Raw genomic sequence first — 56,585 nt, forward strand, 5'->3', positions numbered from 1 at the left:
CTAGAGCTATTTCCGAGCAGGTTGCGACGTGGGACTGTTTGCGGCGTTGCCGTGTGAAGGAGCCGCTGATGCCTTCACCGTTGTCCCTGGATCTGCGCGAGCGCGTCGTGGCGGCCGTGGCCGAGGGAGCGTCCTGCCATCAGGTTGCCGCGCGCTTCGGGGTCAGCGTATCGAGCGCCTGCCGCTGGTCGGAGCGCTTCCGCCAGGACGGCCACGTCGCCGCCAGGCCGTCGGGTGGCGACCATACCTCGCACCGCATCGAGGCGCATGCCGGGCTGATCCTGGCGACCTACGAGGAGCGGCCGGACCTGTTCCTGCACGAACTGCGCGACGCCCTGGCCGGGCACGGCGTGCCCACCAGCACGAGCGGGCTGTGGCGCTTCTTCCGGCGGCATCGGATCACCCGTAAAAAGGGGCGGTCCACGCCGCCGAGCAGGCGCGACCGGACGTGAGAGCGGCCCGCCAGGACTGGTTCGAGGCGCAGCCCAATCTCGATCCCGACACGCTGGTGTTCATCGACGAGACGGCCACCAACACGAAGATGGCCCGCCGCTATGGCCGGGCGCCGCGCGGTCATCGCTGCCGGATGGCCAAGCCGCACGGACACGACAAGACCACCACCGTCACCGCTGCGCTGCGCACCAGCGGTCCCACCGCCGTCACGCTGTTCGACGGCGCCACCAACGGCACCCGCTTCCTGGCCTACGTCACCGACACCCTGATCCCGGTGCTGAAGCCGGGCGACATCGTCATCCTCGACAACCTGCGCGCTCACAAGGTCGCCGGCGTGCGCGAGGCGATCGAGGCGGCTGGCGCGCGGATCCTCTACCTCCCGCCCTACTCGCCGGACTTCAACCCGATCGAACAAGCCTTTGCCAAGCTCAAGGCGCTGCTGCGCGCCGCCGCCGCGCGTAGCATCACCGACCTACGGGCCGAGATCCGCAAGGCCTTCGCCCGCTTCACAGCGCAGGAATGTCGCAACTACCTCGCCGCAGCCGGTTACGAGGACGACTCGGCCGTCGCTACATGAACGGAAACGGCTCTAGCCGCGTTGGCGAGGGTTGAAAGCGTCCAATATCCGAAGCGTTTCCCTGTAATTTCCGCATCGACAGGGAAAATAAGACCGGAGACGGGTTCGATCGTGACTGCCCGCACCACCAGGGTTTCCTGGTGAAACTTAGGTTCTGATCGCACGACGCGCCGAGCGCCGTCGGTGCCGCCGCTTGGCGACGATCAGCCCGGTCTCCAGACCGACAGACATACCTTTTCTCGACGCTCGCCAAGCCGACGCGCCGACCCATATCTCCGATCCCGAGCGACGGTGTTCCGGGCGTGCGGGCGCCGGCTGACCGCAGCCCGGTTCGCACACGCGCACGAGACGCCCGTTCGCATCCGCTCGACCCGCGGCCCCGCCTCACGCCCGCCGGTGGACGAGCAGCACACCCCGGAGCGGCCGATGCCCGAGATCGAGGCGATGCCCTACTGGCTCGACGGCAACTTCGCCCCCGTCCAGGAGGAGATCACCAGCTTCGCCCTGGAGGTGGAGGGCGCGGTCCCGCCCGAGCTCTGCGGCCTCTACGCCCGCAACGGCGCCAACCCGCGCGACGGCCATTCCGGGCACTGGTTCCTCGGCGACGGCATGATCCACGGCGTCGCCCTGCGCGAGGGCCGCGCGGACTGGTACCGCAACCGCTGGGTGCGCACCCCGCGCTTCGAGGGCCGCGCCTCCCGCAATCCGCTCGACCTGCGCGGCAGCGTCGCCAAGACCAGCCTCGTGGCCCATGCCGGGCGCATCTTCGCGCTCGTCGAGAACGCCCTGCCGATGCGGATCGGGCCTGAGCTCGAGACGCTGGGCTACGAGGATTTCGGCGGGTGGCTGACGACGCCGTTCACCTCCTCCTTACCGTTCGCCACCGCCCCAGCGGCAATCCGCACGAAGGTCCTATTGGCGGGCCATGATTGGAAAATTTGAAAATACAGGATCAAGAGTTGCGAGAAATCGAATGATCGAGGCGCCACCCGTCCGTTGATGCTGTCGGGTTTGTTCGCGCTGGACCGAGGGAGGGACGGTGTTCGACGGGTAGCAGCAACGGAGTCCCTGTGCTCCGCGCTCTACGCGACGTGCTCCCGGATGGTCTCGAGCAGGATATCCGTGAGCCGTGCGACGGCCGGCGACAGGTCGGCTTCCGCCTGATGGAGGGTGAGCGGCGCGCACGGAAGGGCCGGCAGCCCTGTCTCGGCCGGGTCGAGCACGCTCAGCGTCTTCGGCAGACTTACGGCTGTCCGCGCGGTGATGCCGAGCCCACCCTCGGCCGCAGCCCAGAGACCCGAGAGGCTGGGGCTCGTGAACACCAGACGCCAGGGCAGGCCGCGTCCGTCCAGAGCGGCGACAGCCGCGGACCGGAACGTGCATGGCGGCACGAAGGCGGCAAACGGCAGGGGCTCGCGGCCGAGGCTGGCGAGGCCCGGCCAATCGGGCTGACCGATCCAGTGGATCGGCACCGTGGCGACCCGCTGGGCATGGGGGGCGTCGCCGCTGTCTCCCCAGACCAGCGCGACGTCGAGTTCGCCCTTCAGTGTCTTCTCGACGAGCTGCGCGCCGAGGCCGACCTGGACCTCGATGCGCACCCGCGGATAGGCCCGGGAGAAGCGTTTCAGCACCGCTGGGAGCCAGCTCTCGGCGAAGTCCTGTACAAGGCCGAGCCGCGCCCAGCCTTCGAGTTCCGTACCGCGAAGACGGTCGACCGCCTCGTCGTTGAGATCCAGCAGCCGCTTCGCGTAGCCGAGCATGCTCTCGCCGGCGGGCGTCAGGGCGAGGCCGCGCCCGGCCTTCTGCACGAGCGGCTGCCCGACCTGCTCCTCCAGCTTCCGGAGCTGCGTGCTCACGGCCGATTGCGACCGCCCCAGGCGCTCGGCCGCCCGGGCGAAGCTGCCGAGTTCGAACCCGGTCACGAAGGTCCGGAGCACGTCCATGTCGAGGTTGGTGCGGATCGTCATCGTTCGATCTTGTCGATACTATTGTTCGGTAGTTTCAAATTTTCAGAACGATGGTGCCGCGATAGACCGGTCGCGTCAAGACGTTCGGGACCCGATCGCACCTGTCAAGGACACCACTTCCATGCCTCTCGTTCGTATTTCGCTGATCAAGGGCAAGTCACCGGAGCATATCCGCGCGATATCGGAGGGCGTCCATCGCGGCCTGATGGAGGCCTATGGTGCGCCGATCGACGATCGCTTCCAGCTCATCCACCAGCACGCGCCGGACGAACTGATCTACGATTCCGACTATCTCGGGCTTCACCGCACCGACGATCTCGTGATCATCAACATCGTGGCCGGGAACTGGCGCGACACGCCGCAGAAAAAGGGGCTGTATCGGGCGATCACCGACAACCTCGTGGCGAATCCCGGTCTGCGCCCGGAGGACGTGCTGATCGTCCTCTCGCCCAACGCGCGCGACGAGTGGTCCTTCGGCAACGGCCTTGCGTCCTACGTGAAGGACGACGCAGCCTGACAGACCTAGCACGGGCAGGAGATCGACATGAGCATTCTCGTCACCGGCGCGACTTCGGGCTTCGGTCTCGCGATCGCGCGGCGCTTCGCGCAGGCCGGCCGGCAGGTCGTCGCGGCCGGACGGCGCCGCGAGCGGCTCCAGGCGCTGGTCGATGAACTCGGCGGCGAGGCGGTCCACGCCCTCGAACTCGACGTCCGGGACAGGCACGCGGTGGCGGACGCGGTCGCCGGCCTCCCGGCAGCCTTCGCCGACATCGAGGTGCTGGTCAACAATGCCGGCCTCGCCGTCGGGCTCGAACCCGCGCAGGCGGCGGACCTCGACGGCTGGGAGGCGATGGTCGACACCAACGTCAAGGGCTTGATGTACGTGACCCGCGCGGTGCTACCGGGGATGGTCGCGCGCGACACCGGCCACGTCGTCAACATCGGATCGACGGCGGCGAGCTACCCTTACCCCGGCGGCAACGTCTACGGGGCCACGAAGGCGTTCGTCCGGCAACTCTCGCTCAACCTGCGCGCCGATCTCGTCGGCACGCGCGTGCGCGTCACGGAGATCGATCCGGGCCTCGTCGGCGGCACCGAGTTCTCCAACGTGCGGTTCCGCGGCGACGATGCCCGTGCCGCGGGCGTCTACGACGGCGCCGACGCGCTCACGCCCGAGGACGTTGCGGACACGGTGTTCTGGGCCGCCACCCGCCCCGCCCGCGTGAACATCAACGTTATCGAGCTCATGCCGGTCAGCCAAGCCTTCGGTCCGCTCGTGGTGCATCGCGGCGACCGGGGCGGCCGCTGAGCCCCGGAAGAGGGGCGTTGCGGCGAACGATCCGTGGCAGGACCATCGGGGACTGCCCGCGCGACCGACAACCGCCCACGAGGATGCCATGACCGTCACCCTGCCGCGCGAGACCTCCGGCGATGACGCGATCCCCGCGGCCGTACGGCGAGCCGAACCGATCGTCTGGCGCAATCCGCACCGGAGGGATGCCGCTTCGGTGCTGGCCGGGTCGGCGTTCTCCGAGGCGGACATGCACGGTGCGGAGGCGCGCTGGCGGCGCTTCGATCCGCTCTTGGCCGAGCTGTTCGAGGGCACGGAAGACGGCCGGATCGACTCGCCGTTGCTGCCCGTCGCGTCCGATCTCGCCCGAACCGTGCTCGGCGACGCGCCCGGTTCGGTCTGGGTCAAGGCCGACCACGACCTGCCGGTCACCGGCTGCATCAAGGCACGCGGCGGCGTCTACGAGGTCCTGACCTATGCCGAGACGCTGGCGGCGGCGGCAGGGCTCCTGCGGCCCGGCCTGTCCTACGCGGCCTTTGCATCCGGCGCCTTCCGCGATCTTTTTGCCCGGCACACGATCGCGGTCGGCAGCACCGGTAACCTCGGCTTCAGCGTCGGCGTGATGGGCCGCGCCCTCGGCTTCCAGGTCGAGGTGCACATGTCCCACGACGCCAAGGCCTGGAAGAAGCAGCGCCTCCGCGATCTCGGTGCGCTTGTGGTCGAGCATCCGGGCGATTACGGGCGCGCGGTGGCGGCGGCGCGGGACGCCTTCCGGGATCGCGCCGCCGCGCATTTCGTCGATGACGAGGATTCGGTCGACCTGTTCCTCGGCTACGCGGCGGCGGCGCTCGACCTTCAGCGCCAGCTCGCGGCGGCCGGGATCGCGGTCGATGCGGCGCATCCGCTCTACGTCTACCTCCCCTGCGGCGTCGGCGGCGCGCCGGGCGGCGTGGCCTTCGGCCTGACGCTGCTGTTCGGCGACGCGGTGCGGCCGGTCTTCGTGGAGCCGGTGGCCTCGCCCTGCATGCTCGTGCAGCTCGCGGCCGGGCTCGACCGGTCCGTCAGCGTCTACGAGGCCGGGCTCGACAACCGGACCGCGGCCGATGGGCTGGCAGTGGCGAGCGCCTCCCTGCTGGTCGCCCGGACCGTCGGAGCGCTCATCGATGCGGTGGTGACCGTTCCCGACGCGGAACTGTTCCACTGGCTGCGGGCGCTCTGGACCGGCGCGGGGCTGCGCCTCGAACCCTCCGCGGCCTCCGGCTTCGCCGCCCTCGGCCGGTTCCTGGCCGAAGCGCCGCCGACGACTCCGAAGGCCACTCACGTGGTCTGGACCACCGGCGGGGCGCATTTGCCAGACGCGGAGTTCGAGGCTGCCCTGGCCCGCGCCTGAGCCGGCACAGGGTGCCGCGCCCACCCCTCTGCGGGCACCGTCATCCCGGCGCGCGGAGCGCAACGCTCCGAGGTCGCGCCACGATCACTCGACCACGTCGCTGCGCTCAGGATCATAGTAGGGGCGACATCCGCCGGAGGAGCCGAGCGGAGACTGACTCGGGCCAATGCCGGTCTCGGCGCGGTCAGCGGTCGAGGTCCAGAATGGCGGCGGCGAACAGGTCCGGCGCCTCCTGGGGCGCGTTGTGGCCGACACCATTCAGCACCGTCGTGCGGCGCAGCTGCGTGAAGTGCGGGGCTGCCGTCCCCGGAGGTTCCGGCGGATCGACGCCTTCATCGGCGCCTTCGAGCACGATCGTCGGGACCGTGATCCGCGGACTGGCGGAAAGCTGCCGCTCGATCGGCTCCAGTGCGGGATCGCCTGGCACCTCGCCGATGCGGAAGCGGTAGGAGTGCAGCGCCACTGTCACGAAATCGGGGTTCTCGAACGCCGCGGCGGTCCGCATGAAGGTCGCATCGTCGAAGTTCCAAGTCGGCGAGAAGTCATGCCACAGATAGCGGCAGAAGCCGGCGGGATCGTTCGAGAAGGCTGCTCGGCCGCGCTGCGCGTTCAGATACCAGTAGAACCAATGACGGCGCTCGAACGCAGCGTCACGCGGCTTCAGGAAGTCCGCGCGATTCTGGATGTTGTAGCCGGGGCCGCCGCTGCTCACGAGGCCACTGACCCGCTCGGGGTACAGGGCCGCCACCACGCACGCCGCGCGGGCGCCCCAGTCGAAGCCGGCGAGCGTCGCCCTCCGCAGGCCGAGCGCGTCGAGGAGGGCGAGGAGGTCGGTGCCCAGTGCAGCCTGCTGGCCGACCCGCGGGGTGGCGGCCTCTATGAACCGGGTCGGTCCGTAGCCGCGCAGGTAGGGTACGATCACGCGCCGGCCCGCCTTCGTCAGAACGGGCGCGACCGCCGCGTAGGCATGGACGTCGTATGGGAAGCCGTGGAGCAGGATCACCGGAGGCCCGTCCGGCGGGCCGGACTCGCGATAGGCCACATCGAGGACGCCTGCCCTGACGCGCCTGACGGCCGGATCGCCTGCCGGATCGGGCGCGGCGTCGGCGCGCTCTGGGATCAGGCCGCTGGCGGCCGCCCCGGCCAGGGCAGCCACGACTTCGCGGCGACGGAACGACACCATGTGGGGAATCCTTCGGGCTCGACGGTCCGCAACCGGATCAGACGTAGGCGCCGATCATCGCGCGCGTGCTCCGTTCCTCGACCCGGACCGCGGCATCCGCGGCGTGGTCGGCCAGGAACTTCTCCGCCTCCAGGGCCGCCATGCAGCCCATCCCGGCGGCCACGACCGCCTGTCGGTAGACGCTCTCCGCGCAGTCGCCGGCCCCGAAGAATCCCGGGACCGAGGTTCTCGTGGACCACGGGGAGATCCGGATGTAGCCGCCTGCCTCCATCTCGACCTGCCCTCGGAAGAGCGCCGTCGCGGGATCGTGCCCGATGGCGACGAAGACGCCGTCGGCCGCCAGATCGCGGGTGTCGCCGCTCCCGACATCGCGCAGCCGCACGCCCGTGACCGCCTTCACGGGCTCGTCCTGGCCGAGGATCTCCTCGACCACGTGGTTCCAGACGACCGCGATCCTGGGATGGGCTGCCAGGCGATACTGCAGGATCGGCTCCGCCCGGAAGCGGTCGCGCCGATGGACCACGGTCACCTTCGCGGCGAGGTTGGCGAGATAGAGCGCCTCCTCGACGGCGGTGTTGCCGCCGCCTACGACCACGACCTCCTTGCCGCGGTAGAAGAAGCCGTCGCAGGTCGCACAGGCCGAGACCCCCGCGCCGTTGAACGCCAACTCGAAGGGCAGACCGAGCCAGCGGGCCTGCGCGCCGGTGGCGGCGACGAGCGTGTCGGCGCGGTAGGTGTCGCCGCTGTCGCCGACGGCCTCGAACGGCCGCCCGGAGAGATCGACGGAGACGATGGTGTCGGAGAGGATCCGGGTTCCGACGTGCTCGGCCTGCTCCCGCATCTGCTCGACGAGGTCCGGGCCCTGGATCGCGCGTGCGAAGCCCGGATAGTTCTCGACCTCCGTGGTGATGGTGAGCTGTCCGCCCGGCTGAAGCCCGGTCACCAGGAGAGGCTGCAGGTTCGCCCGCGCCCCGTAGATCGCGGCCGTGTAGCCGGCCGGACCGGCGCCGACGATCAGGAGTTTCGTCCGATGGACCGTCATGTGCGCTCCGCGGGATGGGACCGACGGCGCGATCGCCCGGTGGTCTTGGCGTCCTGGAAGAGGAACTCGGTCGCGAGCCTCTCGACGATGCGGACATGCGTGGAGAGCTGGGTCTCGGCCTCCGAGAGCCGCCCCGTCACGGCGAGGTCGATGATGCGGCGGTGCTGCTCCACGGCCGCCCGCATACGCGCGAGTTCGCGCGGCAGCCTGTGGCGCAGGGCGCCGACCTGATCGGCGATCCCGCGATAGGCCCGGGTGAGCAGCGCGTTGTCCGCCGCCGCGATCAGAGCCTCGTGGAACGCGCCGTCCATCGCCTCGGCCCGTGCGAGATCCTCGTCCTCCACGGCCAGGGCGCCCCCGGACAGGGGAACCGAGACGGCGGCGACCAGAACGTCCGGATCGCGGGCGGCAGCGATGCGCAGCGCGCCGAGTTCGAGCACGGCCCGCATCTCGCAGATGCGCCGCACGTCGGCGGCATCCAGGCTCATCACGAAGGTCCCGCTCTGCGGGCGCACCACGACGAGATCGTCCTGCGCGAGGCGAGCGAGCGCCTCCCGCACGGGCGTCCGGCTGATCTGAAGCTCGTCGGCCAGCGCCCGATCCGACAGCCGCTCCCCGAAGGCGAAGCGGCCGCTGACGATGGCCTCGCGGATGAGTGCCTTGGCACGGAGGCTCAGATTGTCTGTCTCGCGCATGATTGGAATATCAATCGTGCGGTATTGCACGTCAATACGCAAACTGGCATATCAGTTGAAGCAGAGGCGCGCGACACCACCGAGCGGGGGTTCCCATGCTGCACGCGATCCGACGCACATCCTCGAATCTGACGCTGCAGGTCATCGTCGCACTCTGTGCCGGGGCGGCCCTGGGCGTGCTCTGGCCCGGCTTCGCCGTCTCCCTGCAGGCGCTGAGCGACACGTTCATCAAGCTGATCAAGATGGTGATCCCGCCGATCGCCTTCCTGACGATCGTCATCGGCATCGCGGAGGTCAGCGACCTCAAGAAGGTCGGCCGCATCGGCGGGAGCGCGCTCCCCTATTTCGAGGTCGCGTCCACGCTGGCGCTGATCATCGGCCTGATCGTCGTGAATCTCGTGCGGCCCGGTGACGGCTTCGACAGGAGCCGCGTCGGCGCGGTGGCGGTCGATGTCACGAAATACGCGAGCGCGTCGGCCGACCGGTACATGGTGGATCTGCTGTCGAACATCGTGCCGGACAACGCCGTCGCGGCGTTCGCCAAGGGCGACCTCCTTCAGATCGTGTTCTTCGCCATCGCGTTCGGCTGCGCGGCCGTCCTGATCGGCGAGCGGGCGAAACCGTTCGTCGTGGTGGCGCAGGCCGCCAACGACATCCTGTTCCAGCTCGTGGCCCTGATCATGCGCCTCGCGCCGCTGGGCGCGTTCGGCGCCATGGCGTTCACGGTGGGCCGCTACGGCGTCGGGTCCATCCTCGTCCTCGGGCACATGCTCCTGAGCGTCTACCTGACCTGCGCGCTGTTCGTCGCGGTGGTGCTCGGGGCGATCGCCCGCGCCTACGGGTTCAGCCTCTTCCGGTTCATCCGCTACATCGGCGCGGAGGTCCTGATCGTCCTCGGCACCTGCTCCTCCGAGAGCGTGCTGCCGCGCCTCATGACCAAGCTCCAGCGCCTCGGATGCTCGAAGTCGAGCGTCGGTCTCGTGCTGCCGGTGGGCTACTCGTTCAACGCCGACGGGACGGCGATCTACCTGTCGATGGCGTCGCTGTTCATCGCGCAGGCCTACGGCATCGACATGAGCTTCGGCCAGCAACTCGGCCTGCTCCTGCTCCTGCTCGTGACGTCCAAGGGCTCGGGCTCGGTGGCCGGCTCCGGCTTCGTCGTGCTCGCCGCGACGCTCTCGGCCACGCATGTCCTGCCGGTCGAGGGGTTGCTGCTGATCAGCGGCCTGACCGGCGTCAGCGTCCTGACGACCGAGTTCGAGCAGGCGTTCAGGTCGCAGAGAGCGACGATCGGCCTCGACGCGGCCTCGGTCTACGTCTCGCATCCGATGCAGAACAAGACCACGGCCGAGCTTCACCTTTCCGCCGACCTGGCCTTCCCGGCGATCCTGCAAGCGATCACCGCGGAGGCGGACCTGACGCCGCGCTCAGAAGCGGCCTGATTGGTGCCGCCACGGGGTGCCGGCGGCCCACTCCGCCGGCCGCGCGCCCGGGATTTGACGAAGCCTCGGCGCACGGTCCGACCACGCGACACCGTCCGCCGGAAGCGGCCAGGGAGATGACGATCATGACATCCCACCGGTTCGATGCCGTCCTGTTCGATCTCCTGACGGCGCTCCTCGATAGCTGGTCCTTGTGGAACGCGGTCGCCGGCAGCGAGGAGGCCGGCCGCCGGTGGCGGGCCGAATACCTGCGGATCACCTATCGGACGGGTGCGTACCGGCGCTACGAGACCCTCGTGGCCGAGGCCGCCGAGGCGGTGGGGCTGCCGCGCCGCGTCGCGGACGATCTGGAAGCCCGGTACGGCGAACTCCGACCATGGCCCGGGGTGACCGAGGCCCTGCAGGCGCTCGCGGGCCGATCCGTGCGGCTCGGCGTCGTGACCAACTGCTCCGAGCGCCTGGGCCGCATCGCTGCCGATTGCGTGGGGGTCGCGTTCGACGCCGTCGTCACGGCGGAACAAGCCGGATTCTACAAGCCCGATCCGCGGCCCTATCGGCTCGGTCTTCAGGCGCTCGGGGTCGCGCCGGAGCGCTGCCTGTTCGTCGCAGGCTCGGCCTACGACCTTTTTGGAACGGCGCAGGTGGGCCTGGCGACGTACTGGCACGACCGGGTCGGCATGGCGGCCCCCGAGGGTGTGGCGCCGCCGCTGGCCCATGAGACCACCCTGGAACAGTTGCGCACCTGGTTCGATCCGGTTGCGTGAGATCGGACGCGGTGGGCGCGCCGCGACCTGCTCAGTGCCCGGCCTCCGCGACCAGCGCGACCGTCTCGGCGAAGGTCTGCTCCAAGCGCTCGCCCAGACCCGGTTCGGGATCCTCCAGCCAGGAGACCACGGCGTGCACGAAGGCCGCCATCCCGGTCCGGGCCGCCAGCGCCGCCCGCAGATCCGCGACACCGCGCAGCCGCAGCGCGTCGGCCAGCGCGTCGGTCAAGGCGGCCGTCTTGGCCAGTTCGCGCTCGTAAAGGGCGGGCGTGCGGGCGATCAGCGCGTGCCGCGGCTCGGAAAAGGGCCGGTTGCTCTCGAGCAGGGACCGGATCGACCGGAACGACCAGAACAGCGTGGCGAGCGGGCCGAGCGCGCCGGGGGCCTCAGCGATGGCGGCCGTGAGGGCGGTTCGCAGCACGGCCTCGCCGTCGAACAGCACCTCCCGCTTGTCCGGGAAGTGCCGGAAGAAGGTCCGCTCCGTCACGCCGACGCGCGCGGCGATCGCGGCGGCCGTTGTCCGCTCGTACCCGCGCTCCTCGAACAGCGCCATGGCGGCCTGCCGGAGGCGGACGCGCACATCATCTTCCGAGCGATCCAAGACCCGAACCTCTTGTTGTCAGTGACTGACATCAGCGCTATGTCAGTCACTGACGCAGCAGGCCGGATGGGCAGCCGCTGGCCATGGCGAGGGATCTAGCATGCGCGTCTTTCTGACTGGAGCGAATGGCTGGGTCGGGTCCGCTGTCGCTCGAGAGCTGCTCGACGCGGGCCATGCGGTCACCGGGCTCGTGCGCACGACGGACAAGGCCGACGCTTTCTCGGCTATGGGCGGCACACCGCTGATCGGCGCGATCGGGGATCCGGACGCACTCCGGACCGGTGCCGCAGAGGCCGACGGCATCATCCATCTGGCGTTCGGCCTCGACCTCGCGCAGATCGCCGCGATGGCCGAGGACGATCGGCGGGCGATCGAGAGCTTCGGTGCGCTGTTCGCCGGCACCGATCGGCCCATCGTATCGGTCAGCGGATTCCTGCTGCTGCCCCGCGGGGAGATATTTCGCGAGGACGCACGGCCCCCGGTCGACCCCGCGTTCCCCCGCGCGACGGAGCAGACGACCTTCTTGCTGGCCGAACGCGGGCTGCGCGCCTCCGTGGTGCGCCTGCCGCGCTCCGTGCACGGGCGGGGCGAGCGGCACGGCTTCATCCCCATGCTCGCGGCCGTGGCGCGCGAGAGGGGCGTCTCCGCCTATGTCGGCGACGGGCAGAACCTGTGGCCGTCCGTGCATCGCCTCGATGCGGCGCGCGTGTTCCGCCGTGCCCTCGAACGCGGCGCCCGGGGCGAGGCCTACCACGCCGTCGCGGATGAGGGCGTGCCGTTCCGACTGATCGCCGAGGCGATCGGCCGGCAGGTCGGCGTGCCGGCCCTGTCCCTCACGCCCGAGCAGGGGGAGGCGCATTTCGGCGGCTTGGCGATGTGGGTGGCCGGCAACGGGCCCGCCTCCAGCGCACGGACGCGGTCGACCCTCGACTGGCAACCGCGGGAGAGAAGCCTCATCGCGGATATCGACCGCCCGGATTACCATGCCTGACCGGTCGCCCCGCTCGGCTTCGACGCATCGCGCGCGCCCGTGCCTCGCAATATCGTGCGCCTTTGCGGCCAACGCGCTGGCTCGGTGGACACGATGGGGAGCTTGGACACTTGAGGCCCGTGATGTCCCGCCGCCAGATCGTTCTCGCGTGCGGCGCCCTCGCTGTTTCAGAAGGGATCGCCCGCGCGGCCGATGAGGACGCGCTCGGCGCTCTCGAGCGGCGGCAGGGTGGAAGGCTGGGTGTCTTCGCCGTGGATGCGGGCTCCGGCCGGACCTTGGCTCATCGCGCCGACGAGCGCTTCATGCTCTTCAGCACGTTCAAGGGCGTATTGGCTGCCGCAGTATTGGCGGACGTCGAAGCCGGGACGGAGGCGTTTGACGCCCGCGTGTCCTACACGACAGCGGATCTCCTGCCGGCCTCGCCGGTCACGCGCGCGCATCTCGACGAGGGGAGCTTGACGGTGGAGGCGCTGTGCCTCGCCATCATGCATCGGAGCGACAACGCGGCCGCCAACCTCCTCCTTGTGCGGTGCGGCGGTCCGGAGCGCCTGACCACTTTCGTGCGGGGGCTCGGCGACGCGGTCACGCGCTTCGACCGGTACGAGACAGCGGCCGGCACGCCTTCGGGCGTCCTCGATACGACGACGCCGCGCGCCATCGTGTCGACCGTCCGCGCGCTGCTCCTGGGCGACGTTCTGAGCGCACCGTCACGCGCCACGCTCGAGGCCTGGATGGCCGGCAACGAGGTCGGCCGGTCGCGGCTGCGGGCGGCTTTCCCGGCCGACTGGGCGGCCGGTGATCGGACCGGAACGGGCAACGGCTACTGCAACGACTACGCGCTCGCGAGGCGGCCCGGAAAGCCGCCGCTTCTCGTGAGCGCCTATTACGAGGCGCCGGGCATGACGCTGCCCGAGCAGGAAGCCGTGCTGCGGCAGGTCGGCGCCCTCGTCGTCGCGTGGCAGGCATAGGACCCGCGCCGAAACCCGGTCTCAACCGAGCGCCACCTCCGTTGCGCTCTGGGAGACGTGCTGCCGTGCTCGCGGCCGATGACCGAGGTCCCGCTGGCAACCCCGCCACACTTGATCGGGCTTAAGTTCGAATTCGTGAAATCGTCTGTTCAAAAATTTCGAATTTTCGCAAGTGAGGCGGCGGCTTACACCGGCGCGTCGAGCGGGCGCCATCGACGGGGGCCGCGATCGACAAGGGGTTGGGCCGAATGTCGGATCACACCCACGCCACCGTGCTGGATCGTCGTACGCTGGTCGTGGGCTTGGCCGCGGTGCCGATCCTGCGCGTGCCGGCGCGTTCCTCATCCACGACGGATCGCCCCATGAACACGAGCGCCGCCTCGGCCGATCCGGTCATCGTCTTCGACGTCAACGAGACCCTCCTCGATTTCGGCGTGCTCGCCCCGGTCTTCGTCCGCGTCTTCGGCGATGCGAGCGCGCTGCGCACGTGGTTCAACCACGTCATCCTCTATGCCGAGGCGCTGACCCTATCGGGCGACTACGTCGATTCCGGCACGGTCGGCGTGGCCGTCCTGCGGATGCTGGCCCAGGCGAGCGGCCGCACGGTGGCTCCGGCAGATCTCGACGAGCTGCGGCGCCTCTCGGCAGAGATGCCGACCTACGCCGACACCCCGAAGGCCCTGGCCAATCTGAAGAGCGCCGGCTATCGCCTCGTCACGTTGAGCAACAATCCCGCGGCCGCCGTCGAGGCCCAACTCACCCATGCCGGGATCAGAGCCTTCTTCGACGCGCTCCACAGCATCGACGACCGCGTCCGCCGCTACAAGCCGGCGCTGGAGAGCTACACGGACCTCGCCGCGACGCTGGGCGTCGCGCCGTCCGACCTGTGGCTCGTCTCCTGTCACGCCTTCGATACGCTGGGGGCTGCCGCGGCCGGCTACCGGAAGGCGCTCGTGCTGCGGCCCGGGAACGCGCCGGTCGCGCTCGGTCGCGCGCCGGACATCGTCGCGGACGATCTCAGCACCGTCGCCGACCGCATCGTCCAGGCTGGTGCGGGCCGCGGCCCGTCGCCGGTCCGTGACCGGAGCGCCCCATGAGGGACCGACCGGCTTCCCAAGCCGAACCGACACGACGGACCGTTCTGGGTGGTGTCGCGGCCGCGTCATCGCTCTCCTGGCCCATCGGCCAAGCGAAGGCGTCGCCGCGCCTTCGCACCTTCGCCGGAGCCATCGCCATGACGTCGGAAGATCGAGAGGACATCAAGCTGCCTGGCGGTATCAGGAAACGCAGCCTCGCGGGCATCAATGGGCTGACCGTGAACGTGCTCGAGGCGGGTTACGAAACGCCCGCGCGTCCCGCAGTGCTGCTGCTCCACGGTTTCCCGGACCTCGCCTTCAGTTGGCGCCGGACGATGCTGCCGCTCGCCGCCGCCGGCTATCACGTGATCGCCCCCGACCAGCGCGGCTACGGCGCGACCACGGGGTGGGATGACCGCTACGACGGCGACGTCGCGTCCTTCCGGACGCATAGTTACGCCCGCGACGCACTCGGCGTCGTGGAAGCCTTGGGACACCGCTCGGTCGCCGCGGTCGTGGGGCACGACTTCGGATCGATGATCGCCGCCTACTGCGCGCTCGTGCGGCCCGACGTGTTCCGTTCCCTCGTGATGATGAGCTTCCCGTTCGACGGACCGCCCGCGATCCCGTTCGATACGGCCGGGAAGCCTTCTGAGCCGCCCCCGCCGTCGCTGGCCGCCCAGCTCGCGGCCCTCCCGCGCCCGAGGCAGGACAGTATGACCTGGTTCGGGACGCCCGGGGCGAACGCCGACATGCTCCACGCGCCCCAGGGCCTTCACGACTTCCTGCGCGCCTACTTCCACGTGAAGAGCGCGGATTGGCCTGCCAACCAGCCACACCCGCTCGTCACGGGATCCGCGGCCGAGCTCGCCACGCTGCCGACCTACTACATCATGGATGCGGGCGTCGGCATGGCCGCGACCGTCGCGCCCGACATGCCGACGCCGGCCGAGATCGCCGCCAACCGTTGGCTGCCCGAGGCGGACCTGGCCGCATACACGGCCGCCTTCGGTCGCACGGGATTCCAAGGCGGACTCAACTGGTTCCGCTGCCACACCGGCCCGATCGGCCGCTCGGAGATCGAGCTGTTCGCCGGCCGCTCAATCGACGTGCCGTCTCGCTTCATCTCCGGCGCCGCCGATTGGGGCACCTACCGCAAGCCCGGCGCGATCGAGCGCATGCGCACCACGACCTGCACCCGCATGGACGGCGTTCACCTGATCGAGGGCGCCGGGCATTGGGTGCAGCAGGAGCAGCCGGAGCGGTTCAACGCCATTCTGCTCGAGTTCCTGCGGCGCCATCCCGTCCCGGGATGACAAGCTGCATCATGGGGGCGGGTTTGCGGCGTGGAGAGGTACCCACCGACAACGGCGTGCGCGACAGAGAAGCTGTTCCTGGCTAGCCCTGTGAGGCTTCCGGGGAAGCCGAAGCACGCCGAGCCGTCGAAGTCCGCTTTTAGGAAGCGGCTCCCGGTGACTGGGACGGCCGTGATGGGCGCAATGCCGAAAGTCCGCTTCCTGGCTAAAAACCGGGTCGCTTGCAGTGCTAACCTATCTTATGCGCCGAACCTTCCATGTTGCCTTGGAGCAGGTCTCGACCAGCGTAGATGCCGCCCACGACCTCCAGATCCAGCCGCTCCGCGTCGCGGCGGCGAACCTGCTCCATGATCGCGCTCGCCACTTCGGGCTCGGCCCCGACCGTCAGGAGCGCCTGCTCGCCCAGTGCCAGGGCCGACTCGGCTGTCTCGCGGATCTGGTAGGCCACCCCTGCCTCGATGAGCGCGACAGCATGTTCCCTGTCGCGGGCGCGGGCAAGAACCGGCACGAAGGGGAACTCAGCCTTCGCGAGTTCGGCTATGTGCTTGGCCATCGCGGGGTCGTCGATGCAGATCAGGATCGCCCGCGCAGTCTCGGCACCCGCCGCGCGCAGGATGTCGAGCCGGGTGCCGTCGCCGTAATAGACCTTGAAGCCGAAGCCCTCGGCAAGGCGTATGTTCTGGGCGTTCGTGTCGATGATCGAGACGGAGCAACCCTGCGAGATCAGCGGCTGGCTGGCGATCTGCCCGAAGCGGCCGAACCCGACGATCAGGGCGCTCCCGACGAGGTCCTCCGGCGCCTCGACGCCGTCGGTCGAGGTCACCGCCTTCGGCCCGAAGCGGTCGAAGGCGATCACCATCAGGGGCGTGATCGCCATCGAAAGGATGACGGTTGCGGTCAGGACGGCGTTGGTCGTGCCGTCAAGGATGCCTGCGCTTGCGGCCGCCGCGTAGAGGACGAAGGCGAATTCGCCGCCCTGGGCCATCAGGGCCGCGCGCTCCAGCGACTCGGCATGCGAGGCGCGCAACAACCGGGCGACGCCGTAGATGAGCAGGGCTTTGACAGCCATGTAGGCGGCGACGCCCATGAGGATCAGGCCCGTATTCGCCGCGATGACGGTCAGGTCGAGGGACATGCCGACGCCGAGGAAGAACAGGCCGAGCAGGATGCCGCGAAACGGCTCGACATCGGCCTCCAGTTGGTGGCGGAAGCTCGACTCCGAGAGGAGCACGCCGGCCAGGAAGGCACCCATCGCCATGGAGAGACCGCCGAGCTGCATGGCGAGCGCCGAGCCGAGCACCACCAGGAGAGCCGCCGCGGTCATCACCTCCCGCGCCTTGGCGGCGGCGAGGAGACGGAACAGCGGGTTGAGCAGCCAGCGCCCCGCGGCCACCAGCGCTGCGACCGAGCCCAGGGCGATGGCGACCGAGACGGCGCGCTCTGTCCCGCTCGCCTCGACGCCGCCCGGCGCCAGCAGCGCCACGATGGCGAGGAGGGGGACGATGGCGAGGTCTTCCAGCAGCAGGATCGCCACGATCCGCTGGCCCTTCGGGGTGGAGAGCGCGCGGCGCTCCTCCAGCAGTTGCATGACGATGGCGGTCGAGGTCAGCACGAAGCCGGTGCCGGCCACGAAGGCCACGGTGACTGAAAACCCCAGGCCGATCCCGACCAGGGTGAGGGCGGCGATGCAGGCGCCGACCTGAACGAGGCCGAGCCCGAAAATCGCCCGGCGCATGCCCCAGAGCCGGGAGGGCTCCATCTCCAGCCCGATGATGAAGAGGAACATCACGACGCCGAGTTCGGCGACGTGCAGGATGGCGTGGGCATCGGTGAACAGGCCGAGGCCGAAGGGACCGATGGCCAGGCCCGCCAAGAGGTAGCCGAGGACGGAGCCGAGGCCGAGCCGCTTGAACAGCGGCACGGCGACGACCCCCGCCGCCAGCAGGGCGACGACTTGCACGAGATCGCTTCCTGCGCCGGACGCTTCGACAGCCATGGCGTTGTCCAACCTCGTGCGTGCGGTAGCGCCCGCCTTGGGCTGCGGACCGGTGTATGAACCGGGATCACGCCGCCGTGAACGGGGACGGCGCTGGCGTCAACTCACGGATAGCGGACCGGAGGCGGATCTTCGGGTAGCGGGATGAACTCAGCATCGTCCGGCACAGTATCGAACCGGCCCTGGCGCCAATCTTCCTTGGCCTGTGCGATCCGCTCGGGCCGCGAGGAGACGAAATTCCACCAGAGGTGGCGTGGCCCGTCCATCGGCTCGCCGCCGAGCACCATGAACCGGGCGGCTTCCGTCGCGCGGACGCTGATGCGGTCACCGGGGCGGAACACCAGCAGTTGCCCGGGCCCGAAGCCGTCGCCGGCGATCTCGATGGCGCCCGAGACCGTGTAGACCGCCCGCTCGTCGTAGGTCGGATCGAGGGGGAGCACGGCGCCCGCCTCCAGCGCCACGTCGGCGTAGACCATCGGGCTTGAAGTCCGCACCGGGGAGCGCGCCCCGAAGGCTTCGCCCGCGATCAGCCGGACGGTCTTGCCCTCGCCGGTCAGGACCGGCAGCGATGGGGCGTCGTAGTGCTCGAAGGCGGGCACCGTCTCCTCGTCTTCGGAACTCAGGGCGACCCAGCTCTGGATCCCGAACAGTTTCGAGCCGGTCTGCCGGAGGGTCGGCGCGGTGCGCTCGGAGTGGGTGATGCCGCGTCCGGCGGTCATCCAGTTGAGCTCGCCCGGTCGGATCGGCAGTTCGGTGCCAAGGCTGTCGCGGTGCATGATCTCGCCGTCGAACAGGTAGGTGACGGTCGACAGACCGATATGCGGGTGGGGCCGCACGTCCATCCCGGTGCCGAGCAGGAATTCGGAGGGGCCCATCTGGTCGAAGAAGATGAACGGCCCGACCATGCGACACTCGGTCGAGGGCAGAGCGCGGCGCACCGCGAAGGAGCCGAGGTCCCGCGAGCGCGGGACGATCAGGGTCTGGATCGCGTCGCAGCTGAAATGGTCGCCCGGGACCGGATCATCCGCACTGTGCCAGCTCATCACTCTTTCTCCTCTTTCGGTAAACCCCGACCGGGTGAGACGGGATGCGCCCTGACGACGCGTCGCCGGACGCACATTGCGCGATCCTGTCAGCGTCGAATACGGAAACCGGCGAAACGCAACGTTTCCATTTCTGAGCGCAGGCCCTTGGCCTCAGGCAATCGTCCAGCCGTTGTCGGCTGGGTCATTCGCCGGCTGCTCGTGCGGCGTCACGGACCAAGCGGCCACGCGTGGGAGGATCTCAAGCCGGCAGCGATCCTCACCTGCCTGCAAGATCGAGACTGCAGGTGCGCGCCTCCACGAGGTCAGCTTGCCGGCCACCTTTGAGCAATGCTCTACGGCCGCAATGGGCGCGAAGCGGAAGGTCGGCTTTGCTTGCCGGATGCTGTTCCCAGTTCCGAGAGCCCCACCCCACCCAGCGTTAGACCCTCCATCGCCGTCTCTGGCCACTTGGAAGCGCCCGGACGATAGCGTGACTGCCGACCCGACGGCCCACGTCTCGCGCCGCCGGCAACCGTGTTTCCGCGTGGCCCGTCATGAGCATCGACTGAGACTGGTTCGCACACGTCGCGAGACCGCCGTTCGCGCATACTGCGAGGCCCGTGCAGGCTTCGGCGACGAGAGTCGAGCCCCGGCGCGCTCGCTCAGGCTACGGCCGAGCGACCTGCCTCGGCCTGACGTTGCGCTGATGTGAGACTCGATCGGCGACGCGCGGCATCGGACGCCGTCGATGGATCGGAGCATTCCCGGAAGCAGACCACGGTCGCGCCTTCATCGCGCAACGGTCTTGCTCGCAGCACGCAAATCGGAGCCGACGTCTGAAGCGTAGGCATTGATGATCCCAGCCAGCAGACCGGGGAAGCGTGCCTCCACCTCGATCCATCGGGAGTGGTTGCGCACCTCGACGCCATGCCGCTCGCTTCGGATCAAACCGGCCTCACGCAGAACCTTGATGTGGTTGGACAACGAGGATTTTGGGATCACCCGGTCTCCGACTGCCGCGACGGCCGAGCAGGCCTCGACGCAGCCCGCCTGCATGATCTTGGCGAAGATGGCGGCCCGGCTCGGATCGGCGAGCGCGTGCAGGATCGCCTCCGGCCGCACGTCCTCGATGGCGGGGTGAAACAGGGGCCTCATGTTTCGTCCATATGGGGTCTTGAACGACGCTCCGTTAGTTCCGAAGTTCCGAACTATGGGCTAACGGCTGCCATCCCGGAGCCGGCCCCGGTCGGAGATAGCACACATGTCGAAGCTTGAGGGCAAGGTCGCCGTCGTGACAGGAGCATCCAAAGGCATCGGTGCGGGTATCGCCAAGGCGCTGGCCAAGGATGGCGCCGCCGTGGTGGTGAACTACGCGTCCAGCAAGGCCGCAGCCGACGCCGTCGTGGCGGCGATCACCTCGGACGGCGGCCGGGCCATCGCGGTCCGGGGCGACGTCTCCAAAGCGTCCGAGGCGCAGGGTGTGATCGAGGCGGCCGTGCGGGAGTTCGGGCGGCTCGACGTGCTGGTCAACAACTCCGGCATCTACGAGTTTGCAGCGATCGAGGAGGTCACCGAGGAACACTATCGCCGCCAGTTCGACGTCAACGTGCTCGGCATCCTGCTGTCGACGCGGGCGGCCGCGAAGCATCTCGGCGAAGGGGCGAGCATCGTGAACATTTCCTCGGCGATCACGCACGTGCATACGCCGGCGGCGGCGGTCTACGCGGGCACGAAGGGCGCGGTGAACGCAATCTCGGGCGTCCTCGCCAACGAGTTGGCCCCGCGCAAGATCCGGGTCAACGTGGTCAGCCCCGGCTACGTGGTGACCGAAGGCACGCACACGGCCGGCATCTCCGGCTCGGAGATGGAGGCCGGGATGGTCGCGCAGACACCGCTCGGCCGCGCTGGTCAGCCGGATGACATCGCGAGCGTCGTGACGTTCCTCGCGTCAGATGATGCGCGCTGGCTCACGGGCGAGAACATCACCGCCAGCGGCGGTATCCGCTGATACACGATCGGCTCGACCTGCGCGCACGGGCCAGACCCCCTGCGCGCAGGGTTTCAACGCATCGCGATCGTCGGCAGATTGCGTCGACCCTTCGATAGGGTCTGCTTTGCTGTCTCCCATACCGAAAACTGATCGGTAAGTCGGGAACAGTCTCCGTTGACGACCGTGCGCCCAGGCCTCGGCGAAAGGCCCGCGGCGGCGGACGCGTCCATCTCGTTCGCGTGAAGATGGCCGCGCCTCCGCCCGTGATCAGCGAGCCGTGCTGCGTGTTCGTCTCCGCAAGCCGCACCGCTCGCCGGGACGGCCCCGTCGACCGGCGGATGCGCGGGACATCGCCCGCGCAGCCGGGGCACGTGCGTTGCGAGGGACGGGCTCCCTGTCGCCGGAGCCGAGTATGCGCCTTCCCAACCTCACGATCGCCTTCGCCTGTGCCGCCCTCGCTGCCGGCACCGCCCGCGCCGAGACCGTGGTGCGCTACGGTATCTCGCTCGCCGACATCCCCCTCACCACCGGCCAGCCCGACCGCGGCGCCGGCGCCTACCAGTTCACCGGCTACACGATCTACGACCCGCTGGTGGCCTGGGAGATGAACGTCGCCGACCGGCCGGGCAGGCTCGTGCCGGGGCTGGCCACGGGCTGGACGGTGGACGAGGCCGACCGGACCAAGTGGCGGTTCATCCTGCGCCCCGGCGTGACCTTCCACGACGGCTCGGCGTTCGACGCCGACGCGGTGATCTGGAACCTGGACAAGGTGCTCAAGGAGGACGCACCGCACTTCGACAAGCGGCAGTCGGCGCAGGTGCGCCCCCGCCTGCCGTCGGTGAAGAGCTACGCCAAGGTCGACCCGATGACGGTCGAGATCACCACCAAGGAGATCGATTCCTTCTTTCCGTACCAGATGCTGTGGTTCCTGGTGTCGAGCCCGGCGCAGTACGAGCGGCTCGGCCGCGACTGGGAGCGCTTCGCCCGCGAGCCCTCGGGCACCGGGCCATTCAGGCTCACCGGCCTCGTCCCGCGGGAGCGCGCCGAGCTGTCACGGAACGCCGCCTACTGGGACAAGGCCCGCCTGCCGAAGGTCGACAAGCTGGTTCTGGTGCCCATCCCGGAGGCGTTGCAGCGCTCGAACGCCCTGCTCGCCGGGCAGGTGGACCTCATCGAGACGCCCGCGCCCGACACCCTTCCCCGGCTCAGGCAGGGCGGCGCGCGGATCGTGCAGAACGTGACCCCGCACGTGTGGAACTACCATCTCTCGACGGTCGAGGGCTCGCCCTGGACCGACATCCGCCTGCGCAAGGCGCTCAACCTCGCCGTCGACCGGCAGGGCATCGTCGACGACCTGCTCAACGGCCTCGCCCGGCCGGCCAAGGGCCAGGTGGATCCGACGAGCCCGTGGTTCGGCAAGCCAACCTTCGACCTGACCTACGACCTCGCCGCGGCGAAGAAGCTCGTAGCGGCGGCCGGCTACTCGCCCGAGAAGCCCCTGCGGACCACGTTCGCGATCGCGCAGGGCGGCACCGGGCAGATGCTGTCGCTGCCCATGAACGAGGCGATCCAGCAGAATCTGAAGGAGATCGGGATCGAGATCGATTTCCGGGTGGTCGAACTCGAGACGCTGTACACCTACTGGCGCCAGGGCGCGAAGAACCCGGGGCTGACCGGCGTCACCGCGAACAACGTCGCCTACGTCACCTCCGACCCGCTCTACGCCATCGTGCGCTTCTTCGCCTCGAACCAAGTCAACCCGGTCGGGGTGAACTGGGGCTACTACAAGAACGCGAAGGTCGACGCCTGGATCGACGAGGCCAAGCGCAGCTTCGACCCGCGGCGGCAGGACGAACTCCTCGCCCTGGCCCACGCCCAGGTGGTGGACGACGCGGTCCTGGTCTGGGTCGTGCACGACACCAACCCGCACGCGCTGTCGCCGAGGGTCAAGTCGTTCGTCCAAGCGCAGCACTGGTTCCAGGACCTGACCACGATTGGCCTCGATTGAGTCCCTGGGCCGCCGCCGAGACTGGCCGGCGGCTTGCATGAGGCTCGGGCGACCCGGGCGCGACCGCCCGGTCACTGGAGCGCGACCGACCCCATGCTGTCTCGGCTGAAAACGATCGGCACCCGCGCGGCGCTGGCCGGCGCGCTCGCGCTCGGCGCGGGGCATGCGGCCCGCGCGCAGGGCGTGCTGCGCATCGGCATGACCGCCTCGGACATCCCGCTGACCACCGGCCAGACCGACAACGGCGGCGAGGGCATGCGGTTCATGGGCTACACGGTCTACGACGGGCTCATCAACTGGGACCTGACCAGCGCCGAACTCGCCTCCGACCTCGTGCCGGGGCTCGCCAGCGAATGGGCCGTCGACGCGGCCGACAAGACCAAGTGGACCTTCAAGCTCCGCCCCGGGGTGAAATTCCACGACGGCTCCGACTTCACCGCCGACGCGGTGGTGTGGAACCTCGACAAGCTGCTCAGGAGCGACGCGCCGCAATACGACCCGCGCCAGTCGGCCCAGGGCAAGACACGCATCCCGGCCGTGGCGGCCTACAGGGCGCTCGACCCCCTCACAGTCGAGATCACGACGAAGGTGCCGGACGCGACACTGCCCTACCAGATCGCCTGGATCATGATGTCTTCCCCCGCCCAGTGGGAGAAGCTCGGCAAGTTTTGGGACGCCTTCGCCAAGCAGCCGTCGGGCACCGGCCCGTGGAAGCTGACCCTGTTCGCCCCGCGCGAGCGCGCCGAGATGGTGCCGTTCAAGGAGTACTGGGACAAGGCGCGGGTGCCCAAGCTCGACAAGCTGGTGCTGGTGCCGCTGCCCGAGGCCAACGCCCGCGTGGCCGCGCTGCGTTCCGGCCAGGTCGACTGGATCGAGGCGCCCGCGCCCGACGCGGTGGCCTCGCTCAAGGGCGCGGGCTTCACCATCGTCACCAACGCTTACCCGCACAACTGGACGTGGCACCTCTCCCGCGTCGAGGGCTCGCCCTGGAACGACGTCCGGGTGCGCAAGGCGGCCAACCTCGCCGTCGACCGCGAGGGGCTGAAGGAACTCCTCGGCGGCATGGCGATCCCGGCCAAGGGCTTCATGCCCCCGGGCCACCAGTGGTTCGGCAGCCCCACCTTCGACGTGAAGTACGACCCCGAGGCGGCCAAGAAGCTGCTCGCGGAGGCCGGCTACAGCACCAAGAAGCCGCTGAAGCTCAAGGTCGCGATCTCGGCCTCGGGGTCGGGCCAGATGCAGCCGCTGCCGATGAACGAGTTCGTGCAGCAGAACCTCGCCGATGTCGGCATCCAGGTCGACTACGAGGTCGTCGAGTGGAACACGCTGATCAACATCTGGCGGGCCGGCGCCAAGGCCGACATCTCCCGCGGCGTCTCGGCGATCAACTACTCGTACTTCATCCAGGACCCGTTCACCGGCTACATCCGCCACCTGCAGTGCAACTACGCGCCGCCGAACGGGACGAACTGGGGCTACTACTGCGACCCGGCGATGGATAAGCTGTTCGACGAGATCCGCACGACCTTCGACAAGCAGGCGCAGCTCAAAGTCTTGCAGAAGACGCACGAGAAGTTCGTCGACGACGCGCTCTTCATCATGATCACGCACGACGCCAACCCGCGCGCGATGAGCCCGAAGGTGAAGGGCTTCGTCCAGGCGCAGAACTGGTTCCAGGATTTTTCGAGGATCACCATCGCGACGGCGGGGCGGTGACGAGCGGGCGTCCTCCTCCCCCGCTGCGCGAGAACGGAGGGGCGCCGCCTCAGGGGGAATGCGGGGCGGTCGCCCCATCCTGAACCGTCGCTCCCCTCTCCCGACCCCTGCTCGCGCAGGGGCGACCCGCCTCCGCAGAGGGGGAGGGGTGCGGCCGTGACAGCGTAACCGGACGAGAACGATGCTCCTCTACACCCTGAAGCGCCTCCTCTACGTCACCCCCGTCGCTTTCGGGGTGAGCGTGGTGTGCTTCCTGCTGGTCCACCTCGCGCCGGGGGATCCGCTGTCGGCGGTGCTGCCGGCCGACGCCACGCAACAGACCATCGACGAGATGCGCGCCGCCTACGGCTTCGACAAGCCGCTGCCGGTCCAGTACCTGATCTGGCTCTGGCACGTGCTGCACGGCGACCTCGGCACCTCGATCGCCACCGGACGTCCCGTCGCCGCCGAGGTCGGCCGGGCGGTGGTCAACTCGCTGATCCTCGCGGCGGTGGCGACCGCCATCGGCTTCACCTTCGGCACCCTGTTCGGCTTCGTGGCCGGCTACCACCGCAACTCGGCGGCCGACCGGGCGGCCTCGGCGCTCTCCGTGTTCGGGGTGAGCGTGCCGCACTATTGGCTCGGCATGGTGATGGTGATCGTGTTCTCGGCCACCCTGGGCTGGCTGCCGCCCACCGGCGCCGGGCCGGACGGCTCGGGCAACTGGCGGCCCGACCTCGACCATCTGCGCTACCTGATCCTGCCCGCGGTGACGATGTCGGTCATCCCCACCGGCATCATCGCCCGCACGGTCCGAGCCCTGGTGGCCGACATCCTGTCCCAGGACTTCGTCGAGGCCCTGCGCGCCAAGGGCATGGACGAGCGCGGCGTGTTCCGCCACGTCGTGCGCAACGCTGCGCCGACCGCGCTCGCGATCATGGGCCTCCAACTGGGGTACCTGCTCGGCGGCTCGATCCTGATCGAGACGGTGTTCGCCTGGCCCGGCACCGGCTTCCTCCTGAACGCCGCGATTTTCCAGCGCGACCTCCCCCTGCTCCAGGGCTCGATCCTCGTGCTGGCGATGTTCTTCGTGGCCCTGAATCTGCTCGTCGACGTGATGCAGACCGCCCTCGACCCGCGCATCGAGCGCGCCTGACCGGAGGACGCGCCCATGACCCAGCCCGTTGCCGCCTCCGTGGCCCTCGACGGCGGCGTGCTCGCCGCCGACGACCGCGCACACGGACAGGAGGCCGCCTTCGTCCCATCCCGCGGCTTCTGGGGGCATGTCGGCCACCGCCTCGTGCGCGACCCGGTGGCGATGGCGGCCGGCGCGCTGATCCTCGCCGTCGTCGTGGTCGCGATCCTGGCGCCGTGGATCACGCCGATGGACCCGTACAAGGGTTCGATGCTGCGCCGCCTCAAGCCGGTGGGCGACGCCACCTACTGGCTCGGCTCGGACGAGCTCGGCCGCGACATGATTTCCCGACTGATGCTGGGCTCGAGATTGTCGCTGTTCATCGGCGTCACGCCGGTGCTGATCGCCTTCGTGATCGGCTCCGGCATCGGGATCCTGGCCGGCTACGTCGGCGGCTGGACCAACACGGTCCTGATGCGCACCATCGATGTCTTCTTCGCCTTTCCCTCGGTCCTGCTCGCCATCGCCCTGTCGGGCGCGCTGGGGGCCGGCATCTTCAACGCGATCGTCTCGTTGACCTGCGTGTTCGTGCCCCAGATCGCCCGCGTGGCCGAGAGCGTGACCACCGGCATCCGCAAGCGCGACTACATCGACGCGGCCAAGCTGTCCGGCGCTTCGGCGCTGACGATCATGCGGGTGCAGGTGCTGGGCAATGTGATCGGGCCGATCTTCGTCTACGCCACCGGCCTGATCTCGGTCTCGATGATCCTGGCCTCGGGCCTGTCGTTCCTCGGCCTCGGCGTGCGCCCGCCCGAGCCCGAGTGGGGCCTGATGCTGAACACCCTGCGCACCGCGATCTACGTCAACCCGGTGGTCGCGGCGCTGCCGGGCGTGTGCATCTTCGTGGTCTCGATTTCCTTCAACCTATTCTCGGATGGCCTGCGCTCCGCGATGGAGATCAGGCAGTGACGGAGATCCGCCCGTGAGCGTCATCCCAGGCACGCCCGACCCGTTCGCCGAGGACCGCGGCGGTCCCGCCCAGCCGCTGCTCTCGGTCTCGGCGCTCTACAAGCACTTCCCCGTGCGCAAGGCGGGGGGCCGGAAGCAGGTGGTGCGCGCCGTCGACGGCGTCGACTTCGAGGTGCTGAAGGGCGAAACGCTCGGCATCGTCGGCGAGTCGGGCTGCGGCAAGTCGACGACCGCCAAGCTGCTCATGGGGCTGATCGCGCGCGATACCGGGCAGATGCTCTACGACGGCCAGCCGGTCGGCGAGCGGTCGATGCCCTGGCGCAGCTACCGGCGCCAGGTGCAGATGGTGTTCCAGGATTCCTACGCCTCGCTCAACCCGCGCATGACGGTGGAGCAGTCGATCGCCTTCGGCCCGAAGGTCAACGGCGTGCCGGGCCGGCAGGCGGTGGAGCGGGCGCGTGCCCTGCTCGCCCGGGTCGGGCTGGAGCCGAAGCGCTTCGCCGGGCGCTACCCGCACGAGATCTCCGGCGGCCAGCGCCAGCGGGTCAACATCGCCCGCTCGCTGGCGCTGGAACCGCGCCTCGTGCTGCTCGACGAGGCGGTCTCGGCGCTGGACAAGTCGGTGGAGGCGCAGGTGCTGAACCTCCTGCTCGACCTCAAGCAGGAGTTCGGCCTGACCTACATCTTCATCAGCCACGACCTGAACGTCGTGCGCTTCATCTCCGACCGGGTGATGGTGATGTACCTCGGTCGGGTGGCCGAGATCGGCCCGTCCGACGCGGTGCTCGCCGCCCCGTCCCACCCCTACACCCGGGCGCTCCTGGCCTCGATGCCCTCGCTGGACCCCGACAACCGCACGCAGAAGGCCCTGCTGGCGGGCGACCCACCGAACCCGATCGACCCGCCCCCCGGCTGCCGGTTCCACCCCCGCTGCGCGCTGGCGGAACCCGTCTGCTCGGACGCCGAGCCGCCGCTCGGCGCGGTGGCGCCGCTGCACCGGGTCGCCTGCCTCGCCCGGCAGCCCGGCTCCGGCCACTCGGCCGCGCCCGCGCGGGCGCTCGCGGCATGAGCGCGTCCGCAGCGATCGCTTCGACGGGTGGGGTGCGGACGAACGAGGCGCGGACCGCCCCGGCGGTCGACGTCGCGGACCTGCGCGTCGCCTTCGGCAAGGTGCAGGTGGTCGACGGCGTCGACCTCGCCCTGGAGCGGGGCCAAGCCCTGGCGCTGATCGGCGAGTCGGGATCGGGCAAGAGCGTGACGCTGCGCGCGCTGCTGCGCCTGTTCCCGGAGGGGCGCAGCCGGATCGAGGGCAGGATTCACGTCGCCGGACGGGATGTGCAGGCGCTGACACGGCGCCAGCTTGCCGATTTCCGCGGCCGCGACGTCTCGATGATCTTCCAGGAGCCGCTCCTGGCGTTCGACCCCGTCTACACGGTGGGCCGACAGATCACCGAGGCGATCCTGCGTCACGAGCGCGTGTCGAAGGAGGACGCCCGCAGGCGGGCGCTCGCCCTGTTCGAGCGCGTGCGGATCCCGAGCCCCGAGCGCCGCCTGGACAACTACCCCCACGAGATGTCCGGCGGCATGCGCCAGCGGGCGATGATCGCTCTGGCGCTCGCCTGCCGGCCGCAGGTGCTGCTGGCCGACGAGCCGACGACGGCCCTCGACGCCACGGTCCAGATCCAGGTGCTGCTGCTGCTGCGCGAACTCCAGCGCGACCTCGGACTCACGATCGTCCTCGTGACCCACGACCTCGGCGCGGCCGTCGAGGTCGCCGACCGCATCGCCGTGATGTACGCGGGGAAGATCGTCGAGACCGGCACGGCGCGCCAGGTCGTGCTCGACCCGCACCACCCCTACACGATCGGCCTGCTGCGCAGCCGCGCCGAGGGCGCGCTGGCCAAGGGCGCCCGCCTCCAGACCATCCCGGGCAGCCCGCCGGACCTTGCCGCCCGCCCGCCAGGCTGCCCGTTCGCGCCGCGCTGTTTCCTGGCCGAGCATCGCTGTCACGGCGAGATGCCGCCGGCGCGTGAGATCGCACCGGGCCACCGCGTCGCGTGCTGGCATGCGGACGAGGCGTCCGTGGCCTATCGCGTCGGCCCGACGCCGGTGCGTGCCGCGGAGCCGGCTTCGCCGGGCCCGCCTGGGAGACCGTCGGAGCAAGGCGTTTGAAGCCCGAGCAGAGGAAGCGAGACCGAGGTCGAAACGCTCCTTAAGCTCATTCGCGCGCAGTGCAGGATCTTCGGCTTCAAGAGTTGCAGCCCGAGCGCGACCGAGGTGTCCGATGATCGTTTCAGGCCGATCCCCGAGGTCGAGGACGAGCGCGAGATTCGGCAGCGGTAGCTCGGCTTCGAGCTTTCCGCCCTCATGCTCATGGCCGTCGCGGTCGCACCCCGCGGCGAACATCCCGGTCTGGCGCTCTCCGACGAGCCCGGACAGCAAATCACGGAAGCCCATGGCGCCCACGTCGAATGGTTTGACGGATTAGTCCTCCAACCGTTGGGCGGCACCTCCCGTCCGCAGGAAAGCCTGTTCCACTGATCGGCTCCATTCGCGCTTCAAACTGTCGTTGGCCGATGCGGGCTCCTGGCACATCATCGACGGAAGAACGTCCATATCTCCATCGATGTCCTCTGACGCAAACACTCAGTGCACCTTCGCCGGCAGTCGGTCGCGGGAGTCTTCAGACTTTCCAGAGCCAGACGTTGCGAGGGGCTGCTTCGGGTCATCTATTTGCGCTACCGATGCCTTGATTGCGTATGCACGCCGCATCTGCTTCGATGCTCTTTGAGGCGGAGATTTTTAGCTCATGCGGAGCCGGCGGACTGCTTGGCCAGCGCGATGACCTGGTCAGGGGTCGGCGGATTGGTGGGGTGGTGGCTCAGGCACAGCGGCGTGCGCAGCTTGGCCGGCTTCCCCGAGCCCTCGGTCGCGAAGTAGAATTCACCCGCGCCGAGCTTGCCGATGTCCCCGGCCGCGCCACCGCTCGCCGCCATGATCTCCTGCGCCGCCGCGATCGTGGCCGGTGCGCTCTGCCGGCCGAAGAATTGCGTCGTGCAGTTCGACACGATCTGGTTGTGCAAGCCCTTGGGCACCTGCGTCGCGACCACCATGCCGAGCCCGTACTTGCGCCCCTGCGCCACGAGCTTGATGCCGCTGCTCAGGCTGGGGCAGGCCCGCTGCGAGGGTAGAAAGGTCTGCGCCTCGTCCACCACGTAGAGCATGCCGCGTGGACTGGGATGCTTCTTGATCCAGCCGAACAGCGTCATCTGCAACCGGTTCACGAAGTCCTCGCGGGCCGCCTCCGTCGCGAGCCCGGACAGGTTGACCACCGAGATGCGGGTGCGCGACGCGTCAGTGCCGTGGAACAGAACCTGCGGATCGAGCGCACTGCCCTTGCCCTTCAGGAGTGGATTCGTGGCGACGGAGGCGTGCAACTCGTCGGCCATCCCAGCGGCGACCTTGCCCGCGCCGCCGATCGCGCTCACCCCGTCGGGCAGGTCCGAGAGCAGCGCGGTGAAGTCTGCGAGATCACCGCCGCCGCGCTCGGCGAAGACGCGCAACGCGTCGGCCAGGACGCCCCGCTGGATCGTCTTCCGCGCGCCGGCGAGTGGCCCCAAGGTCTCGGCGGCCATCTCGACGGCCTGGGCCCGTTCGTCCCGGTCGTCGCCCAACCCCGAGAAGTCCGGCAGGACGGACAGGAACAGCGGGTTGCCTGCGTAGACCCCGGGGGTCCAGACCACCACCTCGACGCGCTCGGCATAGCGGGCGGCCTTGTCGGCGTCCGCGTCGGTGAAGGCCGCCGGCCGCTCGGGCCAGGGGGCGCCGAGCCGCGACAGGTCGTTGTTGGGGTCGATCACGATGGCCGGGATGCCGGCGAGAGCGGCCTCCTCGACGAGGCGGCGCAGCAGCACGGTCTTGCCCGAGCCGGACCCGGCGATGATCGCCGTGTGGCGCGGTAGCAGCCGGATCGGGATCGTCGCGGATCGCGCGTCGGCGCCGATCCGGTGTCCGACGGGGATCGCGTCGGGTGCGGGGGCATCAGGAGACGGCGGGGCAACGATCGCTGGAGGACGAGCGGCGCGCGCGGACGGGAGCGGCGGCATCGGGTCGGGACCCGCGCCGGCCGACACCGGAGAGCGGGATGACGCAGCGGCGATCGCGGCCGGCGTGACGGCGGGCGCACGGGCCGGGTCGGCGAGTCCGGCCTGCCGGAACAGGGTGGTGGCACGCACGGGCTTGCCCGCCCGCAGCCACGCCTCGAAGCGGTCGGCACGGCCCTCGTCCAAGGCGCGGGATTGCAGATCGCGCAGGGCGACGAGGGTGCGCAGATCCTCGTCCGACGGGTCGATCAGCCGGCCCCCGGCCGCTGCGAAGACCTCGAGGAGCTGCCGCGTCTTGGTGCCCCCCGGCACGGGGCCGCGCCGCACGATCACCAGTTCCCTGTCGGGGATGCGCGTCGAGATGCCGGAGGCGGTCAGCGCCGCGCGCAGGCGCGCCTGGAAGGCGATGGCGTTCCGGTGCTGGAGGGCGCGGTAGCAGACGTGCCGCTCGCGGTCGTTCTCGTCGCGATAGATGAACGTCAACCGCCCGTGCAACGGCGGGATCTTCTGCTCCGGCTCGCCCTTGCTCGCCACGTCGAGGGCGTCCTCCGGGTCGTCCTCCACCGCGTAGAAATTGAAGGCTGCCCGCAGCAATTCACCGAGCCCGCCCTCGTCCTCGTCGAGCAGGCCGCCGATATCGGCGGCGCGGCGGGCGGCGGCGAGGTCGAACTCGTCCTGCGTCAGCGCGGGCGATGGGCCCGGGTCGGCGCTGCTCAGGTCGTGACAGGCCTCGGCGGCCCCCCGGGCCAGGCAGGCGCGGCGGAACGCGTCGCAGCGCATCAGGAGTGTGCGCGGCATCATGCCGGCGCCGGCGGCGGCTGCGATCGCCGCCTCGCCGAACGGCCACGTCGGGTGGGGCGGTTCGAAGCCCGCTTCGCGATAGGCGGGCGCCAGCCGGGCCCGGATCAACGCGGCCGCGCCCGCCCGGTCGTTCATGCCCACCAGCGCGTGCGGCGGCTCGAATCGCTGGCGGAACGGCGCGAGGCCGCGCTCCTCCAGCCGCGCCCAGGAATCCTGGAGGCAGGTGATCACGGTCATCCCGCGACCGCAGACGTCGTGCATTTCGAGCAGGCCCGCGGCCAGCACCTCGGCGAGCCCGGCGCTGGTATCGAGGTCGTCCACAGCGCCGAGGCGGCTCGCGTCGATCACGCCGTCGATCTGGTCGAGCGCGACCAGCGTCGGGCCGCCGAGGCCCATGATCCACGCCATGCCGCGCACGAGGTCGACCGGCGCGGGCGGCGGCGTCCGGAACCCCAGGGCAGCGCGCTCGACCGGGTCGGCGTCGTAGCCCTGCAACCACGCATGCGCGAGGCCGACCGTGCCGAGGTCCTGCGAGCGCAGCAGGCACAGCGCGCGGAACACGTCCTGGTGTTTCAGCGCGCGCGCGGCATCGACCTTCATCAGCGCCATGACCAGCAGGTCGACGATGCGGCGCGCGTCAACGTTCGGCGTGTTGAAGGCCGCCTCGACCTGCGCCTCGACCTTGAAGCGGCGCGCGACGCCCGCGAGCACGGCGTCGGACTGGCGCCGCCCGTCCGGCATGGCGTGCAGCAGGGCTGTGAGGAAGCTCAGGGCGGCGCTGCGCCAGAAATCCGTGAGCCCGAGCACGTCGAGCAGCACGAACCAGCCGCCCGTGCTCCAGACCTCGCGCCGGACCTGGCCGACGAGGTGCGTCTTGCCGATGCCGGCCTGGCCCACGAGCACGCGCCCGTACGGCCGCCGATCCGGGTCGCGAGCCCGCGCGTGCAGGTCGGCGACGATGCCGGGGACGAGCGACTCGTTCGGGCCACCGGTCGGCTCCGCGTCGATCCACACGCTGTCGAGGGTGCGCACCCAGTCGAAGTCGATCCGGCGCAGGGCGTCGAGGGCATCAGTCATGGGCGTCGCTCATGCCTGGATCCAGATGAGGTGAAAGGGTTCGCCGGCTGGGCTGAACGCGGCCCTGCGCTCGGCCTGCGTCAGCGCCTTGGGATCGCTGAGCTGGCTGAGCCGGGCCGTCCCGTCACCCTTCAGGATGCGGGCGAGGCCGTCGTCCACCGTGGCGCGGTCGAGGTCGGCGAGTTCGGTCCGCAGCGCGCTGAGGCGGACGGCCCTGGCGCGCTCGCCCCCGGTGAGCGCGAGGTAGGCGTCCTCGATGCGAGCGCGCAGTTGCCGCGGGCCGGGCTTGCGCACGGTCCGCGGTCGCGGCGCCGGGGCCTTCGCCGGCGCGCGGCGCGGTGCCTCGGGCGCGGGGGCGGCCCCGGCAGGTTCGGGCGGAGCACCGATGAAGTCGGCGAGCGTACCGCCCGTCGCGCCGAGATGGCGGCCGAGCCGGGTGAGCAGGTCCCCGAGCACGCGGAAGCTCGGCGGGACGGGCGCGTCGAGGTGCGCACCGGCCCAATGCCAGCCCTTGTCCGTCACGCTCAGGATGAGCGCGCGCCCTCGCTTCTCGACCGCGACGAGGCCCGCGGAGACCAGCGCCTCCCGGTCGGGCTTGCGCACCGCGGGGACGATCTCGCCCTGCGGGGCGCCGCCGTGCCGCGCCAGGAGGCACCACAGGAGCAGCGTCTGGGCCGGCGTCGGGTCGCTCATCGGATCGTCACTCCCATCGGTCGCCGCAGCCGCACGACGTCGCGGATCTTCTCGACCGCGCGTTGCAGGTCGGTCTCGGCCTGCTCGTTGGTGATGCGTAGCACCAGATAGCCCGCCACCAGGAGTTCGTAGTCGCGGTGGCGGTCGGCACTGAACGTCGGATCGCGGCGGTGCTCGGGGCCGTCGAGCTCGACCACGACGCGGCCCTCGCGCCAGAGCAGGTCGACGCGCGGGGCCGTGCGGGACGGACCGAGCGGGACGCGCGCGTTGCAGGAGAACAGCGGCCCGAGTTCCGGGTCGCTCGCGAGCGCCGCCTCGACGCGCCGCTCGACCGCGCTCGCGTGGTGCGCGCGCGAACGCGGGTCGATGAAGCGGACCTCGACCGGGGCGGGATCGCGGAGGACTTCGTGGGCACCGTACAGCACCCGGTCGTAGGGCGGCACGTGAGGCGGCACTGCCGAGAACAGGGCGACGACGGCCGCCCCGTGCCGCGCACACCATTCAAGCGCCTCGACGGCAGGCGCGGCGCGGACCGGGGACGCCGGATCGACGTCCGCAACGAGCACGAGGCCCGCCGGGTCGATCGCCAGCAGCAACTGGGCGAACTCCAGGCTCTTGGCCGCCCGCCTGAACCGGGGACGCCGTCCCGCGGCGGCGTGCTTGGCCGCCGCTTTGAGCCACGGACCGTGCGATCTCGACCCGACGCCGCCCTCGCGACCGTGCCAACACGGCCACCGCGCGAGGGCGACGGCGGCGAGGTCGTCGAGCAGCCTGTCGAGGACCGCCTCGGTGGTGCGCAGCCCGTCGTTGGCGAGCACCAGACGGCTGCAAACGGCTTCGTCGGATGCCGCGAGGATGCGGCCGAGACCTTCGGAACCGATACCGGCGACGACCAGCCGTTCTCCGGCTTCGAGACGAAGGATCCGCCCGCGAAGCTCGGCGGGCGACAGCGTCGGTAATGACGATGTGCCCTGACGGTGCGGCACAGGCTCGTCGGCGATGGCCATCAGGGCTGCGGCCCGTGTTCGGTCGGTCGGCCGACCGGGATCGGATCGCCACTCAACACACCTCGCCGGCGATCGGCTATCGTCTCGTCGCCTTGAGGTTGTCGATGCCGTTTCAACGTTGCGTCCCTGCAACCAAGCGCTCGCCGCGACGCGCGACGCACGATCGCGGCCGCAGCGGCAGCCGACATGCTCCGGTTCATTGGTGGGCGGTTTGGTGGGTGATGCCCCTCTCGAACGGGGTGGGGCCGGTGAAGCCGAGTGACGGCGCAGGCACTCGCGTTCGGCGGCCATATCCTCCTGTCGCTCACGCCGGCCGTCGATCCGATTGCGCGGCTTCGAGAGCCCGACACCGAGATCGGCGGCCACCGCGCGGCGGGACCGCCCGCTCGCCTGCGCCCGTCGCACCGCCTCGGCGCGAAACGCGGGGGTGACGGTCCGCGTCCGGTCTGCCATCGGAACCCTCCTCCGTCAGGAAAAGCGTTCACCCCGTTTGCGGGGTTAAGTCCATTGGCGACCCTGACCGGCGTCGCCCGGCATCGCGCCCGCGCGACGCAAGCACCGATTCATGAAACAGGCGAAGAACTGGGGTGGGCTGCCGCTGATGGCGTCGGCCGGCGATCCGTATTGATCTAGGCTCGGTTCGCCCCCCGGGTATTCCGACACCCACGAGGATCGCGATGCGCCTGTCCGCACGTCCCCGCTCGGCGATGCTGTCATCCGCTCTCGCGCTGGGCTTGGCCCTCGCGGCAGGTCTCGCCGCGGCCGGTCTCGCCGCTGCCCAGGACGGCGTCGAGCGAGGCGGACCGCGCACCGCCGCGCCCATCGCTACGGCCGTTGGCGAGGACGCCGATTTCTTGAAGCCGATCATCGACCGCATCGTCGGCGGCGCGGTCGCGCGCGAGGCGATCCCCGGGGCGATCGTGGGTGTGAGCTGGCAGGGGCGGCGCAGCTACTTCGGCTACAGCGGCACCGGCGCCGCGCCGTTCACGGCCGAAACCATCGTCGAGATCGGCTCGATCACCAAGGTGTTCACCACGGCGCTGTTCGCGGAGGCCGTCGCGGAAGGCCGCATGCAGCCCGACGCCCCGCTGCAATCGTACCTCCCCGATCGCCGGCTGCGGCCGTGCACGGCGCAGATCACCCCGCTCCAGCTCGCCGACTTCACGTCCGGCATGCCGGCCCTGCCCGACGACGCCCCCCGTGCCTTGGCCGAGCGGGGCATCGGCACCTACGCGATGGACGCGTTCCTGGCCTGGGTGACGCGATGGGCGCCGGAGGGCGCAGGGAACGGGGGTTGCGACCTGCCCGCACCCTACCGGTACTCGAACGCCAGCGTCGGGCTGTTGGGATACATCGTCGCCGAACGGCTCGGCATGCCGTGGGAGGCGCTGGTGCGCGAGCGCATCACCGGCCCGTTGCGGATGGGCAGCACCGCGGTCTCGGTTCCGCCCGCGCAACGGGATCGCCTCGCGCAGGGCTACGGCCAGAACAACCGACCGGTCATGCCCTGGCCGGTCTTCGCCTGGTACGCGGCGGGTGCCCTGCGATCGGACGCGGCCGACATGCTCACCTTCGGCGAGGCCGCGCTCGGCCACGAGTCGGCCGGCGGCGCCGCGGTGCCGCCTCCGCTGAGCCGCGCGCTCAAGACGGCGATGAGGCCGATCTATCAACCGGAGGGCCAAGCGTTCCGGCAGGGCATGGCCTGGATCGAGGCGGTGGGCGACCCGGCGGCGGGACAGCGACCTCTGTTCCTGAAGACGGGCGGCACGAATGGCTTCAACAGCGTGCTGGTGATCAACCCCGGCAAGGACTTGGTCGTCTTCCTGGCGGCAAACCACCCGGACAGCGGTGCCCAACGCCTGGGCGTGGCCGTGTCGCGACAGATCCGGCGGTGATTGCTGCGCCGGATGCGGGCTTGCCCGGTCCGGGTCGCTCGGCCCCGCCCCGATCTGTTCACGGGGCGGGGGAGCCTTCCGATCTCACCAGCGGTGAGCCGTGGAGCCGATACGCAACGCGGCTCGGAGCGGACCATGCCGAGGCGGCGGTTGCGGGACCGTGAAGCGGCCGCAGCGGGTCTAGTCCCGAAGCGGCATGGACGCGGCCCGATCCGTCCGGTAGGGTGCCTGCGAGGTTGATGACCGGTTCGTAATAACGCTTCAGGACCCGGGGGCGGTACCCGGCGCCTCCACCAGGAACACCCTGCCCCGGATACCGCACGGGGGCAGAGCGAGCGCCCGGCGTTGCGGGTCGCGCGTTGCCAGGGTGATCCTGATGGGGGCGAAACAGGTTCGACTGGGCGGTAAAGGGATCGCGAGTTCTGTCCCGTTTCGGCGGGATAAGATGCGGCTTTCGGTAAGGACTCGACCGGTTCGGCGCGGGCAACCCCTGTTCCGAGCACCTGGCCAAAACTCCAAATGCCAACGACAACGTCGGCATGGAAGACCTGCGCCTCGCGGCGTAACCTTCCGGGGGCAGGGCAGCCCTAGCAACAGAACCCGGGACTTCGGTCCCGGGGCCCATATTTCCTCCCTCAGAAACGACGATAGGCGCCCGGCCGAGGCCGCCGGGCGAGGCCTGCCGGCATAAAAAACCCGCCGCGGCGAACCGGGCGGGCTGAAGGTTAAGTGCGGCGCTTGGGTCGACGGGGCGCCGCCATCCGGCACCTACCGCGCATCGGCGCAGGGAGAAGCCCCCGCCAGCGTCGCTCCGGCCGGGCTGTAACGAAATGTCGTCAGGCCACGGCCCAGTCCGCCGTCATCAACCGCTTCGCCCGCGCCACACGCTCCCGCTCGGCGTTCGCGGCTTCGGTCAGCGCCGAGTACGTGCACCAAGCCCCGAGACTCCGCATCCGCTCGGCCAGGATCAGGGCCTCGGCGGCCGTGGTCTCGGCGCGGATGGCTCGGCGGACGATCGGGGCACGGTGGGGCATGAGGGTATCGCGCTGCTGTGGCCTCAGGTTGCAGCGCGGTGGTTAAAGCGCGGTTGCTGGCGAGATCGAGGCCGGGACAGAAAGGCCCGGCTCAGCGCTGGGCTGGCCGGGCTGAGACGGTCTCGGGTCGAACGGGTCAGGGCGACGCGCCGCGAGGCTGCCGCGCATCCCCCGGGATGCGGTATCCGCCTCCGGGTGATCCGGATCCGGCGCATGCGGTCGCCCCGGAGGTTGCCGGGCGCGTTAGGGAGAGCGGGCACCGCGCCGCTCACCCCGCGGGCGAGGCGCTGTCGCCGCACGCAGGATATGGGCGCACCTCCGGACGGTTGTGCGTGTTCACGGGACGAAGAGATCACCATGAAAGCGCTCTCGCTGGCCATCGCCGCGACACTGCTCGCCCTGCCTGCCGTCGCACAGCCCTACGCGGGCGTCTCGCGCGGTGGGGCGCCCGGGTCCATTCCGGGGCCCTACGGCTTCATCGTGGGCGGCACCAACAACACGGGCGGCGTCAAGAACCTGATCATGCCCCGGGGTGCGACCGGTGCCGACACCGTGTTCACGAACTCGGCGGTCGGCGGCAACGCGGGGCGCCCGGAGCTGGCCGTCCCGAATGGCAGCGCCGGTGGAAGTCCCGGCAGCCGTTGAGGCCGCGGATCCGGGCACAACGGGGCCGATCGGGCTCGGATCGGTCGAGATAGGCGATTCGACCCGGCGGCCGCGCCGCTCGCCGGGTGGTCGGCAGCGCCGGTCGATTGATCTACAACCGCCCTCGGCGCGCACGCATCGCACCCGGTTCCGCGGGGTGGGGCGCGAAGCCGCGCCGGGACAGGGAGGAACGCGCGTGATCAACCACGTCATGGTCGGCTCGAACGATATCGAACGCGCCAAGCGGTTCTACGACGCCGTGCTCGGGACACTCGGGGCCGGAGAGCCGGCTCGGCACGAGGCTGGCAACGGCCACATCCGGCTCACCTACCGCCACGGCGGCGGCACCTTCATGGTCACCGAGCCGATCGACGGCGAGGCGGCGACGCCGGCCAACGGCGGCACCGTCGGCTTCAAATGCGCGTCCCCGGCGCAGGTGCAGGCCTTCCACGACACCGCCGTCGCCCACGGCGGCACGTCGATCGAGGATCCGCCCGGGCCCCGCGGCACCGGAGAGAACGTGCTGCATCTGGCGTATGTGCGCGACCCCGACGGCAACAAGCTCTGCGCCGTTCATCGTCCCTGAGGACAACTCCGGTCGGCGGCCATCCGGTGGCAGCCGCGCTCGACGCCACGCAGGGGGCGGCGCGCCCGGTGCTGACCGTGCGCGCTATGCACGGAGGCGCCCGCTCCTGCGACCCGGGCGGGCTGACGTTCGGCGGTTTATCGCCGGATGTCTGTCGATCTCGATCAATCGGCCCACACAGCAACCAGCGAGAATAGACTTGCGATCGCCAAATTGGCCGTGATGAGACTGGCAAGCGTGAGAATGAATGGCATGGCCGCCCAGTGTGTTCGGGAAAAATCGGGAACTAAACGAAATACGTTGTTATACGACGTCCGGCTGAAGGGTTTGGGATCGACTCTCGCCGTCTTTGCGAGCGAAGCGAAGCAATCCAGCAACGCGACGTTCTGAGACCGCGCGCTGCCCTGGGTCGCTTCGCCTACGGCTCGCGATGACGGCGCGGGGCCGGATCACCGAACGGTTCACCCGGAAACGGTATTAGAACTGAAATCGGTTAGTGCGGGTCACGACTCATCAGCTATCGATGAGGCCCGATGATTCGAGCAATCAAAGATTTGCTTCAACCCGGTAAAAGTCGAATCATCTCGGACAGATAATCGAAGCTCAAGGGCTTCCAACCGAGCCAGCGGCGGATCACAGCGTAAGTGCCGCACAGCAGCAATGCGGATCCGATGACTGTCAGGATGAAGGTGCTGATATCGCCGGTGATCAAACCCGTCGCAACGGACACCACCGCCGTAACGACGAAGATGACACGGCTCGGGTTGCGCGGGCCGCGCGCCATGGTATCCGACATCGTCGTCCTACTCCTGCTCCGATCATCGGATACGGCAGATAGATTTGAGGCCCGTAAATTCTTCTGCGTCGGTCTTTCAGCTATGAATATTCAGAAACATATTCACGCCGCCGCTCTTTGTTGATGTGAGTGTCGCCGTCCCGTCTCTATAAAGACTGCGCCATGCAGATCAAATTTTATTCATTGCAAGGGTTTTTGCGATTTTCCATATTTTGTCCCCGCAATGCCAAATCACCGAGTCTAATGGGGCGCCGGCCTTTCCGGGGGCTCCTTTCCGCTGCCCCGTGCTCACCTGGGAGGGGCGTGTGTCACCGGCGACTGTGCACGAGCCGCGCGACCAGGCGCGCTGTCAGGGATCACCGCCTCGCGGGCGAGCGATGATTCCGGCGACGATGATCCGTCTTGGGGGAGCAGTCGCGGCGCCGGTTCGACCCACGCGGCAGGGCGCCCTCGGCATGTGTGCCGGAACCCGGCCCCGGCGCCTGATGACGTCCTGATGCCGCGGCGCCCGCCTCCGTCTTGTTCCCTAACGGCGTAAGCGGGACCTCCACCACCACCGGGCCTTCGCTCGCGTTGAGTATCCGGATGATCGTCTGTCGGCACAGCGCCGCGGAATGCAGGTATGGCCGCGTCTTCGCCCCGAACGTCCTCGACGTGCTGCCGGCGTCTTGAGCGCCGGTTCCCGCCCCGGCTTTCGCCGCCGGTTGCCCGCCCCGAACCCAAGGTCACCCTCCGCCTCCAAGACGACCGAAGCGGGAATGGCGACCGAAGCGGGAACGGCGACCGAAGCGGGGGTGGCGACGGGCGCCGCCGCGCTCCGACGCATCGTCGGCCGCTGCACCGCCTGCGGCCTCTCGTTCGGCGGCTTCGCCGGCGCGGACACGCGTGTGGTCCGCGTCGACCGGGCTCTGTGGCGTGCGGCCTGCCATCGGGCGGCGCACATCGACAGGCCCGGCGCTTGCCGGGAACTGCGCGCCGCCCTGCGTCCAGGGACCTGTCCGGACAGCGCGGGCAGACCGGAATCGGATCGATCCTAACGGCTTCCTTATAGGATCGCCCGTCCGTCCGTCTCGAACCCTAATGCGGTTCCCGTCCACATTCCGGGTCGGCCGAGGCTGATCGCGGCGATCCCGCGGCCGGCCGGCCGAACCGGATCTGACCAACATGCTCGACATCGTCTTCATCGCCGGCGGCCTCGCGTTCTTCGCCGCGGCGGCCGGCTACGCCGTGCTCTGCGAACGCCTCTGAGGCACGCCGCCATGACCCTCGACCTCGCCCTCGGCGCCCTCGTGACCGCCGGCCTCCTCGTCTACCTCACCTACGCCCTCGTCCGCCCCGAGCGGTTCTGAGCGGCCCGACGGACCTCCCCTATGACAACCAACGGCTGGATACAGATCGCGCTGTTCTGCGCGGTCGTCCTGGCGCTCGTGAAGCCGCTCGGGGCCTACATGACCCGCGTCTTCACCGGGGAGCGCACATTCCTCTCGCCCGTGCTCGCACCCGTCGAGCGCGGACTCTACCGCGTCGCCGGCATCGACGCCCGCCACGAGCAGACCTGGCTGGGCTACGGCCTCGCCATGCTCGCTTTCCACGTGCTGGGGTTCCTGCTGCTGTACGCCGTGCTGCGCCTGCAGGACGTGCTGCCGTTCAACCCGATGGGACAGTCGGCGGTCGCGCCCGACCTCGCCTTCAACACCGCGGCGAGCTTCGTCACCAACACGAACTGGCAGAACTACGGCGGCGAGAGCACGCTCTCGTACCTCAGCCAGATGCTGGGGCTGACGCACCAGAACTTCCTGTCGGCGGCCACCGGCATCGCGCTCGCCGTCGCCCTGATCCGTGGGTTCAGTCGGGCCTCTGCCAAGACGGTGGGCTCGTTCTGGGTCGATCTGACCCGCTGCACCCTCTACGTGCTGCTGCCGCTCTGCATCGTCTATACCCTGTTCCTCGTCTCGCAGGGCATGCCGCAGACCCTCGGGGCCTACGTCGACGCGACGACCCTTGAGGGCGCCAAGCAGACCATCGCGGTCGGCCCGGTGGCCAGCCAGGTGGCGATCAAGATGCTCGGCACCAACGGCGGCGGCTTCTTCAACGCCAACGCCGCGCACCCGTTCGAGAACCCCACCGCCTTGTCGAACTTCGTGCAGATCGTCTCGATCTTCGCGCTCGGCGCCGCGCTGACCAACGTCTTCGGCCGGATGGTCGGGGACGAGCGCCAGGGCTGGGCCATCCTGGGCGCCATGACGGTGCTGTTCGTGGCCGGCGTCGCCGTCACCTACTGGGCCGAGGCCGACGGCAGCGCGGTGCTCAACAGCTTCGGGCTGACCGGCGGCAACATGGAGGGCAAGGAGGTCCGCTTCGGCATCGTCGCCTCGGCGCTGTTCGCGGTGGTCACGACCGCCGCCTCCTGCGGCGCGGTGAACGCCATGCACGACTCGTTCACGGCGCTCGGCGGCCTCATCCCGCTGCTCAACATGCAGCTCGGCGAGATCATCGTCGGCGGCGTCGGCGCCGGCCTCTACGGCATGCTCGTGTTCGTCGTCATCACGATCTTCGTGGCCGGCCTGATGGTCGGTCGTACCCCCGAGTATCTCGGCAAGAAGATCGAGTCGCGCGAGGTGAAGATGGCCATGCTCGCCATCCTGTGCCTGCCGCTGATGATGCTGGGCGGCACCGCCGTCGCGACCGTGGCGGCCGCCGGCCTCGCCGGCCCCGCCAACGCCGGCCCGCACGGCTTCTCGGAGATCCTGTACGCCTTCACCTCGGCGGCGGCGAACAACGGGTCCGCCTTCGGCGGCCTGAGCGGGAACACGCTGTTCTACAACAGCCTGCTCGCCGTCGGCATGCTGGTCGGCCGGTTCTTCGTGATCATCCCGGCCCTGGCCATCGCCGGCTCGCTCGCGGGCAAGAAGACGCTCCCGGCCTCGGCGGGCACGTTCCCGACCCATGGCGGCCTGTTCGTCGGCCTCCTCGTGGGCGTGATCCTCATCGTCGGCGGCCTGACCTTCTTCCCGTCCCTGGCGCTCGGCCCCATCGTCGAGCACCTCGCGGGCGCGGCGGGCCAGACCTTCTCGACGGGGGGCTGAGATGCCCCGCGCCTTCCCTCGGCGCGTGCCGCGCCATCACCTGATGATCCACCGGCCTCCATCGCCGCGGGGGAGATCCTCGACGAGGCCGGACGCCGAGCCGGGGGAAGAGCCCCGGACGGGATCGAACCCCGGGCCGGCCAGGCTTTCCGACCTCGTCCTGGCGCTGCTCGGCGTCGTGATGCTCGGCGGCCTCGCCCTCGCCGCCGCCTTCGTCCTGACCTACGGCGCGGCCGCTCCCTGAACCAAGGCAGGCCCGGCCCGCGAGGCCTGGCCCCACCACCCCCCTCCGGACACCTCACGCCATGTCCCGCCAAACCTCATCGCTCTTCAGCGCCGCCCTCGTCGGGCCGGCCCTCCTCGGCTCGATCAGGAAGCTCGATCCCCGCGCCATGATCCGCAACCCGGTCATGTTCGTGGTCGAGGTCGTGGCCGTCCTGACCACCGTGCTGTTCGCACGCGACCTCGCCACCGGCGGCAGCGACCTGCTCTTCTCCGGCCAGATCATCCTCTGGCTGTGGTTCACCCTGATCTTCGCCAACTTCGCCGAGGCGCTCGCGGAAGGGCGCGGCAAGGCGCAGGCCGACAGCCTGCGGCGCACCCGCACCGAGATGACCGCCAAGCGGCTGACCGGCCAGGGCCGGGCCTACGAGCGCGTGCCCGGCACCGCCCTCAAGGTCGGCGACGTCGTCCTCGTGGAGGCGGGCGACCTGATCCCCTCCGACGGCGAGGTCATCGCGGGCGTCGCCTCCGTCAACGAGGCGGCCATCACCGGCGAATCCGCCCCGGTGATCCGGGAATCCGGCGGCGACCGCTCGGCGGTGACCGGCGGCACGCAGGTGCTCTCCGACGAGATCGAGGTCCGCATCACGGCCGCCGCCGGATCCACCTTCGTCGACCGCATGATCGCGCTGGTCGAGGGCGCGTCCCGGCAGAAGACGCCGAACGAGATCGCCCTCAACATCCTGCTCGCCGGGCTGACCCTCGTGTTCGTCTTCGCGGTGGCCTCGATCCCGAGCTTCGCGAGCTACGCGGGCGGATCGATCCCCGTGATCGTGCTGGTCGCCCTGTTCGTCACCCTGATCCCGACGACGATCGGCGCGCTGCTCTCGGCCATCGGCATCGCCGGCATGGACCGGCTGGTGCGGTTCAACGTGCTCGCCATGTCGGGCCGTGCCGTCGAGGCGGCGGGCGACGTCGACACCCTGCTCCTCGACAAGACCGGAACGATCACCCTGGGCAACCGGCAGGCGACCGAGTTCCGCCCCGTCCGCGGCGTCACCGCGCAGGATCTCGCCGATGCGGCCCAACTCGCCTCCCTGGCGGACGAAACGCCGGAGGGCCGCTCCATCGTCGTACTGGCCAAGGAGACCTACGGCATCCGCGCCCGGGACATGGCGAGCCTGAATGCCACCTTCGTGCCGTTCACCGCGCAGTCGCGGATGTCGGGGGTCGACCTGCACGGCATCTCGATCCGCAAGGGCGCGGTCGACGCCGTCATCGCCTCGGTCTCGGGCCAGCCGGTCCCGTCGCGCGGCTCCAACGTCGCCCTGGCCGTCCGCCCCGAGGCCGAGGCCGGCGTCGTGACCGAGATCCGCGCCATCGCGGAGGAGATCGCCAAGGCCGGCGGCACGCCCCTCGCCGTGGCCCGGGACGGCCGCCTGCTCGGCGTCGTCCATCTCAAGGACATCGTGAAGGGCGGCATCCGCGACCGCTTCGCCGAACTGCGCCGGATGGGCATCCGCACGGTGATGATCACCGGCGACAACCCGATGACCGCCGCCGCCATCGCGGCCGAGGCGGGGGTGGACGATTTCCTCGCCCAGGCCACCCCGGAGGACAAGCTCGCGCTGATCCGCAGGGAGCAGGCGCAGGGCAAGCTCGTGGCCATGTGCGGCGACGGCACCAACGACGCCCCGGCGCTGGCCCAGGCCGATGTCGGCGTCGCCATGAACACCGGCACGGTGGCGGCCCGCGAGGCCGGCAACATGGTCGACCTCGACAGCGACCCGACCAAGCTCATCGAGATCGTCGGCATCGGCAAGCAGTTGCTGATGACCCGCGGTGCCCTGACGACCTTCTCCATCGCCAACGACGTGGCGAAGTATTTTGCCATCATCCCGGCGATGTTCCTGACGCTCTACCCGCAGCTCCAGGCGCTGAACGTCATGCACCTCGCCTCGCCGCAGAGCGCGATCCTGTCGGCTATCATCTTCAACGCGCTGATCATCGTGGCTCTGATCCCGCTCGCCCTGCGCGGCGTCACCTACCGGGCCGTCGGCGCGGCCGCGCTGCTGCGGCGCAACCTGCTGATCTACGGCCTCGGCGGTGTCCTCGTGCCCTTCGTCGGCATCAAGGCCATCGACCTCGCCGTCAGCGCCCTCCATCTCGCCTAGAGCCCTTGTTCTGACGCGCTCTCCTGCGCCGAGCCGGTGTCCACCTCGGCGGCGTGCGCTCTATGGTCCCGGAGACCTCCCATGCTGAACCAGCTTCGCCCCGCCCTCGTCCTGCTCCTGGCCCTCACGGCGGTCACCGGCCTCGCCTACCCCCTCGCGATGACGGGGCTCGCCGGTGCCATCTTCCCGGCGAAGGCCGCCGGCAGCCTGATCGAGCGTGGCGGAAAGGTCGTCGGCTCGTCGCTGGTCGGCCAGACCTTCACCGGGGCCGATTACTTCCACGGCCGCCCCTCGGCGACCACGGCGGCCGACCCCGCAGACGCCTCGAAGACGGTGCCGGCGCCCTACAACGCGGCGAACTCCTCGGGCTCGAACCTCGGCCCGACGAGCGCGGCGCTCGCCGAGCGCGTCAAGGGCGACCTCGACGCGCTCAAGGCCGAGAATCCCGGCCGGCCCGTGCCGGTCGACCTCGTTACGACCAGCGGCTCGGGCCTCGACCCGGACATCTCCCCCGACGCCGCCCTGTTCCAGGTGCCGCGCGTCGCCAAGGCCCGGAATCTGCCCGAGGACAAGCTGCGCGACCTCGTCGCCGGCCAGGTGCAGGGCCGGACGCTGGGCCTGCTCGGCGAGCCGCGCGTCAACGTCCTCGCGCTCAACCTCGCCCTGGACGATATGGCGAAGCGCTGAGGAGCGAGCATGCCCGAGACCGGCCGCGACCCGAACCGCCCCTCGCCCGACGCGCTGCTCGAAGCGGCGCGCCGGGAGGAGCGGACCCGCGGCCGGCTCAAGGTGTTCCTCGGCGCCGCCCCCGGCGTCGGCAAGACCTACGAGATGCTGACCATCGGCCGCGCGCGGCTGAAGGCCGGCGCCGACGTGGTGATCGGCGTCGTCGAGACCCACGGCCGGGCCGAGACCGAGGCCCTGATCGACGGCTTCGAGGCGATCCCCCGGCGGTCCGTGCCGTATCACGGCACCGTCCTGCAGGAGATGGACCTCGACGCGCTGCTGGCCCGCCGGCCGCAGGTCGCCCTGGTGGACGAGCTCGCCCACACCAACGCTCCGGGCTCGCGCCACCCGAAGCGCTACCAGGACGTCGAGGAACTGCTCGATGCCGGCATCGACGTCCTGACGACCCTCAACATCCAGCACGTCGAGAGCCTCAACGACGTCGTCGCCTCGATCACCCGCATCCGCGTCCGCGAGACCGTGCCGGACGGCGTCCTCGACCGGGCCGACGACATCGAGGTCGTGGACCTCAACCCCGACGACCTGATCGAGCGCCTGAAGGCGGGCAAGGTCTACGTGCCGACCAACGCCGAGCGCGCGCTCAAGCACTACTTCTCCCGCGGCAACCTGACGGCCCTGCGGGAGCTGGCGCTTCGGCGGACCGCCGACCGGGTCGACGACGAGCTGCTCGGCCACATGCGGGCCAACGCCGTCGCCGGCCCCTGGGCGGCAGGGGAACGCGTGCTGGTCTGCGTGAGCGAGGATCCCCGCGCGGCGGGCCTCGTGCGCTACACCAAGCGCCTCGCCGACCGCCTGCACGCGCCCTGGACCGCCCTGGTGGTGGAGGGAGCGCGGGCGGCCTCGTTGAGCGAGGCCCAGCGCGACCGCATCGCCGAGGCCTTGCGGCTCGCCGACACGCTCGGGGGCGACGCCGTCACGCTCCCCGGCGGCCGCCGCATCGCCGACGACATCCTCGCCTACGCCCGCTCGGCCAACGTCAACCACGTCGTGGTCGGCAAGTCCGAGCGCTCCCGCCTGTTCGAACTGGTCAACGGCTCCGTGGTGCACGACCTCGTGCGGGACGGGGGCAACATCAGCGTCCACGTCGTGCCCGGCGAGGCCGTGCCGCCGGAGAAGCCGGCCCGGCGGGCGGTGGCGACGGCCGCGCCGCGCGCGAGCTTCGACGCGAGGCCCTACCTCGTCGCGCTGGCCGCGGTGGGGGGCGGCCTCGGTGCCGCTATCGTGGCCCAGCCCTACGCGGGCGTCGAGAACGCCGACCTGTTCCTGCTCACCGCCGTCGTGGGCGTCGCCGTCCGGTGGGGCCTGGGTCCGGCGCTCGCCGCCGTGATGGCCGCGTCGCTGGCCTACAACTTCTTCTTCCTGCCGCCGGTCTACACCCTCACCATCGCCGACCCGACCAACGTCGCCGCCTTCCTGCTCTTCACCCTGGTGGCCGTGCTCGTCTCGAACCTCGCCGCCCGCGCGCGGTCGACGGCGATGGTGAGCCAGGGACGGGCGCGAGCGACCGAGCGGCTGTTCGGGTTCGCGCGCAAGCTCGCCGCCTGCGGCACCCTCGACGACGTGCTCTGGGCGACCTCGGCCCAGGTCGCGGCGATCCTGAAGGTCCGCGTCGTGCTGCTCCTGCCCGAGGGCGAGGCCGTCGATGTCCGGGCCGGCTACCCGCCGGAGGACATGCTGGACGGGGCCGACGTGGCGGCAGCGCAGTGGGCCTTCGACAACGACCGCCCGGCCGGCCGCGGCGCCGACACGCTGCCCGGCGCCAGACGTCTGTTCCTGCCGATGCGGACCGGGCGCGGCATCGTCGGGGTGGTCGGCCTCGACGCGGACGGGACCGGACCGATCCTCACGCCGGAGGGCCGCCGCCTGTTCGATGCGCTGGCCGACATGGGCGCGCTCGCCATCGAGCGCGTGCGACTGGTGGAGGATCTCGACCGGGCCGAGCGCGCCGCCGAGACCGACCGCCTGCGCCAGGCGCTCCTGACCTCGATCAGCCACGACCTGCGCACGCCGCTCGCCTCCGTGCTCGGGGCCGCCAGCACGCTGCGCGACCTCGACGCGGTCCTGGACCCGGAGGCCAAGGCCGACCTCCTCTCGACCGTCATCGAGGAATCGGAGCGGCTCAACCGCTTCATCGTGAACCTCCTCGACATGACCCGACTGGAGGCTGGCGCCGTGGCGCCGAACCTCGCGCCGCAGGACGTGGCCGAGACCGTCGACACGGCCCTGAGGCGGGTCGAGAAGGTCCTGTGCGGGCACAGGGTCGCCGCGGAGATGGCCCCCGACCTGCCGACCCTGCGGCTCGACCCGGTCCTGTTCGAGCAGGTGCTGGTCAACCTTCTCGACAACGCCGCGAAGTATGCGCCGGAGGACACGACCGTGACGGTGCGGGCACGCCGGGACGGACGGTCGGTCCGCATCGAGATCCTCGACGAGGGTCAGGGCATCCCGGAGGCGGACGTCGAGCGCCTGTTCGACAAGTTCTACCGGGTGCGCAAGAGCGACCGTGTCCGCGCCGGCACCGGCCTGGGCCTGGCCATCGCGCGCGGCTTCGTCGAGGCGATGGGCGGCACCGTCACCGCGGCCAACCGGCGTGACCGGCCGGGCGCGGTCTTCACCGTGACACTGCCCGTCCCGGCCCGGGGCGCGAAGGACATCGCCGCATGAGCCCGACCGTTCTCGTGATCGACGACGAGCCGCCGATCCGCAAGCTGCTGCGCACGGGCCTCTCGACCCAGGGTTACGCCATCCTGGAGGCGCCCAACGGGGCGACCGCTCTGGAGGTGCTCGGGCGGGAGGGCGTGGACCTCGTCCTGCTCGACCTCGGCCTGCCGGACATGCGCGGCCACGATCTCCTGCGCGCGATCCGGGCCGCCCATCCCGGCCTGCCGGTCGTGGTCCTGTCCAGCCGGGACGACGAGGGCGGCAAGGTCGAGGCCCTCGACCTCGGCGCGGACGACTACGTCACCAAGCCGTTCGGCATGGCCGAGCTCCTGGCACGGCTGCGCGCCGCCCTGCGCCACCAACTCGTCCAGCGCGGCGAGCGTCCGGTGTTCCGGGTCGACGGCCTCAGCGTCGATCTCGTCCGCAGAATCGTCAAGGTCGACGACGTCGAGGTGAAGCTGACCCCGCGGGAGTACGACTTCCTGCGCGTGCTCGTGCTCCATGCCGGCAAGGTGCTCACCCACGCGCAACTCATGCACACGGTTTCGGTCTCGTCCGATCCGCAATACCTTCGCGTCTACGTGCGCCAGCTCCGCCAGAAGCTTGAGGCCGACCCCGAGCGTCCGCGCATTCTCCTCACCGAGACCGGCGTCGGCTATCGCCTGCGGGCCCCGGACGACGAGCCGACCATCAAGCCGCGCGCGGCCAATGATGGTGGGCCGCGCACGGCGGAGACGAGGCACTGATGCCGCTCACGACGCCCCGCCGGACGGCGCCATGACCATCGACGAGATCCTCGCTCCGGACGATGCCGTGGCGGGCCTGCGCGCGCCCTCCAAGAAGGCCCTCCTGGAAAGCTTGGCCGCGCGCGCCGCGGATCGGCTCGGCCTCGGCATCGACGACATTCTTCCGGCGCTCGCCAAGCGGGAGGATCTGGGGTCGACCGGTGTCGGCGACGGCGTGGCGCTGCCCCACGCGCGGCTGGACGGCATCGAACGACCGTTCGGCCTGCTCGCGCGGCTGCGCGATCCGGTGGATTTCGACGCGGTGGACGACCGCCCGGTCGACCTCGTCGTCCTGCTGCTGCTCCCCATGGGCGGCGAGGGCCGGCACCTGAACGCGCTGGCCTGCGTGGCGCGCTGGCTGCGGGACCCGGAGACCGCGGCGGCCCTGCGCGGCGCCCGCGACGCCGCCGCGCTCTACGCCATCGTCGGCAGCCGGGCTCTCAGCAAAGCCTGAGCGAGACGGGGAAGACGACCGGCCTGCCCAGCCGGAGGGTGTGTGCCCCCGCGGGATGCGTTGTCGTCGGCCCCGCCGCTGGGATCGGCGGTCGATGCCGAGGCCGTCCTGCGCGGCTTCGCGCAATCCCTGCTGCGCTTCGTCCGCGAGACGGACCAGATCGCCTTCACGCGCTTCGTGATCGCGGAGTCGCGCCACCTGCCCTGGATCGCCGAGGCGTTCTACCGGGCCGGCAAGGCGCCGCTGGCGGCGGCGTTCGCGGGGGTGCCGGCGAGCCTGACGGAGCGTCGCCTGCTGGCGTGCGAGCGGCCGGACCTGGCGGCGCGTCAGTTCATGGGCCTGATCCAGGAGTTCGCGATCCGGTCGCACGTGATGGCGGTCGGGGAGGGGTTGCAGGACGCCCCCGGCGACGAGGTCGTGGTCGACGAGGCCGTGGCCATGTTCCTGAACCGCTACGGATTCGGGCGTCAAGCATAGGCCGACGCGACGTCCGGATGACCTGCCGTCGTCGAGCCGGCGCCGCGCCACCTCAGCGGAGCCGGGATTCGGTCGCGCGTCCGGCAGGCCTCATACCGCTTCCGGGTGAACCGCTCGGTAAACTGGGCCCGCGCCGTCATCGCGAGCCGTAGGCGAAGCGACCCAGGGCAGCGCGCGGTTTGAGGCGGTGGCGCCCCTGGATTGCTTCGCTCCGCTCGCAAAGACGGAGAGCGTCGATCCCGGACCCTTCAGCCGGAAGCCGTATCAGAACGGGAGGAGGCGCCGAAAGCGGGCGATGTTCACGAGCGCCACGAGGGACGAGGCGACGTAGGTGAGGGCCGCCGCGCGCAGGACGGTGCGGGCGCCGGGCATGTCGCCCGCGTCGAGGTAGCGACCCGCTTCCAGGATGGGCAGGGCACGGCGGAAGCTCGCGTCGAGTTCGACGGGCAGGGTCAGGAGATGGAACGCGAGGCGAACGCCGAGGAGCGCGATGCCGACCCCCACCTGCAGGGCGAGCAGGACGGGCGAATGGACGACGGCGAGCACCACGGGCGCGGTCATCATCACCGCGGCCGCGGCGAACTCGAAGCCCTGCACGACCGGGGCGAACCTCACCCGCGCCGCGAGGAGCCGGTCCCCCGCCGCGTGCTGGAGCGCGTGGGAGACCTCGTGCGCCGCGACCGCGACCGCCGTGATCGAGCGGCCGTCATGGTTCTCCGGCGACAGGCGCACGACGTTCGCGACCGGGTCGTAATGGTCGGCGGGCGCGATCTCGACGGGAACGTGCTCCAGGCGCGCCAGGTCGAGCAGGTGGCGGGCGAGCTCGCCGCCGGTCCCGGGCAGATCCGGCCGCTCGGTGGCGTGTCGCTGCATCGCCCGGCGCACCCACCACTGGGGGCCGAACACGAGGCCGAACAGGAGGCCGGCGCCGAGCACCAGGAGGACAGGCATACCGGGTATCTAGGCGCGCGGCCGTCTCCGTGGAAGCGCGGCGCTTCTCGCCGCGTCCCGCGCAGTTCCCCTGGGTCGGAAGGCCGATGGAGCGGAAAGGCGGGCGGCCGAAGCGTTCGCGCGGCGGCCGTTGCAGCGGGTGGCCAGGGTGACCTGCATGAACTTCGGATTTGAATGACGAAGACCGTCTTAGGGCCGAATGTTCCTCAAAAAAAATCAGAACTCCATCTCGGGGATATCTCCGGCAACCAGCAGGTCCGCAGCCGTCGCTCGGCGAACGGCGTCGATGGACACGCCGGGCGCCCGCTCCCGGAGGATCAGTCCGTCTGGACCGGGCTCGATCACCGCCATCTCCGTCACGATCAGCGTCGCCGGTCGCAGGGACGTGGCCGGAAGCGTCAGGTCCGGGACGATCTTCGGCGTGCCCTTCTGCGTGTGGGTCATCGCGACGATGACGCGTCGGGCTCCGCCGACCAGATCCATCGCGCCGCCCATGCCCGGGATGAGCTGTCCCGGGATCATCCAGTTCGCGAGCCGGCCATGCCGGTCGACCTGAAGGCCGCCGAGGACCGTCATGTCGAGATGACCGCCGCGGATGAGCGCGAAGGACATCGCCGAATCGAAGGCCGCCGCCCCCGGCAGCGCCGACACGAACGCGCCGCCCGCATCGGTGAGGTGGATGTCCTCCATCCCCTCCGGTGGCCTTGCGCCGAAGCCGATGATGCCGTTCTCGGACTGGAAGTACACCCGAAGGCCGGGGGGCACACAGCGCGCGACGAGCGTCGGAAGGCCGATGCCGAGATTGACCAGGGTGTTGTCCTGCAACTCCCGGGCGACCCGGCGTGCGATGCGGTCACGGAAATCCATGATGTCTCTCGACCCTCACAGCGGCAGCGGCCGTTCGACCACGTGGTCGATCAGCACGCCGGGTGTATGGATGACGTCCGGCGCCAGGACGCCGACCGGAACGATCTCGTTCGGCTCCGCGATGACGGTGTCGGCCGCCATGGCCATCAGCGGATTGAAGTTTCTGGCCGTCAGCGAGTAGACGAGGTTGCCCGCGTAATCGGCGCTTCGGGCCGCGACCAGGGCGACCGTCGCCCGGAGCGCTTCCTCGACCAGGAACTCGCGGCCGCCGATCTTCACGACGGTCTTGCCCTCGGCGACGACGGTCCCGAGGCCGGTCGCCGTCAGCACGCCGCCCAGCCCGGAGCCGCCGGCGCGGACGCGCTCCGCGAGCGTTCCCTGCGGAACGAGCGTGACCTCGATCGCGCCGGCGAGCATGGCGCGCTGCGTCTCGGGGTTCGTGCCGATATGGGAGACGATCGCCCGCGACACGGCGCCCGCGCTGATCAGCTTGCCGATGCCGACACCCGGTCGAGCCGTGTCGTTCGCGATGACCGTCAGGTCCCGGACGCCGCGGGCTACGAGCGCGTCGATCATGCGGTTCGGCGTTCCTACGCCCATGAAGCCGCCGATCATGAGCGTGGCCCCGTCCGGGACGAGCTCGGCGGCCGCTCGCGGTGTCAGGCTGTTTCTCACGGTGACCCCATCGGCTGGCATGCGGTGGACGAGCCCCGCGGCTCGCAGCCTCGGAGTTCGGAACGTCTCCCGCCCGCAAGGGCGACGGAGCGAGCGGGCGTGGCGTGCGGACGCTCAAGCGCGACGCGTCGGGCTACAGGTGCTCGACGTTGCCATCGACGCTGATCGACTGGCCGGTGATGTTCCTCGCGGCCGGCGAGCACAGGAACAGGATCATCGCCGCGATGTCGCTCTCGGTGACCATCCGGCCGAGGGAGATCTTCGCGAGATACGCGGCCTTCATCTCCTCGAAGCCGATACCCAGGGCCTGCGCGCGCGCCGCGATGACGCGATCCATGCGCGGCCCGGCCACGAGACCGGGCAGGACCGCGTTGACGCGCACGCCGTCCTTGCCGAGCTCGATCGCGAGGGATTTCACCAAGCCCGCGATCGCCCACTTGGTCGAGGCGTAGGGCGTCCGGAACGGGTATCCGAGGCGGCCGGCCACGGAGGACATCGCCACGATGCTGGCCGCAGGCGACGCCTTCAGGAGCGGGACGGCGCGCCGCAGGACGTAGAACTGGCTGTTCAGGTTGGTCGAGATCGTCCGGTCCCAGTCGTCGGGCTCGATGTCCTCGATGGACCCGGTGGGGCCCGCGATGCCGGCATTGTTGACGAGGACGTCCAAGCCGCCGAGCGCGGCAGCGGCGTCATCGACGAGCCGGTCGACGCTCTCCCGCTCGGCGACGTTCGCGACGCCGGCGCCGATCGACGGGTGGGCCGCCCGCAGGGCCGCGACCGCGGCGGGATCGACGTCGCAGACGTAGACGTGCGCGCCGGCCTCGTCGAACGCCTCGGCGATGCGGGCGCCGATCCCGGCGGCTCCGCCCGTCACGAGCACCCGCAGGCCGGGGGCGGGCTTCAGAAGGTCGAACGTGGGCATGGTGTCTCCTGTCGGACGAGGGTTGGGCGAAGGCGCGTCGCGATCTGCGCGATCCCGACGCGCCGGGCGTTTCGCTTACGGATGGCTCACGCGCAGGAGGCCGCCTGCGTGGGCCTCGGCCTCGCTCCGGAGTGCCCTGGCCAGGAGCGGGATCAGGATGAGGCCGAGCAGGGCCGTGACGGCGATGACGATGAAGCCGGATGCGCTACGCCCGGTCTCACGCTCCACGAGACCGAAGATGGACGGGCCGAAGAACCCGCCGATCAGGCCGATCGTGTTGATGAAGGCGAGGCCGGCGGCCGCCTGGATCCCCTGCAGGCGCTTCATCGCGACCGACCAGAAGATCGGCAGGATCCCGCCCGCGAAGAAGGCCGTGGTCGTGAACAGCGCGAGTTGGATCACCGGCAGCGTGGTCGCCAGGAAGACGGTCGCGCTGACCAGCAGGCCCGCGGTGACGGCGCCCAGGAACACCATGTCGCTCTCGAAGAACCGCTTGACGCGCGGCAGGATCAGAACCCCGAGCAGGAAACCGATCCCCACCGAGCTGGAGAGCAGCCCCACCATGAACGGCGTGCTCGCCTGCATCTGCTGAACCATCGAGGGGATGAAGAAGTACAACCCGACGAAGCCGATCTGATTGAAGAAGTAGATCAGCGCGATCAGGATCGTGCTCGGGCGCTTGAGGACGGAGATCCACTCCTTCGACGGGGCGTGCGCCTGGGCGTGGGCGCCGCCGTGTCCGGCCGCGTTGCTCTCCACGGCGTCGGCCTCGGCGGCCGTCAGCCACCGGGCATCCCGAGGACGGTCGGGGAAGATGAACCACAGGACCACACCGAAGATGACGGTCGGGAGGCCCTCCAGCAGGAACATCCACTGCCAACCGTGCAGGCCGCCGAGGCCGTCGAGCTGCATCAAGGCTCCGCCCAGGGGGTTGCCGATCGTCAATCCCAGGGCCGGAGCCGTGTAGATCCAGCCGACCGCGACGGCCCGGTCGCGCTGGGCGAACCAGAGCGTGGTGACGTACATCAGCGCCGGGAACAGGCCCGCCTCGGCGATCCCGAGGAGGAGGCGGAAGGCGTAGAACGACCATTCGCCCTGGACGAACATCATCAGCGCTGAGATCGCGCCCCAGGTCACCGCGATGCGCGCGATCCAGCGTCGCGGTCCGATGCGGTGCGCCAGAAGGTTGCTCGGCACCTCCAGGAGCGCGTAGCCCCAGAAGAAGATCCCGGCCCCGAACCCGTACATCGCCGGGGTGATGCCGAGATCGACCTGGAAGGCGCCCTTCGCGAGCGCGACGTTCGTGCGGTCGATGAACGACAGGAAATAGATGAATACCATCATCGGCAGAAGGTGTCGTCTCACCTTCGCTGTCGCCGTGGCGAGCGTGGCATCCCCGGTTGCCGCCGTCTGATATGGGCTCATGGCGTATCGTCCTCCCTCAAGTCCTGGCGAGCCAAATTTTCCGGATCCCACCGATCCGGCAGGTCGAAATTCATCGTATTATTTTGAGAATGTCAGAAATCGACGGTTCGAGAGCCCTTGAGATGAAGCATCTCGCGGGCTTCCGCCGGGGTCGCGACTTCGAGCGACAGTTCTTCGAGGATGCGGCGGATCTTCCTGACCTGCTCGGCGCTCGACGTCGCCGGAACGCCCTTGGCGATGTAGATGCTGTCTTCCAGCCCGACGCGGACATGGCCGCCCATGAGCGCGCCGAGGGTCACGAAGGGCATCTGGTGGCGCCCGGCGCCCAGGACGGAGAACTGGTAATTCTCGCGGCCGAACAGGCGGTCCGCCGTCATGCGCATGAGCATGAGGTTCTCCGGGTCCGGCCCGAGCCCGCCCAGCACGCCGAAGATCGACTGGATGAAGAACGGCGGCTTCACCAGTCCCTGCTCGGCGAAGTGGGCGAGGTTGTAGAGGTGGCTGACGTCGTAGCATTCGAACTCGAAGCGCGTGCCCTTGGCGCCGAGTTCTTCCAGGATATACCTGATGTCCTTGAAGGTGTTGCGGAAGACTTGGTCTTCCATGCCTTCCAGGTAGGGCTTCTCCCAATCGTAGCGCCAGTCCGTGATCCGGCTGGCGACGCCGTGGATCGAGAAGTTCATCGAACCCATGTTCAACGAGCACATCTCGGGCCCCGCTTGCAGCGGGTAGGCAAGGCGTTCGGCCAGGGTCATGCGGGTGCTGCCGCCCGTCGTGATGTTGACGACGGCGTCCGTGGCGGCCGCGATCACGGGGACGAACTGCCGGTAGACGGCCGGGTCGGGCGTCGGCCGGCCGTCCTCCGGATCGCGGGCGTGCAGGTGGATGATCGCGGCCCCCGCTTCCGCGGCCTCGATCGACTGGCGGGCGATCTGCTCAGGGGTCAGCGGCAGATATGGGGACATGGACGGCGTGTGCGTCGATCCGGTGATCGCGCAGGAGATGATGACTTTACGGCTCGACTTTCTCATCGTTGCTTCCTCCGTGAAACTTGCTCTTCTGTTGAATGCGATCGCGCAGGGCCGGCGGCCGACAGGCGCCGGCCCATGCGTCAGCGTCGCGGCGCCTGCTCCGGGCAGGCTCCGCCTTCCGTCCGAGGACGGACACACATCGGTTCAGGGGGATGAGGGCTCGGCGGTCCCGGGCGTGCGCCCGCGTCGGCGGGACGCGGCGCGATCGAAGTCTACGGTGCGCGCGGGCCCGTCTGGCCTCGCTCGCGCGCGCCGGGCCACGGTGCAATTGCGACGCGCATGTTTCTGTCCTCCCTCAATTTTCAGGGAGGCTATCGGCGTGCCGGGTAGCCGCCAAGGTCCTCATAGGACATAGTGAGGTCTTTAGAGGACACGCGGGAGGCGCCCGTGTTGAAGAAGGTCCCGCTGCCGAGCGAGCGGATCTACGCACCCTACAAGATTGCCGCCCTCGTCGAGGTGCTGGGCGAGCAGGGAATTGCGCCCGAAGACTGCCTTCGCGACACCGGCGTCGACGTGACCAGAGTCCACGACGCCTCGGCGCTCACGTCGGTGCGCCAATACGTGGCCGTGTGCCGCAATGCCCTTGAGCTTTCGCGCGATCCGACGACACCGTTCCAGGTCGGCGCGCGCCTTCACCTGTCGGCCTACGGGATGTACGGCTACGCGCTGATGTCGTGCCTGTCGCTGCGGGACTACTTCAACCTCGGTGTCAAATATCATCTCCTGGCGACGCCGACGCTGACGATCGCGTGGCAGGAATACCCGGATTCGGCGGTCTGGACCTTCCCGGACGAGTTCAGCTTCGCGCCGTCGGGGGACTTGCGGCAGTTCCTGATCGAGCAGCAGTTCACGCAGCAGGTCACCCACCTCCAGGACGTCGCCGGCCGGGCCTGTCCG

Annotated in this window: 51 protein-coding genes, 1 other RNA gene and 1 pseudogene (1 of these 53 running past the window's edge); 33 read left to right on the top strand and 20 right to left on the bottom strand. The window is 70.0% G+C overall.

The features are described from left to right. Positions 1-68 precede the first annotated feature (68 nt). Both Q8W71_RS21375 and Q8W71_RS21380 read left to right on the top strand, forming a co-directional pair. Positions 69-1,030 (top strand): IS630 family transposase gene (locus Q8W71_RS21375; protein ID WP_305527429.1). Its coding sequence is split into 2 segments (ribosomal slippage): positions 69-417 and positions 417-1,030, totalling 963 coding nucleotides; the frame shifts between segments, so codons are not numbered across the junction. A gap of 426 nt (positions 1,031-1,456) precedes the next feature. Further along, on the top strand, positions 1,457-1,972 hold the full coding sequence (locus Q8W71_RS21380) for a carotenoid oxygenase family protein (RefSeq protein ID WP_305527430.1): 516 nt from the start codon (positions 1,457-1,459) through the stop codon (positions 1,970-1,972). Between the two features lie 140 nt (positions 1,973-2,112). Here Q8W71_RS21380 and Q8W71_RS21385 read toward each other — a convergent pair whose 3' ends face one another. Continuing rightward, entirely contained in the window at positions 2,113-2,997 is an 885-nt protein-coding gene (locus tag Q8W71_RS21385; RefSeq protein ID WP_305527431.1) for a LysR substrate-binding domain-containing protein, read from the bottom strand. A gap of 121 nt (positions 2,998-3,118) precedes the next feature. Between Q8W71_RS21385 and Q8W71_RS21390 the strand changes: the two genes are divergently transcribed. The 3 genes from Q8W71_RS21390 (at position 3,119) to Q8W71_RS21400 (ending at position 5,678) form a co-directional block, all read left to right on the top strand. Beyond that, a complete protein-coding gene (locus Q8W71_RS21390) occupies positions 3,119-3,514 on the top strand; it encodes a tautomerase family protein (protein ID WP_305527432.1) in 396 nt (131 codons plus the stop codon). A gap of 27 nt (positions 3,515-3,541) precedes the next feature. After that, complete coding sequence (locus Q8W71_RS21395; RefSeq protein ID WP_305527433.1) at positions 3,542-4,306, top strand: SDR family NAD(P)-dependent oxidoreductase; 765 nt, start codon at positions 3,542-3,544, stop codon at positions 4,304-4,306. Positions 4,307-4,394: 88 nt separating this feature from the next. Next, the gene (locus tag Q8W71_RS21400) at positions 4,395-5,678 is read left to right on the top strand and encodes a D-serine ammonia-lyase (RefSeq protein WP_305527434.1); all 1,284 of its coding nucleotides are present in this window, start codon (positions 4,395-4,397) and stop codon (positions 5,676-5,678) included. Between the two features lie 184 nt (positions 5,679-5,862). Here the strand turns inward: Q8W71_RS21400 and Q8W71_RS21405 are convergent, their stop codons facing one another. The 3 genes from Q8W71_RS21405 to Q8W71_RS21415 are packed head-to-tail and all read right to left on the bottom strand — an operon-like array spanning position 5,863 to position 8,598. Beyond that, on the bottom strand, positions 5,863-6,861 hold the full coding sequence (locus tag Q8W71_RS21405; protein WP_305527435.1) for an alpha/beta fold hydrolase: 999 nt from the start codon (positions 6,859-6,861) through the stop codon (positions 5,863-5,865). Between the two features lie 37 nt (positions 6,862-6,898). Continuing rightward, positions 6,899-7,903: a thioredoxin-disulfide reductase gene (gene trxB / locus Q8W71_RS21410; protein WP_305527436.1), complete on the bottom strand. Its 1,005-nt coding sequence runs from the start codon at positions 7,901-7,903 to the stop codon at positions 6,899-6,901. Further along, entirely contained in the window at positions 7,900-8,598 is a 699-nt protein-coding gene (locus Q8W71_RS21415; protein WP_305527437.1) for a GntR family transcriptional regulator, read from the bottom strand. Before Q8W71_RS21415 ends, trxB begins: the two co-directional genes overlap by 4 nt. Before the next feature lie 95 nt (positions 8,599-8,693). On the opposite strand from Q8W71_RS21415, the gene Q8W71_RS21420 reads away from it, so the two are divergent. Beyond that, a complete protein-coding gene (locus Q8W71_RS21420; protein ID WP_305527438.1) occupies positions 8,694-10,040 on the top strand; it encodes a cation:dicarboxylate symporter family transporter in 1,347 nt (448 codons plus the stop codon). 125 nt (positions 10,041-10,165) lie between these two features. Next, the gene (locus tag Q8W71_RS21425; protein WP_305527439.1) at positions 10,166-10,804 is read left to right on the top strand and encodes an HAD family hydrolase; all 639 of its coding nucleotides are present in this window, start codon (positions 10,166-10,168) and stop codon (positions 10,802-10,804) included. A 31-nt stretch (positions 10,805-10,835) separates the two neighbouring features. Here Q8W71_RS21425 and Q8W71_RS21430 read toward each other — a convergent pair whose 3' ends face one another. Continuing rightward, entirely contained in the window at positions 10,836-11,384 is a 549-nt protein-coding gene (locus Q8W71_RS21430; protein ID WP_305527440.1) for a TetR/AcrR family transcriptional regulator, read from the bottom strand. 121 nt (positions 11,385-11,505) lie between these two features. Between Q8W71_RS21430 and Q8W71_RS21435 the strand changes: the two genes are divergently transcribed. The 4 genes from Q8W71_RS21435 to Q8W71_RS21450 all read left to right on the top strand — a co-directional run bounded on the left by Q8W71_RS21435 (position 11,506) and on the right by Q8W71_RS21450 (position 15,756). Beyond that, positions 11,506-12,396, top strand: coding sequence for an SDR family oxidoreductase (locus Q8W71_RS21435; RefSeq protein ID WP_305527441.1), 891 nt, complete (start codon positions 11,506-11,508; stop codon positions 12,394-12,396). Between the two features lie 122 nt (positions 12,397-12,518). Then, positions 12,519-13,364 (top strand): class A beta-lactamase, encoded by an 846-nt coding sequence (bla, locus tag Q8W71_RS21440; protein WP_305527442.1) that lies wholly within the window; start codon positions 12,519-12,521, stop codon positions 13,362-13,364. A gap of 362 nt (positions 13,365-13,726) precedes the next feature. After that, on the top strand, positions 13,727-14,461 hold the full coding sequence (locus tag Q8W71_RS21445) for a haloacid dehalogenase type II (RefSeq protein WP_305527443.1): 735 nt from the start codon (positions 13,727-13,729) through the stop codon (positions 14,459-14,461). A gap of 137 nt (positions 14,462-14,598) precedes the next feature. Then, on the top strand, positions 14,599-15,756 hold the full coding sequence (locus Q8W71_RS21450) for an alpha/beta fold hydrolase (RefSeq protein ID WP_305527444.1): 1,158 nt from the start codon (positions 14,599-14,601) through the stop codon (positions 15,754-15,756). Between the two features lie 229 nt (positions 15,757-15,985). On the opposite strand, the gene Q8W71_RS21455 is transcribed toward Q8W71_RS21450, so the two are convergent. From Q8W71_RS21455 to Q8W71_RS21465, 3 genes are all read right to left on the bottom strand, one after another. Next, positions 15,986-17,752: a monovalent cation:proton antiporter-2 (CPA2) family protein gene (locus tag Q8W71_RS21455; RefSeq protein ID WP_305527445.1), complete on the bottom strand. Its 1,767-nt coding sequence runs from the start codon at positions 17,750-17,752 to the stop codon at positions 15,986-15,988. A gap of 104 nt (positions 17,753-17,856) precedes the next feature. Beyond that, entirely contained in the window at positions 17,857-18,795 is a 939-nt protein-coding gene (locus Q8W71_RS21460) for a pirin family protein (protein WP_305527446.1), read from the bottom strand. A 771-nt stretch (positions 18,796-19,566) separates the two neighbouring features. Then, complete coding sequence (locus Q8W71_RS21465) at positions 19,567-19,932, bottom strand: ArsR/SmtB family transcription factor (protein ID WP_305527447.1); 366 nt, start codon at positions 19,930-19,932, stop codon at positions 19,567-19,569. A gap of 106 nt (positions 19,933-20,038) precedes the next feature. On the opposite strand from Q8W71_RS21465, the gene Q8W71_RS21470 reads away from it, so the two are divergent. From Q8W71_RS21470 to Q8W71_RS21500, 7 genes are all read left to right on the top strand, one after another. Next, the gene (locus Q8W71_RS21470) at positions 20,039-20,785 is read left to right on the top strand and encodes a glucose 1-dehydrogenase (RefSeq protein ID WP_305527448.1); all 747 of its coding nucleotides are present in this window, start codon (positions 20,039-20,041) and stop codon (positions 20,783-20,785) included. A 394-nt stretch (positions 20,786-21,179) separates the two neighbouring features. Next, a complete protein-coding gene (locus Q8W71_RS21475) occupies positions 21,180-22,775 on the top strand; it encodes an ABC transporter substrate-binding protein (RefSeq protein WP_305527449.1) in 1,596 nt (531 codons plus the stop codon). 93 nt (positions 22,776-22,868) lie between these two features. Beyond that, the gene (locus Q8W71_RS21480; RefSeq protein WP_305527450.1) at positions 22,869-24,491 is read left to right on the top strand and encodes an ABC transporter substrate-binding protein; all 1,623 of its coding nucleotides are present in this window, start codon (positions 22,869-22,871) and stop codon (positions 24,489-24,491) included. A gap of 181 nt (positions 24,492-24,672) precedes the next feature. Beyond that, positions 24,673-25,626 (top strand): ABC transporter permease, encoded by a 954-nt coding sequence (locus Q8W71_RS21485; RefSeq protein ID WP_305527451.1) that lies wholly within the window; start codon positions 24,673-24,675, stop codon positions 25,624-25,626. Positions 25,627-25,641: 15 nt separating this feature from the next. Beyond that, complete coding sequence (locus Q8W71_RS21490) at positions 25,642-26,574, top strand: ABC transporter permease (protein ID WP_305527452.1); 933 nt, start codon at positions 25,642-25,644, stop codon at positions 26,572-26,574. Between the two features lie 13 nt (positions 26,575-26,587). Then, positions 26,588-27,643, top strand: coding sequence for an ABC transporter ATP-binding protein (locus tag Q8W71_RS21495; protein ID WP_305527453.1), 1,056 nt, complete (start codon positions 26,588-26,590; stop codon positions 27,641-27,643). Beyond that, a complete protein-coding gene (locus tag Q8W71_RS21500) occupies positions 27,640-28,746 on the top strand; it encodes an ABC transporter ATP-binding protein (RefSeq protein ID WP_305527454.1) in 1,107 nt (368 codons plus the stop codon). Before Q8W71_RS21495 ends, Q8W71_RS21500 begins: the two co-directional genes overlap by 4 nt. Before the next feature lie 635 nt (positions 28,747-29,381). On the opposite strand, the gene Q8W71_RS21505 is transcribed toward Q8W71_RS21500, so the two are convergent. The 4 genes and pseudogenes from Q8W71_RS21505 to Q8W71_RS21520 form a co-directional block, all read right to left on the bottom strand. Further along, positions 29,382-32,555: an ATP-binding protein gene (locus tag Q8W71_RS21505; protein WP_305527455.1), complete on the bottom strand. Its 3,174-nt coding sequence runs from the start codon at positions 32,553-32,555 to the stop codon at positions 29,382-29,384. A 9-nt stretch (positions 32,556-32,564) separates the two neighbouring features. Continuing rightward, complete coding sequence (locus Q8W71_RS21510; RefSeq protein ID WP_305527456.1) at positions 32,565-33,248, bottom strand: hypothetical protein; 684 nt, start codon at positions 33,246-33,248, stop codon at positions 32,565-32,567. Continuing rightward, positions 33,245-34,255: an endonuclease domain-containing protein gene (locus Q8W71_RS21515; protein ID WP_305527492.1), complete on the bottom strand. Its 1,011-nt coding sequence runs from the start codon at positions 34,253-34,255 to the stop codon at positions 33,245-33,247. Before Q8W71_RS21515 ends, Q8W71_RS21510 begins: the two co-directional genes overlap by 4 nt. Positions 34,256-34,510: 255 nt before the next feature. Beyond that, positions 34,511-34,708, bottom strand: a pseudogene (locus tag Q8W71_RS21520) (transposase); the annotation flags it as partial. A gap of 254 nt (positions 34,709-34,962) precedes the next feature. Between Q8W71_RS21520 and Q8W71_RS21525 the strand changes: the two are divergent. Both Q8W71_RS21525 and ssrA read left to right on the top strand, forming a co-directional pair. Beyond that, entirely contained in the window at positions 34,963-36,150 is a 1,188-nt protein-coding gene (locus tag Q8W71_RS21525; protein ID WP_305527457.1) for a serine hydrolase domain-containing protein, read from the top strand. A gap of 244 nt (positions 36,151-36,394) precedes the next feature. Further along, positions 36,395-36,566: a transfer-messenger RNA gene (ssrA, locus tag Q8W71_RS33075) on the top strand. 420 nt (positions 36,567-36,986) lie between these two features. Here the strand turns inward: ssrA and Q8W71_RS21535 are convergent. Beyond that, positions 36,987-37,184 carry a hypothetical protein gene (locus Q8W71_RS21535; protein WP_305527458.1) on the bottom strand — a complete coding sequence of 66 codons (198 nt, stop codon included), beginning with the start codon at positions 37,182-37,184 and terminating at the stop codon, positions 36,987-36,989. Between the two features lie 357 nt (positions 37,185-37,541). Between Q8W71_RS21535 and Q8W71_RS21540 the strand changes: the two genes are divergently transcribed. The 3 genes from Q8W71_RS21540 to Q8W71_RS21550 all read left to right on the top strand — a co-directional run bounded on the left by Q8W71_RS21540 (position 37,542) and on the right by Q8W71_RS21550 (position 38,805). After that, entirely contained in the window at positions 37,542-37,829 is a 288-nt protein-coding gene (locus Q8W71_RS21540) for a hypothetical protein (RefSeq protein WP_305527459.1), read from the top strand. Positions 37,830-38,025: 196 nt separating this feature from the next. Then, positions 38,026-38,415 (top strand): VOC family protein, encoded by a 390-nt coding sequence (locus tag Q8W71_RS21545; RefSeq protein ID WP_305527493.1) that lies wholly within the window; start codon positions 38,026-38,028, stop codon positions 38,413-38,415. A 147-nt stretch (positions 38,416-38,562) separates the two neighbouring features. Then, positions 38,563-38,805 carry a hypothetical protein gene (locus tag Q8W71_RS21550; protein ID WP_305527460.1) on the top strand — a complete coding sequence of 81 codons (243 nt, stop codon included), beginning with the start codon at positions 38,563-38,565 and terminating at the stop codon, positions 38,803-38,805. A gap of 169 nt (positions 38,806-38,974) precedes the next feature. Here Q8W71_RS21550 and Q8W71_RS21555 read toward each other — a convergent pair whose 3' ends face one another. Then, positions 38,975-39,211 (bottom strand): hypothetical protein, encoded by a 237-nt coding sequence (locus Q8W71_RS21555; protein ID WP_305527461.1) that lies wholly within the window; start codon positions 39,209-39,211, stop codon positions 38,975-38,977. 1,259 nt (positions 39,212-40,470) lie between these two features. Here Q8W71_RS21555 and Q8W71_RS21560 point away from each other — a divergent pair. The 9 genes from Q8W71_RS21560 (at position 40,471) to Q8W71_RS21600 (ending at position 49,817) form a co-directional block, all read left to right on the top strand. After that, the gene (locus Q8W71_RS21560; RefSeq protein WP_017484418.1) at positions 40,471-40,560 is read left to right on the top strand and encodes a K(+)-transporting ATPase subunit F; all 90 of its coding nucleotides are present in this window, start codon (positions 40,471-40,473) and stop codon (positions 40,558-40,560) included. A 21-nt stretch (positions 40,561-40,581) separates the two neighbouring features. Further along, positions 40,582-42,297 (top strand): potassium-transporting ATPase subunit KdpA, encoded by a 1,716-nt coding sequence (gene kdpA / locus Q8W71_RS21565; RefSeq protein ID WP_305527462.1) that lies wholly within the window; start codon positions 40,582-40,584, stop codon positions 42,295-42,297. Position 42,298: 1 nt separating this feature from the next. Beyond that, a complete protein-coding gene (locus Q8W71_RS21570) occupies positions 42,299-42,541 on the top strand; it encodes a hypothetical protein (RefSeq protein ID WP_305527463.1) in 243 nt (80 codons plus the stop codon). A 61-nt stretch (positions 42,542-42,602) separates the two neighbouring features. Continuing rightward, positions 42,603-44,693 carry a potassium-transporting ATPase subunit KdpB gene (gene kdpB / locus Q8W71_RS21575; RefSeq protein ID WP_305527464.1) on the top strand — a complete coding sequence of 697 codons (2,091 nt, stop codon included), beginning with the start codon at positions 42,603-42,605 and terminating at the stop codon, positions 44,691-44,693. Between the two features lie 81 nt (positions 44,694-44,774). Then, the gene (locus Q8W71_RS21580) at positions 44,775-45,380 is read left to right on the top strand and encodes a K(+)-transporting ATPase subunit C (protein WP_305527465.1); all 606 of its coding nucleotides are present in this window, start codon (positions 44,775-44,777) and stop codon (positions 45,378-45,380) included. A gap of 9 nt (positions 45,381-45,389) precedes the next feature. Further along, positions 45,390-48,104 (top strand): sensor histidine kinase, encoded by a 2,715-nt coding sequence (locus Q8W71_RS21585; protein ID WP_305527466.1) that lies wholly within the window; start codon positions 45,390-45,392, stop codon positions 48,102-48,104. Then, positions 48,101-48,847: a response regulator gene (locus tag Q8W71_RS21590; protein WP_305527467.1), complete on the top strand. Its 747-nt coding sequence runs from the start codon at positions 48,101-48,103 to the stop codon at positions 48,845-48,847. The genes Q8W71_RS21585 and Q8W71_RS21590 overlap by 4 nt, the downstream gene beginning before the upstream one ends. Positions 48,848-48,878: 31 nt before the next feature. Further along, on the top strand, positions 48,879-49,340 hold the full coding sequence (locus Q8W71_RS21595; RefSeq protein WP_305527468.1) for a PTS sugar transporter subunit IIA: 462 nt from the start codon (positions 48,879-48,881) through the stop codon (positions 49,338-49,340). A 60-nt stretch (positions 49,341-49,400) separates the two neighbouring features. Beyond that, on the top strand, positions 49,401-49,817 hold the full coding sequence (locus Q8W71_RS21600) for a TetR/AcrR family transcriptional regulator C-terminal domain-containing protein (protein ID WP_305527469.1): 417 nt from the start codon (positions 49,401-49,403) through the stop codon (positions 49,815-49,817). 264 nt (positions 49,818-50,081) lie between these two features. Here the strand turns inward: Q8W71_RS21600 and Q8W71_RS21605 are convergent, their stop codons facing one another. From Q8W71_RS21605 to Q8W71_RS21630, 6 genes are all read right to left on the bottom strand, one after another. After that, positions 50,082-50,768 carry a zinc metallopeptidase gene (locus Q8W71_RS21605; RefSeq protein WP_305527470.1) on the bottom strand — a complete coding sequence of 229 codons (687 nt, stop codon included), beginning with the start codon at positions 50,766-50,768 and terminating at the stop codon, positions 50,082-50,084. 216 nt (positions 50,769-50,984) lie between these two features. Next, positions 50,985-51,635, bottom strand: coding sequence for a 3-oxoacid CoA-transferase subunit B (locus Q8W71_RS21610; protein WP_305527471.1), 651 nt, complete (start codon positions 51,633-51,635; stop codon positions 50,985-50,987). Between the two features lie 15 nt (positions 51,636-51,650). Then, entirely contained in the window at positions 51,651-52,310 is a 660-nt protein-coding gene (locus Q8W71_RS21615) for a CoA transferase subunit A (protein WP_305527472.1), read from the bottom strand. 133 nt (positions 52,311-52,443) lie between these two features. Then, on the bottom strand, positions 52,444-53,232 hold the full coding sequence (locus Q8W71_RS21620) for an SDR family oxidoreductase (RefSeq protein ID WP_305527473.1): 789 nt from the start codon (positions 53,230-53,232) through the stop codon (positions 52,444-52,446). Positions 53,233-53,307: 75 nt separating this feature from the next. After that, positions 53,308-54,576 (bottom strand): MFS transporter, encoded by a 1,269-nt coding sequence (locus tag Q8W71_RS21625; RefSeq protein WP_305527474.1) that lies wholly within the window; start codon positions 54,574-54,576, stop codon positions 53,308-53,310. Positions 54,577-54,749: 173 nt separating this feature from the next. Continuing rightward, positions 54,750-55,688: a beta-keto acid cleavage family enzyme gene (locus Q8W71_RS21630; RefSeq protein WP_305527475.1), complete on the bottom strand. Its 939-nt coding sequence runs from the start codon at positions 55,686-55,688 to the stop codon at positions 54,750-54,752. 387 nt (positions 55,689-56,075) lie between these two features. Between Q8W71_RS21630 and Q8W71_RS21635 the strand changes: the two genes are divergently transcribed. Further along, on the top strand, positions 56,076-56,585 hold the 5' portion of the coding sequence (locus tag Q8W71_RS21635) for an AraC family transcriptional regulator (protein ID WP_305527476.1). 516 nt of this gene lie beyond the right edge of the window; only the first 510 of its 1,026 coding nucleotides appear in the window; the start codon lies at positions 56,076-56,078; the stop codon falls past the right edge of the window.

It is taken from the genome of Methylobacterium amylolyticum (assembly GCF_030700245.1).
In the GTDB taxonomy this organism is placed as follows: Bacteria; Pseudomonadota; Alphaproteobacteria; order Rhizobiales; family Beijerinckiaceae; genus Methylobacterium.

Bases quoted from the DNA above. Each gene is read 5' to 3' on its own strand.
- Q8W71_RS21380 (WP_305527430.1), top strand. From the start codon at position 1,457: ATGCCCGAGATCGAGGCGATGCCCTACTGGCTCGACGGCAACTTCGCC.
- Q8W71_RS21385 (WP_305527431.1), bottom strand. From the start codon at position 2,997: ATGACGATCCGCACCAACCTCGACATGGACGTGCTCCGGACCTTCGTG.
- Q8W71_RS21390 (WP_305527432.1), top strand. From the start codon at position 3,119: ATGCCTCTCGTTCGTATTTCGCTGATCAAGGGCAAGTCACCGGAGCAT.
- Q8W71_RS21395 (WP_305527433.1), top strand. From the start codon at position 3,542: ATGAGCATTCTCGTCACCGGCGCGACTTCGGGCTTCGGTCTCGCGATC.
- Q8W71_RS21400 (WP_305527434.1), top strand. From the start codon at position 4,395: ATGACCGTCACCCTGCCGCGCGAGACCTCCGGCGATGACGCGATCCCC.
- Q8W71_RS21405 (WP_305527435.1), bottom strand. From the start codon at position 6,861: ATGGTGTCGTTCCGTCGCCGCGAAGTCGTGGCTGCCCTGGCCGGGGCG.
- trxB (WP_305527436.1), bottom strand. From the start codon at position 7,903: ATGACGGTCCATCGGACGAAACTCCTGATCGTCGGCGCCGGTCCGGCC.
- Q8W71_RS21415 (WP_305527437.1), bottom strand. From the start codon at position 8,598: ATGCGCGAGACAGACAATCTGAGCCTCCGTGCCAAGGCACTCATCCGC.
- Q8W71_RS21420 (WP_305527438.1), top strand. From the start codon at position 8,694: ATGCTGCACGCGATCCGACGCACATCCTCGAATCTGACGCTGCAGGTC.
- Q8W71_RS21425 (WP_305527439.1), top strand. From the start codon at position 10,166: ATGACATCCCACCGGTTCGATGCCGTCCTGTTCGATCTCCTGACGGCG.
- Q8W71_RS21435 (WP_305527441.1), top strand. From the start codon at position 11,506: ATGCGCGTCTTTCTGACTGGAGCGAATGGCTGGGTCGGGTCCGCTGTC.
- bla (WP_305527442.1), top strand. From the start codon at position 12,519: ATGTCCCGCCGCCAGATCGTTCTCGCGTGCGGCGCCCTCGCTGTTTCA.
- Q8W71_RS21445 (WP_305527443.1), top strand. From the start codon at position 13,727: ATGAACACGAGCGCCGCCTCGGCCGATCCGGTCATCGTCTTCGACGTC.
- Q8W71_RS21450 (WP_305527444.1), top strand. From the start codon at position 14,599: ATGACGTCGGAAGATCGAGAGGACATCAAGCTGCCTGGCGGTATCAGG.
- Q8W71_RS21455 (WP_305527445.1), bottom strand. From the start codon at position 17,752: ATGGCTGTCGAAGCGTCCGGCGCAGGAAGCGATCTCGTGCAAGTCGTC.
- Q8W71_RS21460 (WP_305527446.1), bottom strand. From the start codon at position 18,795: ATGAGCTGGCACAGTGCGGATGATCCGGTCCCGGGCGACCATTTCAGC.
- Q8W71_RS21465 (WP_305527447.1), bottom strand. From the start codon at position 19,932: ATGAGGCCCCTGTTTCACCCCGCCATCGAGGACGTGCGGCCGGAGGCG.
- Q8W71_RS21470 (WP_305527448.1), top strand. From the start codon at position 20,039: ATGTCGAAGCTTGAGGGCAAGGTCGCCGTCGTGACAGGAGCATCCAAA.
- Q8W71_RS21475 (WP_305527449.1), top strand. From the start codon at position 21,180: ATGCGCCTTCCCAACCTCACGATCGCCTTCGCCTGTGCCGCCCTCGCT.
- Q8W71_RS21480 (WP_305527450.1), top strand. From the start codon at position 22,869: ATGCTGTCTCGGCTGAAAACGATCGGCACCCGCGCGGCGCTGGCCGGC.
- Q8W71_RS21485 (WP_305527451.1), top strand. From the start codon at position 24,673: ATGCTCCTCTACACCCTGAAGCGCCTCCTCTACGTCACCCCCGTCGCT.
- Q8W71_RS21490 (WP_305527452.1), top strand. From the start codon at position 25,642: ATGACCCAGCCCGTTGCCGCCTCCGTGGCCCTCGACGGCGGCGTGCTC.
- Q8W71_RS21500 (WP_305527454.1), top strand. From the start codon at position 27,640: ATGAGCGCGTCCGCAGCGATCGCTTCGACGGGTGGGGTGCGGACGAAC.
- Q8W71_RS21505 (WP_305527455.1), bottom strand. From the start codon at position 32,555: ATGACTGATGCCCTCGACGCCCTGCGCCGGATCGACTTCGACTGGGTG.
- Q8W71_RS21510 (WP_305527456.1), bottom strand. From the start codon at position 33,248: ATGAGCGACCCGACGCCGGCCCAGACGCTGCTCCTGTGGTGCCTCCTG.
- Q8W71_RS21515 (WP_305527492.1), bottom strand. From the start codon at position 34,255: ATGGCCATCGCCGACGAGCCTGTGCCGCACCGTCAGGGCACATCGTCA.
- Q8W71_RS21525 (WP_305527457.1), top strand. From the start codon at position 34,963: ATGCTGTCATCCGCTCTCGCGCTGGGCTTGGCCCTCGCGGCAGGTCTC.
- Q8W71_RS21535 (WP_305527458.1), bottom strand. From the start codon at position 37,184: ATGCCCCACCGTGCCCCGATCGTCCGCCGAGCCATCCGCGCCGAGACC.
- Q8W71_RS21540 (WP_305527459.1), top strand. From the start codon at position 37,542: ATGAAAGCGCTCTCGCTGGCCATCGCCGCGACACTGCTCGCCCTGCCT.
- Q8W71_RS21550 (WP_305527460.1), top strand. From the start codon at position 38,563: ATGTCTGTCGATCTCGATCAATCGGCCCACACAGCAACCAGCGAGAAT.
- Q8W71_RS21555 (WP_305527461.1), bottom strand. From the start codon at position 39,211: ATGTCGGATACCATGGCGCGCGGCCCGCGCAACCCGAGCCGTGTCATC.
- Q8W71_RS21560 (WP_017484418.1), top strand. From the start codon at position 40,471: ATGACCCTCGACCTCGCCCTCGGCGCCCTCGTGACCGCCGGCCTCCTC.
- kdpA (WP_305527462.1), top strand. From the start codon at position 40,582: ATGACAACCAACGGCTGGATACAGATCGCGCTGTTCTGCGCGGTCGTC.
- Q8W71_RS21570 (WP_305527463.1), top strand. From the start codon at position 42,299: ATGCCCCGCGCCTTCCCTCGGCGCGTGCCGCGCCATCACCTGATGATC.
- kdpB (WP_305527464.1), top strand. From the start codon at position 42,603: ATGTCCCGCCAAACCTCATCGCTCTTCAGCGCCGCCCTCGTCGGGCCG.
- Q8W71_RS21580 (WP_305527465.1), top strand. From the start codon at position 44,775: ATGCTGAACCAGCTTCGCCCCGCCCTCGTCCTGCTCCTGGCCCTCACG.
- Q8W71_RS21585 (WP_305527466.1), top strand. From the start codon at position 45,390: ATGCCCGAGACCGGCCGCGACCCGAACCGCCCCTCGCCCGACGCGCTG.
- Q8W71_RS21590 (WP_305527467.1), top strand. From the start codon at position 48,101: ATGAGCCCGACCGTTCTCGTGATCGACGACGAGCCGCCGATCCGCAAG.
- Q8W71_RS21595 (WP_305527468.1), top strand. From the start codon at position 48,879: ATGACCATCGACGAGATCCTCGCTCCGGACGATGCCGTGGCGGGCCTG.
- Q8W71_RS21605 (WP_305527470.1), bottom strand. From the start codon at position 50,768: ATGCCTGTCCTCCTGGTGCTCGGCGCCGGCCTCCTGTTCGGCCTCGTG.
- Q8W71_RS21610 (WP_305527471.1), bottom strand. From the start codon at position 51,635: ATGGATTTCCGTGACCGCATCGCACGCCGGGTCGCCCGGGAGTTGCAG.
- Q8W71_RS21620 (WP_305527473.1), bottom strand. From the start codon at position 53,232: ATGCCCACGTTCGACCTTCTGAAGCCCGCCCCCGGCCTGCGGGTGCTC.
- Q8W71_RS21625 (WP_305527474.1), bottom strand. From the start codon at position 54,576: ATGATGGTATTCATCTATTTCCTGTCGTTCATCGACCGCACGAACGTC.
- Q8W71_RS21630 (WP_305527475.1), bottom strand. From the start codon at position 55,688: ATGAGAAAGTCGAGCCGTAAAGTCATCATCTCCTGCGCGATCACCGGA.